The sequence below is a fragment of the Massilia sp. Mn16-1_5 genome (assembly GCF_004798585.1).
Taxonomy (GTDB): Bacteria; Pseudomonadota; Gammaproteobacteria; order Burkholderiales; family Burkholderiaceae_D; genus Telluria.
The window spans coordinates 167650-225320 of record NZ_PPXQ01000006.1; the positions used below are offsets into that span (position 1 = coordinate 167650).

Here is a 57671-nt window from a genome sequence, read left to right on the forward strand (position 1 = left end):
GACGACCGTATCGCCCCGGACAGCCGGGTGACGGCGACGATTCGCGCCAACGGCCGCTATACGAGCCAGGTGCTGGGTCGTCCGCTGCTGGCCGGGGCGCCGCGTCCGGTTGCCGGTACTCCCACGACCGCGCCGCGCACGGCACGCTACTGCACCAATTGCGCAACGGTGGAGGCGGTGAACGTGGTCGAGGTCAGCGGCCAGGGCAATTATCTTGGCACGGCGGCTGGCGCCGTCATCGGCGGCCTGCTGGGTAACCAGGTCGGCAGCGGCAGCGGGCGCACGGCGGCCACGGTGGCCGGGGCCGTTGGCGGCGGGTTGGTAGGCAACAACATCGAACGCAACCGGAACCGCTCGCAGCGCTATGAAGTCGTGGTGCGCTACACGGGCAATGGCGCGACGCAGACACTGCAGTACGAAAACGACCCGGGCTTCCGCGCCGGTGATGCGGTGCGGGTGAACAACGGCGTGCTGTCGCGGGATCAATAAAACAGATAAAACAGGCCGAAGGCCTGCATCAATGTAGCGTGAGCTCCCGAGCCCACGATTCACGTTACATAACAGAACGGCTCCAGCATGCCGGAGCCGTTTTACTTTACATGGGCCGGATCGCTTCGGCGCCGAATCCTCAGGCCGTCGCCAGCACCTGGTCGCCACCGGCTGCGTCGAGCTCGGCCTTCTTGGCGCCGGCTGCCTTGGTGCGCGAGCGCGACGGTGGCAGGCGGCGCAGGGTCTTCAGCGCTTCCGGATCCTTGATGCCGATGGTGCGCTGGTCGACCGTGATCAGGCCGATTTCATTAAAGGCCGACAGGGTGCGGCTCACCGTTTCCAGCGTCAGGCCCAGGTAGCTGCCGATCTCGTGGCGCGTCATGCGCAAGTTGAACAGCTTGCTCGAGTAGCCCATGGCGGCGAAACGGTCGGCCAGCGAGACCAGGAAGCGGGCCACGCGTGCCTCGGCGGAGAGGGCGCCAAGCATGCCGATCATGGCCTGTTCGCGTACCAGCTCGCGGCTCATCACGCCGTACATCAGGTTTTCCAGCTCCATGTGCACGCGGCCCAGGGCGGTCAGTTTCTTGAAGGGCAGCAGGATCAGGTCGCAGTCGGACAGGGCCACGGCCTCCGAGGCGTAGTGGCGGGTGTGGATGCCGTCGACGCCGAGCATGTCGCCCTTCATGGGGAAGCTCAGCACCTGTTCGTTGCCGAACTCGTCGATCAGCACCGTTTTCAGGAAGCCGGAGTTGACGATGTACAGGGTGTCGAAAGCCTGGCCGATCGTGTGGACGCGCTGGCCGGTCTTGAACTGTACGTGCTGGAACAGCAGTTCTTCGGAATTGATGGAGACGGCGGCCGGGATGTGCAGCAGGTCGCAGACTTCTTTCAGGTTGGACCACAGGCGGCCCTGGCGTTGGCGGCCTGCTTCCATAGGAGTGGAATGCATGGTCGACGAGGCGTTGCGTTGTTCTGGCGTTTGCTGGGACTGCATGCTTTTCTCCAGTGAAGAATTCGAGCTGGTGCGGCGTGGTGGGGGCCGCTACCGGGTGCTTCAATAGGATTCATCAAGCGGCAGGCTTGGCTTACGGAGAAAAATTAGATCGCAAGCAAGTCGATACGCTGAATTCAGTATGCCAACACGAGTTCGGCATTGGTATCAGCAATGGCTGAATGTGTAGGTAGGAGGGGAACTAGGGCTGTAAGAATATTCTTACCACAGCGGGGCGTCGTGTCAAGGAAGCGGAGAGGCGCCCTTGCTGCCGGCTCTAGGGTGGCCAGTAAGCCCCGTGGCGCGCATGGCACAAATGACTACGAAGCCTTGTCAAACGTCTTTTGAGCCCGCAGCGACAAGGCGCCTGGGCCCGCAACCGGCTTGCAGCCGGGCCGTTCAGGCTTTCAGGGGAGCCAGCAGCCGGTGGGCAACGGCGTATTGCACCATTTCCGATAGCGAGGTCATGCCCATCTTCTGCATGATGCGGGTCTTGTGGGTGCTGACGGTCTTGACCGACAGGTGCAGGTTGTTGGCGATCTCGGTGATCGACTTGCCGCCGACCAGCAGCGAAAACACTTCGAATTCGCGGTCCGAGAGCTGCTTGTGCAGCAGCTGTTCGTTCGGCGCCATGATGTTCAGGGCCAGCTGCTCGGCCACTTCGGTGCTGATGTAGGGCCGGCCCGAGGCCACCTTGCGGATCGCCCCGACCAGCTGGGTGCCCGCGCTTTCCTTGGTGAGATAGCCCTGGGCGCCGGCGCGGATGGCGCGCACCGCATACTGTTCTTCTTCGTGCATGGTGAGGATCAGGATCGCCAGTTTGGGCGCTTCGCTGCGTACTTGCCGGATCAGGTCGACACCGCTGCGTCCGGGCATCGACAGGTCGAGCAGCAGCAGGTCGAAGCCGCCCTGGCGCACCAGCGACAATACCTCGAAACCGTTGGTCGCTTCGCCGACGATTTCGACGTCGAGCGCACCGTCCAGGATGCGCTTGAGCCCCTCGCGCATGATCGTATGGTCATCGGCAATGACGATTCTTATCATGTAGTCGTTCCCCCATGCCGCGGCGCGCCGTGGCTCTTCTATATAGTAGGCGCCGCGCGCAGGCGCGGCGGCGTCCATGTCAGGCAGCGGCCGGCTCGTGGATCAGGCGGTGCACCAGTACCGGCTTGGTCGTATGCGACAGCACTTTATTGGTGACGCTGCCCAGCAGGATCTGGCCCCAGCCGCTGCGGCCGTGCGAACCCATGAAGATCAGGTCGCAGCCTTCCTGTTCGGCGACGTCGACGATCTTGAGCGCGGTGGCGTCGGAAAAGGCAGTCATGCAGCTGTGCTGCAGGCCGGCGCCGGCGCAGGAACGCATGATCTTGCCCATGTAGTCTTCGCCGGTGCGCCGCATTTGCGCGATGTATTCGTCCTCGCTGGGGTAGGAGGGCGGAATGATTTCGACGTACACCGGATACTGGTATTCCGGTGCGACGAACAGGGCCAGCACCTCGGCCCCCATCTGGTGCGCGAACTTGACGCCGGCACAGGCCGTGTGCTGCGAGACGGCCGAGCCGTCCGTGGTGATCAGAATCTTCCGGTACATGATGAGCCCTCCATACGCCACGCCATTGTGGCTTCTGAATCGCGTTCCGGGCTTGTGACCGCGCAAGCTGTTGACTTTGCTCAAACACGAGCTCGCCTGCTTCGGAACGCCTCGAAAAACGGTGCACAATCGACGCGACCACAAAACAACACCTGACTTGCGAAAATATTCAGGAACTGCACGGTTTTATTGTCGCGGAATTAAGTTTCCTTGTCCATTTCGTTGTATTGCTTTTTCCGAGATTTACCTACGGCAACTACGCTGCTAAACTCGCTTACTGAATTTACGGGCTTCCAGTGGCTGCATGACGCGCGCGGAAGTCCTATCCAACGGACCGAAGCACGCAGATTGCGACACACTCATATTATGGAGAAGCAGGAATTATGACCGACGCCGCCGACGATTTCGACGCCTTATTCGAGGAAGTGGCAGCCCAGCGCGCCAGCGCGCCGGCGCCTGCTGCGCCGGCCGCATCGGCTAGCCCGGCAGCACCTGCCGCGGCCGACGAAGACGACCTGGAAGCCCTGTTCGACCAGGTCGCGTCCAGCCAGCCGGCCGCAGTGGCCGAGGCACCGGCCGCCGCACTGGCGACCGCCGCCGTGGCCAGCGTCGCCGTGGCCAACGTCGCCGCCGAAGAAGGAGCGGAAGGCGACAAGAACATGTACGAACGCCTGGGCGGCATCGTGCGCCTGCTGCACGACTCGCTGCGCGAGCTGGGCTACGACCGCGCGCTGACCGAGGCGTCCTCGCAGATCAACGACGCCCAGGACCGCCTGGAATACGTCGCCACGCTGACCGAACAGGCCGCCAACAAGGTACTGAATACCCTGGACGACGGCATGCCGGCACAGGACAAGCTGTCGAAGCAGGCCTCCGAGATGGAAACCCGCTGGGCCGACCTGTTCGCGGGCAAGCTGAGCCTGGACGAATTCAAGGCCCTGGCCGGCGATTCGCGCCAGTTCGCGGCGACCGTTTCGGAAGCCACCGAGGCGGAAAAAGCCCGCCTGCTGGAAATCATGATGGCCCAGGACTTCCAGGACATCACCGGCCAGCTGATCAAGAAAGTCGTGGGCATCACCAAGACGGTGGAAAACGAACTTGCCCAGCTGCTGCGCGACAACGCACCGCCGGAGACGCGCGCCAAGCTGGCCGAAAAGGAAGCGGCTCCCGCTCAATTGATGTCCGGTCCGTCCATGCCGTCCGCGGCGCTGGACCAGGATAACGTCGACGACCTTCTTGCCGATCTGGGATTCTAATGGACGATATGCTCAAGGACTTCGTCGTCGAGGCGATGGATCTGGCTGTCAATGTTGAAGAACACCTCCTGCGCCTCGAACGCGATCCGGAAAACAAGGAAACGCTGAATGCGGTCTTCCGTTCCTTCCACACGATCAAGGGTGGTGCCGGTTTCATGGGCTTGCCCGCGCTGGTCGCGGCCTGCCACCTGACCGAGAACCTGTTCGACGCCCTGCGCACCGGCGCCGCGCCGGTCACGCCCCTGTCGATCGAGGCGGCGCTGCAAGCCTCGGGCTTCGTGGCCGACCAGCTGAACGACCTGAACAACGGCACCGCGCCCGAAGCGCTGGCGCCGATGCCGCAAGACCTGGAACGCATCCTGATGGACGCGATCGAAGGCAAGACCGAGGCGGCGCCCGCCGCGGCTCCGGCCGCCGCACCGGCGCCGGTTGCCGAAGTGGCTGCACCTGCCGCCGCGCCCGCTGCCGTGGCAGCCCCAGCGGTCGGTGAAGACGGACTCGACTGGCCTGCGATGTACAACGCCGTGGTGCCGGCCAGCGCCGCCATCGCGACGGCGGCCCCGGAAGCCGCTGCTCCTGCCGCTCCTGCTGCCGCAGCGCCGGCCGAAGGCGCCGCAGCGGCAGCCGCGCCTGCCGCCAAGGCTGGCTGGGATGGCGTCGACCGCCGCGCCAGCGACGGCAAGGCCGCCGCCGCCGCGCCGGCCAAGGACGAAAGCATCCGTATCGATGCCGTGAAACTGGACGCGCTGCTCGAAGTGGCGGGCGAATCGGTGCAGGCCGCCAACCAGGCCGCCGTGCTGCTGGAACGCCTGTCGCAGTTCAAGTTCGAAGGCCAGGCCGCCACCCTGATGGCGACGCTGACCGAAACCCTGGAACGCGCCTCGCGCTACTCGGCCGAGCTGCAGCGCGCCACGCTGGCGACCCGCATGCAGCCGGTGGGCCGCCTGTTCCAGAAGTTCCCGCGCCTGGTGCGCGAACTGGCGAAGGACCTCGGCAAGGACGTCGAGCTGACCATCGAAGGCGCCGAGACCGAAGTCGACCGCGTCGTCGTGGACAGCCTCTACGATCCGCTGGTGCACATGCTGCGCAACGCGCTCGATCACGGCGTCGAATCGCCGCAGGAACGTGTCGCCGCCGGCAAGCCGGCGAAAGCCTTCATCCTGCTGAAAGCCTGGCAGGAAGCCAACAGCGTCATGATCGTGCTGCAGGACGACGGCAAGGGCATGGACCCGGTCAAGCTGCGCCGCAAGGCGATCGACAAGGGCCTGATCGGCGAGAACGGCGCCCAGAGTGACGAGGATGCCTACCAGCTGGTGTTCCTGCCGGGCTTCTCGACCAAGGAAGTGGCGTCGTCGGTCTCGGGCCGTGGTGTCGGCATGGACGTCGTGAAAACGGCGGTTGAAAAGAACCGCGGCGCGATCCGCATCGATTCCTCGCTCGGCCACGGCACCAAGTTTGCGATCCGGCTGCCGATCGAACTGTCGATCGTGCCGACCATGCTGGTCTCGACGTCCGGCGCTTCGCTGGCGCTGCCGATGGCGGTGGTCGAGCGCGTGGTCGAGCTGCCGGAAACCTTCTCGCAGGTCGGCGGCGCCCCGGTGCTGAAAGACCAGGGCCGTCCGCTGCCGGTGCGTTCGCTGGCCGGCTCGCTCGGCTACGAGGAAGCGGCGGAACGCGTCGGCATCGTCATCAACGCCCCGCAGCCCTACATCCTGGCGGTGGAAGCGGTCGATGGCACGGCCGACCTCGTCATCAAGCCGATGACGGCGCTGACGGTGGAAGGCATCACCGGTACCGCGCGTTCGGCCGAGGGCGAACTGGTGCTGGTCGTGGGCCTGTCCTTCCTGATGGACGGCTGCCGCAGTTCGGTGCGCATGGCAGCATAAAACGCACGATTTCAGTGAAAAAGGGCGAAATCAGCCCTTGCAATAAAAGCCTGCGCATCGGATGTGCAGGCTTTTTTTATTTAAATTTCGGACATTGGATGCAAATAATATTTGCACATGAGCTCGCCTATTGGCAGGATCGTGCAAAATGCCCCTATTACTGCCGCAGTGCACAATTATGGCATAATCAAAATCCCCCGCTTCCGGTGGCCGCTTCAACAGGGATAAAAGCATGTTAAAGACGCTCTACGACAAACTCTGGGAATCGCACGTCGTGCGTGCCGACGCCGACGGTACGACCGTGCTCTACATCGACCGCCACCTGGTGCACGAGGTGACCAGCCCGCAAGCCTTCGAAGGCCTGCGCGAAGCGCACCGCGGTCTATGGCGCACTGCCGCGAACCTGGCCGTTGCCGATCACAACGTGCCGACCACCGACCGCCGCGAAGGCATCGCCGATCCGACCTCGCGCCTGCAGGTCGAGACGCTGGATGCGAACGCGAAGAGCTTCGGGCTCACCTACTTCAACATGAACGACAAGCGCCAGGGCATCGTCCACGTGATCGGGCCGGAGCAGGGCGCGACGCTCCCCGGCATGACCGTGGTCTGCGGCGACTCGCACACCTCCACCCACGGCGCCTTCGGCTGTCTTGCGCACGGCATCGGTACCTCGGAAGTCGAGCACGTGCTGGCGACGCAGACGCTGCTGGCCAAGAAATCGAAATCGATGCTGGTGCAGGTCGACGGCGCACTGCCGAAAGGCGTCACCGCCAAGGACATCGTGCTGGCCGTGATCGGCAAGATCGGCACGGCCGGCGGCACCGGCTACGCCATCGAATTCGGCGGCTCGACCATCCGGTCTCTGTCGATGGAAGGCCGCATGACGGTCTGTAACATGGCGATCGAAGCGGGCGCGCGCGCCGGCATGGTCGCCGTGGACGACACCACGATCAATTACGTCAAGGGCCGTCCATTTTCGCCCGTGGGCCCGCAATGGGAGCAGGCCGTCGCCTACTGGCGCACCCTGCACACCGATCCGGGCGCGAAATTCGACATGGTCGTCACGCTCGACGCCTCCCAGATCCGCCCGCAGGTCACCTGGGGCACCTCGCCCGAGATGGTGACCTCGATCGACGGCCGCGTGCCCGATCCGGACCTGGAAAAGGATGCCGTGCGCCGCGACGCCATGGAAAAGGCGCTGACCTACATGGCCTTGCAGCCGAATACCCCGATCGAGAACATCCGCATCGACAAGGTCTTCATCGGTTCCTGCACCAATTCGCGCATCGAAGACCTGCGCGAAGCGGCGGCAATCGTGCGCGGCCGCCAGCGCGCTTCGAACGTGAAGCTGGCGATGGTCGTGCCGGGCTCGGGTCTCGTGAAGGAACAGGCCGAGCGCGAAGGCCTCGACCAGGTGTTCAAGGCCGCCGGCTTCGAATGGCGCGAGCCGGGCTGCTCGATGTGCCTGGCGATGAACGCCGACCGCCTGGAACCGGGCGAACGCTGCGCCTCGACCTCGAACCGCAATTTCGAAGGCCGGCAAGGGCAGGGCGGACGCACCCACCTGGTGTCGCCGGCCATGGCCGCCGCGGCCGGCATCGCCGGTCATTTCGTCGACGTGCGCTCGCTGTAAAGCATTGTTGTAAATCGTTTATTTCAATACCTTAGGACCATCATGAAAAAAGTTTTCGCCCTCTCCCTCGTCGCTCTCGTCCTCGCAGGCTGCAACACGATCTCCGGCATCGGCCGCGACGTGCAGAAGGTCGGCCAGGTCGTCACCGGCGCCGGCGGCAAGTAAATAAATTTTTACGAACGGGGAGAGGCAATGGACAAGTTCACGATACATGAAGGACTGGTGGCGCCGCTCGACCGCGCCAACGTCGATACCGACGCCATCATCCCGAAGCAGTTCCTGAAATCGATCCGGCGTACCGGCTTCGGCCCGAACCTGTTCGACGAGTGGCGTTATCTCGACCACGGCGAACCGGGCCAGGATTGCAGCGCCCGTCCGCTGAATCCGGACTTCGTGCTGAACCAGCCGCGCTACCAGGGCGCCTCGATCCTGCTGGCCCGTAAGAACTTCGGCTGCGGCTCTTCGCGCGAGCACGCGCCCTGGGCCCTGCAGCAGTACGGTTTCCGCGCCATCGTCGCGCCCAGCTTCGCCGACATCTTCTTCAACAACTGCTACAAGAGCGGCCTGCTGCCGATCGTCCTGAGCGAAGCGCAGATCGATCAGCTGTTCGACGAAGTCAAGGCGACAACCGGGTTCAAGCTGGTTGTCGATCTGGAGAACCAGGTGCTGCGCACGCCGGACGGCCGCATCGGCTTCGAATTCGCGATCGACGACTTCCGCAAGTACTGCCTGCTCAACGGCCTGGACGACATCGGCCTGACCCTGCGCCACGCCGACGAGATCCGCGCCTTCGAGGAACGGCACCTTGCACGCCAGCCCTGGCTGGCCAACACCATCTGAAAGGCAGCATGACCAAGATTGCAATCCTGCCGGGCGACGGCATCGGCCCCGAAATCATGGCGCAAGCCGTGCGCGTGCTCGGCGCGCTGGGCGAATCCTTCGAGATGGAGCGCGCGGAAGTGGGCGGCGCGGGCTTCGCCGCGCACGGCCATCCGCTGCCGGAATCGACTTTGAAACTGGCGAAGGAAGCCGACGCCGTGCTGTTCGGCGCGGTCGGCGACTACCAGTACGACACGCTCGAACGTGCGCTGCGTCCGGAGCAGGCCATCCTCGGCTTGCGCAAGGAACTCGGCCTGTTCGCCAACCTGCGTCCGGCGATCCTGTATCCGGAACTTGCAGGCGCCTCGACCCTGAAGCCGGAAGTCGTGTCGGGCCTGGACATCCTGATCATCCGCGAACTGACCGGCGACATCTATTTCGGCAAGCCGCGCGGCGTGCGCGAGTGCCCGGACGGCCCGTTCAAGGGCCAGCGCGAAGGCTTCGATACGATGCGCTATGCCGAAGGCGAGATCCGCCGCATCGCCCACGTCGCCTTCCAGGCTGCGCGCAAGCGCGACAAGCGCGTGACCAGCGTCGACAAGGCCAACGTGCTGGAAACCTTCCAGTTCTGGCGCGACATCGTGACCGACGTGCATAAGGAATACAAGGACGTCGAACTCGAACACATGTACGTCGATAACGCGGCCATGCAGCTGGTGCGCGCGCCGAAGAAGTTCGACGTCATCGTGACCGGCAACATGTTCGGCGACATCCTGTCGGACGCGGCCGCGATGCTGACCGGCTCGATCGGCATGCTGCCCTCGGCTTCGCTCGACGCCAACAACAAAGGCCTGTACGAACCCTCCCACGGTTCGGCGCCCGACATCGCGGGCAAGGGCATCGCGAATCCGCTGGCGACCATTTTGTCGGCCGCGATGATGCTCCGTTATTCGCTGAATAAAGCCGAGCAGGCGGACCGCATCGAGGCCGCCGTCAAGACGGTCCTCCAGCAAGGATTGCGGACTCCGGATATATTTGAGGATGGCACCCAGCGTGTCAGTACAGAACAGATGGGCGACGCCGTGGTGCGCGCGCTTGCATGATTTACAAAACAAACGGGAAATAAAATGAAATTGGTAGGCCTGGTAGGTTGGCGCGGCATGGTGGGTTCGGTCCTGATGCAGCGCATGCAGGACGAGGGCGATTTCGACCACATCGAGCCGGTGTTCTTCACCACCTCGAATGCGGGCGGCGCCGCGCCGAAAATGGCGAAGAACGAAACCGTCCTGAAGAGCGCGCATGACATCGCCGAGCTGTCGAAATGCGAGATCATCATCTCCTGCCAAGGCGGCGACTACACCAGCGAAATCTTCCCCAAGCTGCGCGCCGGCGGCTGGAACGGCTACTGGATCGACGCCGCATCGACCCTGCGCATGAACGACGACGCCGTCATCGTGCTCGATCCGGTCAACAAGGACGTGATCAAGAACGCACTCTCGCGCGGCGTGAAGAACTACGTCGGCGGCAACTGCACCGTGTCCTGCATGCTGATGGGCCTGGGCGGCCTGTTCGAACAGGGCCTGGTCGAGTGGATGACCTCCATGACCTACCAGGCCGCTTCCGGCGGCGGCGCCCAGCACATGCGCGAACTGCTGACCCAGTTCGGCACCATCAACGGCGCAGTCAAGCCGCTGCTGGACGACCCGGCCTCGGCCATCCTCGAGATCGACCGCACCGTGCTGGCGACCCAGCATGGTCTGTCGGCTGAAGAGACCAAGCAGTTCGGCGTGCCGCTGGCCGGCAACCTGATCCCCTGGATCGACAAGGACCTGGGCAACGGCCAGTCGAAGGAAGAGTGGAAGGCCGGTGCCGAGACCAACAAGATCCTCGGCCGCGGCGAAGGCTTCGGTACCTCGGCGATCCCGGTTGACGGCCTGTGCGTGCGCATCGGCGCAATGCGCTGCCACTCGCAGGCACTGACCATCAAGATGACCAAGGACGTGCCGTTAGATGAGATCAACGACATCATCGCCTCGCACAACCAGTGGGTGAAGGTGGTGCCGAACACGCGTGAAGCGTCGATGCGCGACCTGTCGCCGGCAGCGGTGACGGGCAGCCTGACGATCCCGGTGGGCCGCCTGCGCAAGATGTCGATGGGTCCGGACTACCTGTCGGCCTTCACCGTCGGCGACCAGCTGCTGTGGGGCGCGGCCGAGCCGCTGCGCCGCATGCTGCGGATCGTGCTGGACAAGTAATGACAACGCCCGCGGATGCGGGCGTTTTTGTAGGGGTCATTGGGGCCAATGGCCTCAATGACGGTTTCACCGGGCATTCATGCCCACGCGGTACGGCGGTCGATTGGATGCTAATGGCGTTTCGACCGATCAAGCGCTCTATACCGCGTGGGCGTAAATCAGTCCACTGGACTGATTCACTGCCCACCCTACAATTAGCGAAGCAACCACACCTGTTAGCGCCCCGATAATCAAGCATTGCAACAGCCGATGTCGAAAGATTATCGATAGCTCATCCATCCCACAGATTCGCAAGCCTACGCCCCGCAGAGCTTGCATGCTCCAGTGCATGATGATATGTTGAGACCTCCGGGAAACCGTCCTTTCCCTCCTGCCAACCATCTCGCATCGAACCCTATGCCACTGAACCGCCGCCCTCAGATCATGTCGTCCGCGTTGAAAACGCTTACCGCCGCGGTCGCCAGTGCTGTGCTGTTGTCGTCGGTGGCTAACGCGGCAGGACTGGGCAAGCTGACCGTCCTCTCCGCGCTGGGCCAACCGCTGCGCGCCGAGATCGAACTGACCGCCGTCTCCGCCGAGGAAGCATCGGGCCTGGTCGCGAAACTCGCGTCGCCCGAGGCCTACCGCGCCGCCAACGTCGAATTCAATCCGGCCCTGCTGTCGCTGCGCTTCGCCGTCGAGCAGCGCGGCGGACGCCAGTTCGTGCGCATCACCTCGCCGCAGCCGCTGAACGAACCCTTCGTCGACCTGCTGCTGGAGCTGTCCTGGAATAACGGCCGCCTGGTGCGCGAGTACACCTTCCTGCTCGATCCTGCCGAACTGCGCGCGACCCAGTCGGCGCAGGTGACGCCAGCCGCACGTCCGGCACGCGACACCGCGGCAGCACCGGCGCAGGCACCGGCGGCCCGCCCGCAGCGCGGCGCCCGCGCCGACGAATCTGCCAACACCTCGGCAGGCGAACCAGCCGACGCAAATGCCTCGCGCTACCGCGTCAAGTCCGGCGATACGCTGAGCCGCATCGCCGGCAAGCTCAAACCCGTCGACGTCTCGCTCGACATGATGCTGGTCGCCCTGTACCGCGCCAATCCGGATGCCTTCATCGGCAACAACATGAACCGCCTGAAGTCGGGCCAGATCCTCTCGGTCCCGACCGGAGAGAGCCTGCGCAGCCAGGACGCCGGCGAAGCCCACGGCACCGTGGTCGCGCACGCGGCCGACTTCAACGCCTACCGCGCCAAGCTGGCCGGCCAGGTCGCCACCAGCGCCCCGGCGCGCGAGGCGCAAGCAGGGCAGAGCGCGACCGGCCGCATCACGGCCAAGGTCGAGGAACGCCCGACCGCCGCCAACGAATCGCAAGACCAGCTGCGCCTGTCGAAAGCGCTGCCGCCGAAAGCCGGCACCGGCGTTGCCACGGCCACCGCCGAAGACACGGTGGCCAGGGAAAAGGAACTGGCCGACGCGCAGACCCGCGTCAAGGAGCTGGAAAAGAACGTCAACGACCTCGAGAAGCTGATCACGGTCAAGAGCCAGACCGGCGCCGCCGCGACCCAGCGCGCCGAAGGCGCCCCGGCGATCAAGCCGATCGCACCGGCCGACCCTGTCGTCGCCCAGGCCGATACCGCGCCAAAGGCGGCACCGAAGATCAAGACCGCACCGAAGGCCGCACCGGCGGAACCGGCGCCAGCCGAGACCAGCCTGGCCGACACGCTGATGGACAACATCGTCTACCTCGGCGCCGGCGCGGCCGTGCTGCTGCTGGCCGCGCTCGGCCTGTCGCAGCGCCGCAAGCAGAAGGTGGTCGTCGAGAAAACCCCGAACACCCCGACCATCCTCGGCAGCGCGGCCCAGCCGGCGCAGGCGGTGTTCGCGGAAACGGGCGGCCAGAACGTCGATACCCACGACAGCGTGTTCAACTCCAGCTTTGCGCCCTCGGCCAGCCAGCTCGACACGAATGAAGTCGACCCATTGGCCGAAGCCGAGCTGTATCTCGCCTATAACTTCGACACCCAGGCCGAGGACATCCTCAAGGAAGCCCTGCGCAACGATCCGTACCGCCATCCGGTGCGCCTGAAACTGCTCGAGATCTACGCGGCGCGCAAGGACGTGCAGGCCTTCGGTACCCAGGCCAACGAGCTGTACAGCCTGACGGGCGGCAAGGGCGACGAGTGGGCGCAAGCCGCCGCGCTCGGCCACACGCTCGACCCGAACAATCCGATGTACGCGCAAGGCGCGGGCACTAGTGGCGCCGTCGCTGCGGGTGCCGCGGTGGCCGGCGCCGGCCTGGCCGCCGCGAGCGTCGCCGACGATGCCGGCCCGCAGACGATGCTGTCGCAACAGCTCGAGCAGGCCTTCCGCAAGCGCGGCGACAGTACCGAGATGCTGGAGCCGGAATCGACCGTCGACGCCGTCACCGGCGCGCCGCTCGACAGCGGCTTCAATCTCGACAGCCTGGGCCTGGACCAGGACGCCACCGCGCTGCCGCAGCTGGCCGATGCCGACGCGACACCGGCCGCCAGGGCCGACGACAACCTGCTCGACTTCGACCTCGGCGGCCTGAGCTTCGAGCCGGTCGCCGCCAGCGGCACCGAGAATGCCGTGCACGACGACGCCACCGCCGTGCCCGACCTGCAGTTCGACATGGAGCCCTTCGCCCCGCTCGAACCGGCCTCGGGCACGCCGGCCGTCACAAGCAGCGACAGCCTGGACGATCTCGCCTTCGACATGAACTTCGACGCGCCGGCGGCCCAGCCGGCCGCCGCGCCAAGCGTGGACGAGGACGACGCCTTCGTGCTCGACCTGTCGAAGAACGGTCCGAACACCGATATCGACATGGCGCAGCTGGCCCGTGAATTCGAACTGCCGCCGCTGCCGGAAGCCCCGGCCACGCCGCCGGCATCGGACCTGAAGGATCCGCTGTTCGACCTCGACGCCATGGACTTCGGCCTCGTCGATGCCACGCCTGTCACCCCGGTCGGCGAGAAGCAGGAGCCGGTCTTCGATTTCGGCTCGACCGACCTCGACCTGACGCCGGCCGAACCGGCCACCCCTGAGCTGGCTGCTGAAGGGAAAGCGGAAGCGGAAGCCGCCAAGGACCCGCTGTTCGACCTCGACATGATGGACTTCGGCCAGCCGGCCGCGCCCGCCGCGCCGCAGGACGATCCGTTCGCGCAAACCGAGGTGCCGGCCATCCCGAACCCGGGCACCCCGGTGCCCCGTTTCGACATGACCGGCCTCGACCTCGACCTGCCGGCTAACGACTTCGCGCTGACCGAGCCGGACACCGCGCCAGCTGCCGCCGAGCCAGCCTCGGCCGAGCTGACCCCGGCCCAGATGGAGATGGAAACCAAGCTCGACCTCGCGATCGCCTACCAGGAGATCGGCGACAAGGAAGGCGCACGCGAATTGCTCGACGAAGTGATCAAGGGCGGTAACGTCGAACAATCCAGCCGCGCCAGCGCCATGCGCGCACAGTTGGCGTGAGGCGCATCGCACTCGGACTCCAGTACGTCGGCACCGGCTGGAATGGTTACCAGAAACAGCCGAGCCGTGACACCGTTCAGGACGCCCTCGAGATTGCCCTCGAGAAGTTTGCCTGCACCAAGCTAGCTACCACCTGCGCCGGCCGCACCGATGCCGGCGTGCATGCGGTCGAGCAGGTCGTGCACTTTGACACCGAGCTCGACCGTTCGATGCAAAGCTGGGTGCGCGGCACGAATACCTTCCTGCCCGATTCGATTTCCGTGCGCTGGGCCGCCGATGTGCCGCCCGACGCCGAAGGGCAGGACTTCCACGCCCGCTTCTCGGCACGCGCGCGCACCTATCATTACGTGCTGTACAACAACCCGAACCCGTCCGCGCTGCTGGCCGGGCGCGCCGGCTGGGTGTTCCGTCCGCTCGACGTCGAACGCATGCGCCAAGCTGCGCGCCACCTGATCGGCCTGCACGATTTTTCCTCCTTCCGCGCTTCCGGCTGCCAGGCGAACACGCCGGTCAAGGACATGCAGGAAATCAGCATCGAGCGGCGCGGCGACATCATCGTCTTCACCGTGCGCGCCAGTGCCTTCCTGCACCACATGGTGCGCAACATCGTCGGCGCGCTGATTTATGTCGGCCTTGGGCGCAACGAGCCGGACTGGATGGCCGAGGTGCTGGCCGCGCGCGACCGCGACGCCGCCGCGCCGACCTTCATGCCCGACGGGCTGTATTTCGCGAAAATCGATTACGATCCGAAATGGGGGCTGCCGCAGGAGGCCGTCTCACCACTGCCCTGGCTGTAAGGATCGACATGCACCGTACCCGTATCAAGATCTGCGGCATCACGCGCGAGGAAGACCTGCGCGCGGCCGTCAACCTGGGCGCCGACGCGCTCGGCTTCGTCTTCTATCCGAAGAGCCCGCGCTACGTCACGCCGGAACGCTTCGCGGAACTGACGCGCGGCCTGCCGCCCTACGTCAGCTCGGTCGCGCTCTTCGTCAACGCCAGCGTGGACGAGGTCAGAAAGGTGGTCGATGCGGGACCGGTGGCGCTGCTGCAGTTTCACGGCGATGAAACGATGGAAGAGTGCGCACGCATCGCCGCCGCGGTACAGCGGCCTTTCGTCCATGCCTACCGCGTCAAACCGGACACAAGCCCACGCGATTTGCTAGAATGCGAACTCGCATACCGCGCTGCCAGTCCCTGGTTTTCGAGCCTGTTGCTCGACACTTATGTAGACGCCTACGGCGGCGCCGGAAAGGTCTTCGATTGGTCTCTTATCCCAAAAGAGCTCGCGCCTCGGGTCGTTTTGAGTGGTGGCTTGAGCGTGCAAAACGCGACTGACGCAGTCGCGCGCGTACGCCCCTGGGCGGTCGACATCAGCAGCGGTGTCGAGGCCGCCAAGGGAATCAAGGACGCCCGCAAGATCGCGGACTTCATCGCCGCGGTGCGGGCAGCCGATGCCACCATTGAAAGCGAGCACCCTCATGAAAGCAGTACAGGAAGCAGCCCTGGAGCGCCAGGAAGCAGCAGCTGAACGCGGCCCCGACGCCCTGTTCCAGACCACCGATTACCAGTTCCCCGATGCGCGCGGCCACTTCGGCCCCTACGGCGGCAGTTTCGTCGCCGAAACGCTGACCCACGCGCTGGCCGAACTCAACGAGGCTTACGCGCGTTATTCGCACGACCCTGAATTCCTCGAAGAATTCCGCTACGAACTGGCCCATTTTGTCGGCCGTCCGTCGCCGGTCTATCACGCCAAGCGCTGGTCCGAGCTGGCCGGCGGCGCGCAAGTGTTCTTCAAGCGCGAAGACCTGAACCACACCGGCGCCCACAAGATCAACAACGTGATCGGCCAGGCCCTGCTGGCACGCCGCATGGGCAAGCAACGCATCATCGCCGAGACCGGCGCCGGCCAGCACGGCGTTGCTACCGCCACCATCTGCGCCCGCTTCGGCCTCGAATGCGTGGTCTACATGGGCGCCGAGGACGTCAAGCGCCAGGCCCAGAACGTGTACCGGATGAAACTGCTGGGCGCGACCGTCGTTCCGGTCGAGTCGGGCAGCAAGACCCTGAAGGACGCGCTCAACGAAGCGATGCGTGACTGGGTCACCAACATCGAAAACACCTTCTACATCATCGGCACCGTGGCCGGGCCGCATCCGTATCCGATGATGGTGCGCGATTTCCAGTCCGTGATCGGCGAGGAATGCCGCGTCCAGATGCCGGAGATGACGGGACGCCAGCCGGACTACGTGGTCGCCTGCATCGGCGGCGGCTCGAATGCGATGGGCATCTTCTATCCCTACATCGACGAGGCAGGGGTAAAACTGGTCGGCGTCGAGGCGGCGGGTGAGGGGCTCGATTCGGGCAAGCATGCGGCGTCCCTGACGGCAGGTTTCCCAGGCGTGCTGCACGGTAACCGCACCTATCTGCTGCAGGATATCAACGGACAGATCATCGAGACGCACTCGGTCTCGGCCGGCCTGGATTACCCGGGCGTCGGTCCGGAACACGCCTGGCTCAAGGACTCGGCGCGTGCCGAGTACGTGTCGATCACGGACGACGAGGCATTGGCGGCTTTCCACGACTGCTGCCGCATCGAAGGCATCATTCCGGCGCTGGAATCCTCGCACGCGATCGCTTACGCGGTGAAGCTGGCGGCGACGCTGCCGAAGGACAAGTTGATCCTGGTGAATCTGTCGGGACGGGGCGACAAGGACATGCACACGGTGGCGCAACGCATGGGTTTGGATTTCGGCTGAGTTTGGCGCACGCGTGGACGGGGGACCCGTCCACCCTACAGCCCACGCGTTCAACGCGCCGACGCACACCCGGCTGTCACCTATAACCCAAACGAAAAAACACCATGTCCAGAATCGAACAAACTTTCGCCGCTCTGCGCGAACAAAACAAAACCGGCCTCGTCACCTTCATCACCGCCGGCGATCCCGGTCCCGACCTGACCGTCCCCCTGATGCACGCGCTCGTCGCGGGCGGCGCTGACGTCCTCGAACTGGGCGTGCCGTTTTCCGATCCGATGGCCGAAGGCCCGGTCATCCAGCGCGCCTGCGAGCGCGCACTGACATTCGGCATCGGCCTGAAGGATGTCTTCAACTACGTGCGCGAGTTCCGCGAGACGGATACGGAGACGCCCGTGGTCCTGATGGGCTACGCCAACCCGATCGAGCGCATCGGCCCAGACGAATTCATCCGCTGCGCGAAAGAGGCGGGCGCCGACGGCGCGATCGTCGTCGACTATCCACCGGAAGAGTGCGAGGCCTTTGCCGACGCCATGCGCGAGAACGGTCTCGACCTGATCTTCCTGCTGGCGCCGACCTCGACCCAGGAACGCATCCGGCAAGTCGCGCGCTACGGCAGCGGCTTCAGCTATTACGTCTCGCTGAAAGGCGTCACCGGCGCCGGCAGCATCGATACCGAGGACGTGGCGCGCCGCGTGGCCGCGATCCGCGAGCACGTCAGCCTGCCGATCGGCGTCGGCTTCGGGATTCGCGATGCGCAGACGGCGAAAGCGGTCGCTTCGGTGGCCGATGCGGTGGTGATCGGCAGCCGCATCATCCAGGAAATCGAGAACGTCGGTGCGGAGGCGGCCGTCCCGGCGGTCCAGACCTTTGTCGCCGGGATCCGCACGGCGCTCGACGGCTGAGCCAGGCCGCAGACGACAGCCGGCAGTGGAGAGTTGCCTGCCGGCTTTTATTTGTCTTCTTACTATGGAGTACGGTAAATTACCTGTATTCAATCCATGTGGAAGGCAACATGAAAAAGCAAATCGTCCGCGTCTCCATCATGCAAAACGCCAAGCTGATGGCCGCCCTGTACTTCGTCATCTCGATTCCCCTGGTCGCGATGATGGCGATTCCCGTCCTGATGACCGAGGGCGCCGGCGGCTCTCTGCTGGCCATGATCCTGATGCCTGTGCTCTACACGGCCTTCGGTTTCGTGTTCACCCTGTTTGGCGCATGGGTGTATAACGTAGTCGCAGAGCGCGTGGGCGGTTTCGAATTCACGACCGTCGAGATCGGCAGGGATTGACTGCCACAGGAATGATTGCCAGACTGGCAAGCGGTGACAAGCCCAGCGCTAGCGGCTACACTACGCCCCATTCTAGATTTGCCGCAAAGGAGAGAACATGAGTTGGTTGGAAAAACTGCTGCCCCCACGGATCCAGCGCTCCGATGCCGCGAACCGCAAGACCATGCCGGAAGGCCTGTGGGTCAAGTGCCCGGCCTGCGAAGCCGTGCTCTACCGCGCCGACCTCGAGTCGAACCTGCACGTCTGCCCGAAGTGTGATCACCACATGCGCATCCGCGCCCGCGAGCGCCTCGATGCGCTGCTCGACGAAGGTGGCCGCTACGAGATCGGCCAGGAAGCCCTGCCGGTCGATACCCTGAAGTTCAAGGACAGCAAGAAGTATCCTGACCGACTCAAGCAAGCGATGGACGCCACGGGCGAAACCGATGCGCTGATCGTGCAGGGCGGCTCGATCATGAGCCTGCCGGTCGTCGTGGCCTGCTTCGAATTCGAATTCATGGGCGGCTCGATGGGCTCCGTCGTCGGCGAGCGTTTCGCACGCGGCGCCCAGGTTGCCCTCGAACAGAAAGTGCCGTTCATCTGCATCACCGCCACCGGCGGCGCACGCATGCAGGAAGGCCTGTTGTCGCTGCTGCAGATGGCGAAGACCACCGCCATGCTGACCAAGCTGTCGGAAAAGAAGCTGCCATTCATCAGCGTGCTGACCGACCCGACCATGGGTGGCGTCTCCGCCTCCTTTGCCTTCATGGGCGACGTCGTGATCGCCGAGCCGAAGGCCCTGATCGGCTTCGCCGGTCCGCGCGTCATTGAAAACACCGTGCGCGAAAAGCTGCCGGAAGGTTTCCAGCGCGCCGAGTTCCTGGTGCAAAAGGGCGCCGTCGACATGATCGTCGACCGCCGCAAGATGCGCGAAGAAATCGCGCGCCTGCTCGCGCTGCTGCAGAATCAGCCCGCTGAAGTCATCGCCTGATCCGGCAACTGCTATTATTCTGGCCGGCGGCCCGCATCGCGGCCCGCCGGTTTTTCGTTTCAACGCAACCATTTCATATCCATGCTTCCCACCACCTTGCCCGCGTGGCTGGCGCTGATCGAGTCGCGCCACGCCGAAACCCATATCGACATGGGCCTGGACCGCGTGCGCGCCGTCAAGGAGCGCATGAACCTGCAGTTTTCCTGCCCCGTGATCATGGTCGCCGGCACCAATGGCAAGGGTTCCACCTGCGCGATGCTGGAATCGGTCCTGCTGCACGCAGGCTACCGCGTCGGCCTCTACATCAAGCCGCACTTCCTCGACTTTAACGAGCGCGCCCGCCTGAATGGCGAGATGGCCAGCGATGCCCTGCTGGTCGAAGCCTTCGATTTCGTCGAGGGAGCGCGCGGCGACATCGACCTGACCTATTTCGAATTCACCACGCTGGCGATCATGCACCTGATCTCGCAGGCCGGGGTCGACGTCGCGATCCTGGAAGTGGGCCTGGGCGGACGCCTCGATGCCGTGAACGTGATCGATGCCGACGTTTCCATCGTCACCAGCATCGACATCGACCATGCCGACTACCTGGGCGACACGCGCGAGGAAATCGGCTTCGAGAAGGCGGGTATCTTCCGCGCCGGCAAGCCGGCGATCTGCAGCGACCCGGTGCCGCCGCAATCGCTGATCAAGCATGCAGCCGACATCGGCGCCGACCTGTGGCTGATCGGCCGCGATTTCAACTACCAGGGCGACCAGCAGCAATGGAGCTATGGCGGACGCACCCAGCGCCGCAATTCGCTGGCCTATCCGGCCCTGCGCGGCGCGAACCAGTTGCTGAACGCGTCGGCCGCACTGGCGGCGCTGGAAGCACTGCGCATGCAACTGCCTGCGGGCGCGCAGGAAGTGCGCACCGGCCTGGCCCTGGTCGAACTGCCGGGCCGCTTCCAGGTGCTGCCGGGCCGTCCGACGACGGTGCTGGACGTCGCCCACAATCCGCATGCCTCGGCCACGCTGGCCCAGAACCTGGGCAACATGGGTTTCCATCGCTATACCTATGCCGTGTTCGGCATCATGGAAGACAAGGACATCGAAGGCGTGCTCAAACCCATGGCCGGGCTGATCGACCACTGGTGCCTGGCCGAGCTGCCGTCGCCGCGTTCTTCGAAAGGTCCCGTGCTGGCCGAGAAGGTCGCGGCGCTGCGTCCCGCCGGGGCGAAGGACAGCGATTTTTCGGTGACGCAATTCGCCGATCCGGCGGCGGCATTTGCAAATGCGGTGAGCCGTGCCGAGGAGAATGATAGAATTGTGGTCTTTGGCTCGTTCTATACCGTCGCCGGCGTGATGGCGGCCCGAAAAAACTCTCTTCACTGATATACAGACGCATGGGCTTGTTCTCGATTTTTGGTAAAAACAAGCAAGAAAGCGCCGCCCAGGATAGCGGGCGTTTTTCCCGCGATGACGCCGACTACGGCCAGCAGGCCCGGGCCAAACGTGCGAGTTACGCAAATTCGGCCAACGAAAGCGGGCAGGGCGGTTCGCGCCGCAGCCGCAGCGGCGGCGACCCCATGCTGCCGGAAAAGAAGCGTGCCCGCCGCCGCCTGGTAGGCGCGGTCGCGCTGGCCCTGGCCGCCGCCGTCGGCTTGCCGATGCTGCTCGATTCCGAACCGCGTCCGTTGTCCGGCGACATCGCGATCCAGATCCCGTCGAAGGAAAAAGCGCCCGCGCTGCCGATGCCGGCCGCGCCGGTGCCGGCCGCCGACAGCGTCGACCAGGACGAGGAAATCATCGCACCGCCGCCTGTCGCGCCGGCTCCTCGCCCCGCTACCACGCCGGTCGAGCCGCCTGCTGTGAAGACGGTCAACACGGACAAGGGAGCCGAGCCGAAACCGGCCAAGCCTGAGACGAAGGTCGTCGAACACAAGCCGGAACCAAAGCCGGCCGAACACAAGCCCGAGCCGAAGCCGCTTGATCGCAAGGTGGCGGAGAAGCCGCTTGACAAGCCTGCTGCGAAAAAGTCGGAAGACAAGCCGGAACCGAAGCCGCCCGCACCGAAACCGAAGGACAGCGAAGCGGCCCGCGCGCTGGCGCTGCTGGAAGGCAAACCTGTCGCCAAAGCCGACACACATCCGCGCACCGAAGAAAAGGCCGAAGCCGGCCAACGCTTTGTGGTCCAGGTGGCAGCTCTGGCAACCCAGGAAAAGGTCGATGAACTGCAAGCCCGCCTGCGTGCCGGCGGCATCAGCTCCTTCACCAAGAAGTCCGGTGCCCTGATCAAGGTGCAGGTCGGTCCCTTCGGCAGCCGCGAAGAAGCCGACCGGACCAAGGCCAAGCTGGGCAGCCTGGGCTTGAGCGGTTTCCTGGTCCCGGTCTGATTGAGTGTGCTTGCTGCGTGACGATTTTCGATTATCTGGTTTTGTTCGTGCTGGTAGCGTCGGTTGTCATCAGCACCATGCGCGGTCTGGTCAAGGAAATCCTGTCGCTGACGGGCTGGGTTGTCGCCTTCGTCGTGGCGAATGCCTATGGCGCGCGCCTCGCGCCGCTGTTGCCGGATATGATACCGGGCGAAACGGCGCGCCTGATCGTGGCCTTTGTTGCCCTGTTCCTCGGCGTGCGCATCCTGATGGGCCTGTTGTCCCTGGCGATCGGCGCGCTGATCGACGCGGCCGGGCTGACCCTGGCCGATCGCGGTCTCGGTGGCCTGTTCGGCCTGGCGCGCGGGATTGTAATCGTGCTGGCCGCCGTCATATTGTGTTCGATGACGGCCATCCCTCAACAAGCATTCTGGAAAGACGCGCTGCTGTCCCCGCTGGCCGAGGCCGGAGCGCGCACCGTCAAACCATTTCTTCCTGCTGCGCTGGCGCAGCACCTACATTTTTAGCCATTTCCCGTAATAGCATCAGTTCTTAGGAGCGCACCATGTGTGGCATCGTCGGCGTCGTCTCGCAAACTCCCGTCAACCAGTTGTTGTACGACGCATTGTTGCTGTTGCAGCACCGCGGCCAGGACGCAGCAGGTATTGCAACCAATCACAGCAGCATGTTCTCCATGTACAAGGCCAACGGTCTCGTACGCGACGTGTTCCGCACCCGTAACATGCGTTCGCTGCAAGGCAACACCGGGATCGGCCACTGCCGCTACCCGACCGCCGGCTCGTCGAGCGAGGAAGAGGCGCAGCCCTTCTATGTGAATGCGCCCTTCGGCATCACGCTGGCGCACAACGGCAACCTGACCAACCAGGCCGAGCTGAAGGAAGCCCTGTTCCGCAACGACCGCCGCCACATCAACACCAATTCCGATTCCGAAGTGCTGCTCAACGTGCTGGCGCACGAGATCCAGGAAGCGGCCAACGGTTACTCGCTCGACGCCGAATCGATCTTCAAGGCGGTCGGCGTGGTGCACAAGCGCGTGCGTGGCGCCTACGCCGTCGTGGCCCAGATCGCCGGCCACGGCATGCTCGCCTTCCGCGACCCCTACGGCATCCGTCCGCTGTGCATCGGCATGAACGAAGGCGAGAACGGCGTCGAATACATGGTCGCCAGCGAATCGGTGGCCCTGGAAGGCATCGGTTTCCGCTTCCTGCGCGACGTCGCCCCGGGCGAAGCCGTGTTCATCGATAACGATGGCGTCCTGCACGAGCGCCAGTGCGCCGAGAACCCGTCGCTGAACCCATGCGCCTTCGAATACGTCTACCTGGCGCGCCCGGACTCGGTGATCGACGGCGCCTCGGTCTACGCCACGCGCCTGAAAATGGGCGAATACCTGGCGGACAAGATCCGCAAGGAAATCCCAGTCGAGGAAATCGACGTCGTGATGCCGATTCCGGATTCCTCGCGTCCGGCCGCGATCCAGCTGGCACTGAAACTTGGGGTCGAATACCGTGAAGGGTTTATTAAAAACCGCTACATCGGCCGTACCTTCATCATGCCGGGCCAGGGCATGCGCAAGAAATCGGTGCGCCAGAAGCTCAACGCCATCGGTTCCGAGTTCAAGGGCAAGAACGTGCTGCTGGTCGACGACTCCATCGTGCGCGGCACCACCAGCCGCGAGATCGTGCAGATGGCGCGCGAAGCGGGCGCCCGTAAAGTGTTCTTCGCGTCGGCGGCACCGCCGGTGCTGTTCCCGAACGTCTACGGCATCGACATGCCGACCCGCGACGAGCTGATCGCCTACGGCCGCACCGTGGAAGAGGTCTGCGCCGAGATCACGGCCGACCGCCTGGTCTACCAGGACATCGACGCGCTCAAGCGTTCGATCTCGGACGTGAACCCGGCGCTGACGAATTTCGAGGCGTCCTGCTTCGACGGCGTCTACATCACCGGCGACGTGACCCCGGCCTACCTCGACAACCTGGAGACCGCGCGCCACAACGGCGGCAAGGGCGTGTCGCAGGAAGACGTGGTGCGTACCCAGCTGAACCTGAATCCTCCTGTCGCCGCCGAGTAAGCCTGCCATGAGTGAGAAAAAGAACTACGGTTTCACGACCACCATCCTGCACAACGACCGCCGCAAGGCGATCGAGCAGGGCTCGCTGCACAAGCCGGTCCATACCTCGGTCGCCTTTGGCTATAACGACGCGCGCCAGCTGGCCTCCGTCTTCCAGGGCAAGGAGCCGGGCTTCCGCTACGGCCGCCAGGGCAACCCGACGGTGTCGGCGCTGGAAGACAAGATCACGAAGATGGAAGACGGCATGGCCAGCCTGTGCTTCGGCACCGGCATGGCCGCCATCGGCGCGCTGTTCCAGGCGCTGCTCAAGGCGGGCGACCACATCGTGTCGTCTTCCTTCCTGTTCGGGAATACCAACAGCCTGTGGCAGACGGTGGCGGGGCAGGGTGTCGATGTCGACTTCGTCGATGCGACCGACGCCGCGAACGTCGAAGCGGTCCTGAAGCCGAACACGCGCCTCGTGTTCGTGGAGACGATCGCCAACCCGCGCACGCAAGTGGCGGACCTGGCCCGGATCGGCGAACTGTGCCGTGCGCGCGGCATCCTGTACGTGGTCGACAACACGATGACCACGCCTTATCTGTTCCGCCCGAAGACGGTGGGTGCCGGCCTGGTCGTCAATTCGCTGACGAAATCGATCGCCGGCCATGGCATCGCCCTCGGCGGTGCGCTGACCGACACCGGCCTGTTCGACTGGAGCGCCTACCCGAACATCGCCGCCAACTTCCGCAAGCAGGCAGCAAGCGCCCAAGGCATGGCCCAGCTGCGCGCCAAGGCCCTGCGCGACTTCGGCGCCGCCCTCGGTCCGGAAGCGGCGCACCACATCGCCGTCGGCGCCGAAACCCTGGCGCTGCGCATGGAGCGCACCTGCGCCAACGCGCTGGCGCTGGCGCAAATGCTCGAGGCCGACGAACGCGTCTCCGCGGTCCACTATCCGGGTCTGGCATCGCATCCCCAGCACGGTATCACCAGCGAACTGTTCCGCGCGGGCGGTTCGCTGCTGAGCTTTGAACTGCGCGACGACATCGACCCGTTCGATTACCTGAACCGCTTGAATCTGGCGATCCCGGCCAGCAACCTGGGCGACACGCGCACGCTCGTGATTCCGGTGGCGCACACGATCTTCTTCGAGATGGGCGCAGAGCGGCGCGCGAGCATGGGGATTGCGGAATCGTTGATCCGGGTGTCGGTGGGGATTGAGGATACAGATGATCTGATCGAGGACTTCCGTAGGGCGCTACATACCTGAAACAAAAATGGCGTTGCGTCGGAAGTATTAGCGTTCTACTATCATCTCCTATAAATTCATTGGAGGTGGTATGCGGCATCTTCTTGTTTCCTTGCTGCTCGCCAGCGGTACCGTGCTCGCTGACGATTTGTCCGAGGCGAACAAGTTCCTGGCGGCCCAGCAGTACGATAAGGCACTTCCCCTCTATACGCGTCTCGCCAATGCCGGCAATGCCGAAGCCCAGTTCCGTGTCGGCGAAATGGCCTGGTATGGGGACGGAATGCGACAAGACCTGCAGGCTGCGCACGCCTGGTTTACCAAAGCTGCAGCGGGCGGTAGCGCGGACGCGCGGGAAGCCCTCGCTGCGCTCGATCGGCGCCGAACGCGCGGTGCGGAAATTGGCTATTGGACCAGAGGATACCGGGGCGAGGATCTTCGCTCCGATAGGTTCGAGTGCAAGATGCCCGCCGTTCCCGCCGTATCGACCTCCAATGCCGACGTCGCCGCCACCCGCGCCTCGATCGAGGCTTGGCAAACCTGCTACAACGGTTTCGTTGCCAATTTTAATGCGACGGCGCCGCTTGCCAAGCGCATTCCGGCCGACGTGCTCGACATGATGACGCCCAAGGAAACCGAGCGCGCACGCAAGCATATCGAGTCGGTTTATCGCACCGTACTGACCGAGGCCCAGTGCGACGTGGTCGCCGTGCGCACCGCACAGGCCGCCTGGGAAACGGCCACCGAGCGTTTCGTCAAGGAAGAAAACGTCCGTATGAAGCGCAAGCTTGATGTGGAAACGCGGCTGATCGTCGATTCGCAACGGCGTAACAACGATTACGCCGCCATGAACTACCGTGGACTGCCTCCGCCGCCAAGCGCGGTTCGAACGACGAAATGATGTAAAAGCGCGGCGTATTCTGCATGCAATCCGGATGCAGGCGGGACGACGATCCTCATGATTTGCTCAAGGATATGCGTCCGGCATCACCGAAATACTAGGTTACATTTAACTAGTTGTTACTAGTGGGGTGTGGTTCTAAGATTAAAAAATCTCAACAGGAGGAAACATGAAACGACTGCTATGCGCACTGGTTTTTGGGGTTTCTGGTCTGGCTTCCGCGGGCGAGCTGGAGGACGCCAACAAGCTGCTGGCGGCGAAAGCCTATACTCAGGCTTTCCCGATCTATGCCAAGCTGGCTGCGGCAGGCAACACCGAAGCCCAGTTCCGCCTGGGCGAGATGTACTGGTACGGCGACGGTACGGCAGTCGACATCCCGAAAGCGACCGAGTGGATGCACAAGGCCGCGGCGCGCGGCCATGCCGGCGCGGTCGAGTCGGTTGCCATCCTGAAGCAGCGCGAAACGCATGCCGCCGACATTGCGTACTGGACGACGACCTATCAGGGCGAGGATCTGGTCTCCGGCCAGTACAAGTGCGAAGCGCCTGTCTTGCCGGAGGTGTCGAAGACCAATGCTGAGATCAAGGCGGCAACGGCTTCCTACATCAACTGGCAGAATTGCTATAACGGCCTTGTCAACAACCTGAATGCGACCCCACCGTTGAAGCGCATCCCAGCGAGCGTACTGAACCTGATGACGCCACGCGAAGCGGAGCAGGCCCTTGCCCGTGTGAGCATGGCTTACGAAAAAGTCGGTACGCAAGCCCAGCAGGACGCAACGCGCTACGTGACCCAGTACCAAACCTGGGAAAAGTCCACGGAGCGTTATGTCGCGACCGAGAACGAGGCACGCAAGCTGGAATACGAACAGCTGAAGCTGCGCACTCAGCAACGCCAAGGCGAAATCGCTCGGGCTCAACCTCGGCCGGAGCCATTGCCAACTGGTAAGTTGCAGTAAAGGGGCTTCAGGATGGAGGGCAGTTCGCGGTATCATGTTTTCCTGTCTTCCATCCTTGAATGTCGATGATCCGCTTTCTAGCTGCCGCAGCGTTCCTTGTCTCCATCTCGGCCCACGCCGACCCGCTCGCAGACGCGAATGCGCTGTTCGCGAGAAAATCCTATCCGGAAGCCTTGCAGCTCTACACCAAGCTGGCGAACGCCGGCAATGTCGAAGCCCAGCAACATCTCGGCGAAATGTACTGGTATGGCGAAGCCGGAACCGTCGACGAGGCCAAGGCCGAGACCTGGTTCCGCAAGGCCGCCGCCAAAGGCAATGCGGTGGCGATCGCCTCGCTCGAGGTGATGAAGCAGCGCGGACTGCGCCGCAAGGAAATCACCTACTGGGTCGAGCAATACCAGGGTGAAGACCTGAAGACGGGGCAGTTCAATTGCGCCACGCCGCGTATCCCGGCGATCTCGAAGCAGAGCCAGGACATCGAGCGCGTCAATGCCAGCATCGCTACTTGGCAGAACTGCTACAACGCTTATGTAACCAACCTGAACGCCGCCACCCCTTTGGTCAAGCGCATTCCGGCCGATATCGTCAAGTTGTTTAATAAGGAAGAAATGGCGCGTGCCAGCGAACGCATGGCGCTGGTGCAGGACAGTCTGGCTGAGGAGGCGCGTGTCAGTTCCAAGCTGGTGCTGGCCGACCTGGCTGCATGGCGCAGTGCCACCGAAGCGTATGTCAAAGAGCACAACGAGATCGTCGGCACGGCGCCGTCGGAAGAGCGCCTGCGCGACATCGAAGCCCGCAAGCGCAACTACGCGCCCGGCAAATAAGCGAGACCAGCTACAAAAAAAGCCGCACAAGCGGCTTTCTTATTGCATTAATGCCAGCTGCGCATCAATCCAACCGCCAGTCCCTCGAGCGCGAACTCGTCGCCCGGTTCCACGCGGATGACCTTGAAGTCCGGGTTTTCCGGCAGCAGTTCGATTGTGTCGCCGGTCTTGCGGTAGCGCTTGACGGTGACGTCTTCGCCAAGGCGGGCGACGACGATCTGGCCGTTCTTGGCATTGTCGATCTTTTTGACGGCGAGGAAGTCCCCATCCATGATGCCGGCGTCGCGCATCGACCAGCCGCGTACCTTCAGCAGGAAGTCGGGACGGGCGCCGAACATGGCCGGATCGACGTTATAGGTGGCTTCGACGTGTTCCTGGGCCAGGATCGGCGAGCCGGCGGCAACGCGGCCGACCAGCGGCAGCGACATGAGGAGGGCGGCCGGCACGTGCGGCACCGGTTCCGGCGCCGGGGCGCCGATCAGGCGGATGCCGCGCGACGTGCCGGAAACGATTTCGATGGCGCCTTTGCGGGCCAAAGCCTGCAGGTGTTCCTCGGCGGCATTGGCCGACTTGAAGCCCAACTCCTTGGCGATTTCGGCGCGGGTCGGCGGGAAGCCGGTATTGTCGATCGCTTCCTTGATCAGGTTCAGGATCTGTTCTTGCCTTGCAGTGAGCTTGAGCATGGATCTACCACGGGTTAATGATTCAGACTGTATTTTTGTACAGTATTTCGGAGAATGCAAGGGGAATCCCAGTTTTTTCACGTTTCCTGCCCGGAAAGCTGTCGCGGCGGAGCGACGTGGCCCTGTGATTGCGTCGTCATGCCATCCGCGTTATAATTGCCGGCTTTCCCTTCCCACACTCGTCTTGACGCCGAGGTGGGCATTTGTTTAAACGTCCTCAAGGAGTGTTGCATGCGTCATTATGAAATCGTTTTTATCGTCCACCCGGACCAAAGCGAGCAAGTCCCGGCGATGATCGAGCGTTACAAGACCACGGTGACGAGCCGCGGCGGTAACATCCATCGCGTGGAAGACTGGGGCCGTCGCCAGATGGCTTACCAGATCCAGAAGCTGCCTAAGGCACACTACATCTGCATGAACATCGAGTGCGACAACGAGACCCTGGTCGAGCTGGAAACCGCATTCAAGTTCAATGATGCCGTGCTGCGTCATCTGACCGTGAAGATGAAGAAAGCTGAAACCGCTCCATCGCCAATGATGAAGTCGGTCCAGCGCGAAGACGCAGCCAAGAGCCACCGCGCAGAAGCCCCGGCTGCTGCCCCGGCCGCCGCTGCCTAAATTCTTTTCGCCAGGAATAGTGAATCTGCAGTGAACCAGCTTCAAGTCGTCGCGACGATTGCTGAACGCGACGTACTGCGGTATACCCCCGCCGGCGTGCCGGTTGTCTCGGCAATCCTGATGCACAGTTCGCAGCAGGTCGAGGCAGGGGTGGAGAGACAGGTCCAGTTTGAAATCGCCGCGTTCGCCGCGGGAGAAATTTCGGGCCGTTTCGCCAGCGCAGAATTGGGCGCCGCGCACCAGTTCACGGGATTTCTGGCCAGGAAGAATCGCAACAGCAAAGCCCTGGTGTTTCACATCATTGATTTCAGTGCTGCCGCTTAAACTACCCAGCGGCCCACCTTTTAGATATACAGGAGCCTCAAATGGCATTCGGTAAAAAGTTCGACAAAAACAAGGCTAAAGAAAAACTCAAGCGCAAACAGCAGAACCCGCTGTTCAAGCGTAAGAAGTTCTGCCGCTTCACCGCTGCAAACGTGGAACAGGTCGATTACAAAGACGTCGACACCCTGAAGGACTTCGTCCAGGAAAACGGCAAGATCATGCCAGCACGTCTGACCGGCACCAAGGCGCACTACCAGCGCCAGGTCGACACCGCGATCAAGCGCGCACGCTACCTCGCGCTGCTGCCGTACACCGACCTGCACAACGCCTAATCGCGTCGGTCAGTTCAGAACATCCTGGAGAAAAATATGCAAGTTATCCTTTTGGAAAAAGTTGTTAACGTCGGCAACCTGGGCGACGTGGTCAAGGTCAAGGACGGTTACGCACGTAACTTCCTGATCCCGCAAAAGATGGCCCGCCGTGCAACCCAGGCCGCTGTGGCCGAGTTCGAAGTCAAGCGCGCCGAGCTGGAAAAAGCTGCCGCTGAAAAGCTGGCTGCTTCGCAAGCCCAAGGCGACAAGCTGAGCGGCATGACCATCACCATCGCACAGAAAGCCGGCGTCGACGGCCGTCTGTTCGGTTCGGTCACCAACTTCGACATCGCTGAAGCCCTGAGCAAGCAAGGCTTCGCAGTCGAAAAGGCGCAAGTGCGTCTGCCGACCGGTCCTCTGAAGACCACCGGCGAGCACCCGGTTGCCGTCGCACTGCACACCGACGTCGTCGTGGAAATCACGATCGCTGTCGTGGGCGAAGCTGCCTAAGTAAAGCCGCAGCTTACATACAGTAAGCTGTTGTTTTAAAGAAAAAGCCGGGTTATCCCGGCTTTTTTTATTTCCGGAAACTCGCCAATTATTTCAGCCGGATGACCGGAAGGGTTATAATGCCCGCCATGAATACCCCCGCAGATCCGCAAATCGAATCGCTGCGCATTCCCCCGCATTCCATCGAAGCAGAACAGTCCGTCATCGGCGGCCTCCTGCGCGACAATGCGGCCTGGGACCGTATTGCCGACTTCATGCACGCGGACGACTTTTATCGCTACGACCACCGCATCATCTTCGAACAGATGGTGCGCCTGATTAACAGCGGCAAGCCGGCCGACGTGATCACGGTCTACGAGGCCATGGTCTCGCTCGGCAAGGCCGAGGACGTGGGCGGCCTGCAATACCTGAACGCGATGGCGCAGAACACGCCGTCGGCCGCCAACATCCGCCGCTACGCCGAGATCGTGCGCGACCGCGGCGTGCTGCGCAAACTCATCACCGTCGCCGACGAAATCTCGGGCAACGCGTTCAATCCGCAAGGCAAGGAAGTCAAGCAGATGCTTGACGAAGCCGAATCCAAGATCTTCGCCATCGCCGAGCAGGGCGCACGTGGCGCCCAGGGCTGGACCGCGGTGCAGCCGCTGCTGACCCAGGTCGTCGAGCGCATCGACGAACTGTATTCGCGCGAAAACCAGGGCGAGATCACCGGCGTGCCGACCGGCTTCATCGACCTCGACAAGATGACCTCCGGCCTGCAGCCGGGCGACCTGGTCATCGTCGCCGGCCGTCCGTCGATGGGCAAGACTGCGTTCTCCGTCAACATCGGCGAGAACGTCGCCATCGAAGCCGGCTTGCCGGTCGCCGTGTTCTCGATGGAGATGGGCGGCGCCCAGCTCGCCATGCGTATGCTCGGTTCGGTCGGCCAGCTCGACCAGCACCGCCTGCGTACCGGCCGCCTGAACGACGAGGACTGGCCGCGCCTGACGCACGCGATCCAGAAGATGAATGACGCCCAGCTCTACATCGACGAGACGCCGGCGCTGAACCCGATCGAGATGCGCGCACGCGCGCGCCGCCTGGCCCGCCAATGTGGCAAGCTCGGCCTGATCATCGTCGACTACCTGCAGCTGATGCAGGGCAGCCAGCCGGGCGACAACCGCGCTTCCGAGATTTCCGAAATCTCGCGTTCGCTGAAGGGCCTGGCGAAGGAACTGCATTGCCCCGTCATCGCACTGTCGCAGCTGAACCGCTCCCTGGAACAGCGCCCGAACAAGCGTCCCGTGATGTCCGACTTGCGCGAATCGGGCGCAATCGAGCAGGATGCGGACGTGATCATCTTCCTGTATCGCGACGAGGTCTACAACCCCGACTCGCCCGATAAAGGCACTGCCGAGATCATTATCGGCAAGCAGCGTAACGGTCCGATCGGCGCAATCCGCCTGACCTGGATCGGCCAGTACACCAAGTTTGGCAACTACAGCGGTAACCTCGCCATCTACCAGGGCGATTAAGCCGATATTGTGCCGCAGTCGGACAGCCAGTCCGCCGCGCACCTTCGCAGTCCCAAGAGTTTTATCACGGAGAAATTAATGTTTGGACGCCTGATGCCCACCGAGGGCAAGTTTTTTGATTTGTTTAACCAGCACGCTGCGCTGTGCGTGAAGGGTGCGCACGAGATGGTCGGCCTGATGACCAACTTCGACGACCTGGAAAACCGCACGCACGCCGTCGAGAGCATCGAAAAGCAGGCGGACAAAGTCACCTACGCCACCGTCGACCTCCTGCACAAGACCTTCATCACCCCGATCGACCGCGACGACATCCACAAGCTGATCACGCGCATGGATGACATCCTCGACATGATGGAAGACGCGGCCCAGACCATCTCCCTGTACGACCTGCACGCCGTGACGCCGGAAGCCAAGCGCCTGGCCGAACTGTGCCTGGCCTGCTGCGAGAAGGTGCAATCGGCCGTCGGACTGCTGCACGACATGGGCAACGCCCAGAAGATCGTCGCCATCTGCGAAGAGATCGACCGCCTGGAATCGGACGCCGACCACGTGATGCGCGCCGCGATGTCGAAACTGTTCCGCGACGAGCCGGACGTGCGCAACCTGATCAAGATGAAGGCGATCTACGAGATCCTCGAGACCGTCACCGACCGCTGCGAAGACGTGGCGAACATCATCGAAGGCATCATCGTCGAGAACGCGTAAGTTTCCTAGAATAAAAATAATTATGGAACATTTAACTATCAGCATTTACGTGCTGGGTTTGCTGGTGCTGCTCGCGCTGGTGTTCGACTTCATGAACGGCTTCCACGATTCGGCGAACGCGATCGCGACCGTCGTCTCGACCGGCGTGCTCAAGCCCCAGTCGGCGGTTGCGATGGCGGCCTTCTTCAACTTCATCGCCATTTTCGTGGTCAGCATGAAGGTGGCGCAAACGATCGGCAAGGGCACGATCGACCCGCATGTGGTCGACCATTATGTGATCTTCGGGGCCCTGGTCGGGGCCATCGTCTGGAACATCATCACCTGGTACTACGGCATTCCGTCCTCGTCCTCGCACGCCCTGATCGGCGGCCTGGTCGGCGCGGCGGTGGCCAAGTCCGGCACCGGCGCGCTGGTCGCGGCCGGCCTCTGGAAGACCGTGATCTTCATCGTGGTCGCGCCGATGCTCGGCTTCGTGCTCGGCTCGATCATCATGCTGCTGGTGTCCTGGATCTTCGTGAAATCGACGCCGCGCAAGGTGGACGTCTGGTTCCGCCGCCTGCAGCTGGTCTCGGCTGCCGGCTACTCGCTGGGCCACGGCGGCAACGACGCGCAAAAGACCATGGGCATCATCTGGATGCTGCTGATCGCTGCCGGCCACGTCAGCCCGACCGATGCGCACCCACCGGCCTGGGTCATCATCTCCTGCTACGCGGCGATCAGCTTCGGTACGCTGTTCGGCGGCTGGCGCATCGTGAAAACCATGGGCCAGAAGATCACCAAGCTGAAACCGGTCGGCGGCTTCTGCGCCGAAACCGGTGGCGCCATGACCCTGCTGATGGCGAGCTTCTGGGGCATCCCGGTCTCGACCACCCACACCATCACCGGCGCCATCGTCGGCGTGGGCGCCTCGCAAAAGGCCTCGGCCGTGCGCTGGGGCGTGGCGGGCAACATCGTGTGGGCATGGATCTTCACGATTCCGGCGTCGGCCTTCATGGCGGCGATCGCGTGGTGGATCGGCCGTCACATCATGTAAGACTCCTTGCTCTACAAAAAGCCCGGCAGCGCTGGGCTTTTTTTTGCGCCCATGCAGCGCGCATGCGCCGGCGTTGGCGGCGCCGCATGTCATACTTGGCTTCAAGGCTGCCTGACTGGAGCGTGGATGGACTTGCATTTTGACAAGGTAATGCCGTCATCAGGCTGGACCCGGGTCTTCGGCCGGCTACGGCCCTTCCTGGATTTCATGCGCGAGCGATGGTCCCTGCTGCTGGTCTGGCCGGCGCTCTCGGTCGCTGCGCTCGCCGTGCTGTGGAGCTATGTCCTGCACGACCTGCGCCATGTGGAACAGGATCGCAAGGCCGAGTTGAACCAGCAGGCCGATGCCTACGCGCGCAGCCTCGTCATCCGCACGAGCCGCTCGATCGCCGACACCGACCGGCTGTTACTGTTGTTGCGCCACGACTGGGCCACGTCGGGCAAGCGCATCAGCCTCGAAGGCACACTCGAGGCCGGCATTTTCTCCAGGCAATACATCTCCGCTGTCGTGATCCTCGACCGCAACGGGATCGTCACCACCGGCACCCACCCCGACGCCGTAGGCCGCTACCTGGGTGACCGGGCCTATTTCACCGAGCACCAGCAGGGCAGCGCCGATCGCCTGTACCTGAGCGGTCCGATCGACGGCCAATTGTCGAACCGGGAAGTGATCGCGTTTTCGCGCCGGCTTGCAAGCTCCGACGGGCAGTTCGCGGGCATCGTGATGGTGTCGGTCGCGCCATCCTTTTTCACCCAGCACTACGCAGAACCCATCCTCCGTGAACACGGTTTTGTCGGCATCGTGCGCACCGACGGGGTCCTGATGGCCGGACGCACCGGCGCGCGCGTGCACAGTTACCGCACGCCCTTCCTGCTCGAGCCAGTAACCGGGGACGCCGCGGCCGGCGTCGCCCGTCTCGAGGGCAGGCGCTGGTTTGCCGACGGGCGCACGCGCATCGCAGGCTGGCAGCCCTTCCCGGAACTCGGGCTGGTCGGCATCGTCGGCGTCGACGAGTACACGGCGATGGCACCCTACCGTGCGCACAGGGGCGAGGCCCTGGCCGGCGCCTGGTGGAACACGGCATGGCTGCTGCTGGCGGCGATGCTGGCCACCAGCTTCTATGTGCATGCGAAGTGGAAACGTCATCAGATCGAAACCATCCGCTCGACCTACCGCCTGGCCACCGAGGACGCGGGAGAAGGCTTTTTCATCAATCGGCCGCTGCGCGACGCCCAGGGCGTGGTGCGCGATTTCGAGATCGTCGATTGCAACCAGTACGGGGCCGACATGTTCGGCAAGCAGCCCCGGGAACTGATCGGGCACCGGCTTTCCGAATTCTACCGGGGCGAGCTGTTTCGCCTGGCGTGCGCGCGCCTGTGCCACGCCCTGGAGACCGGCCTGTATGACCGTGAGCTCCCCGTCACGCCGTCCGACGGCCAACTGCTCAAAGCCCGATGGATTCGCTACAAGGCGGTGCGCGCCGGTGGCGACCTCGCCGTCACGATCCGCGATATCAGCGAGAGCAAGGCCCACGTCACCGAGCTCGAGCGACGCAGCACGACCGACGAGCTGACAGGTTTGCCGAACCGTTACTGGATCCAGCAATACCTGCCAAAGGCCATCGGCCAGGCGCGCAGCGGCGCGCACGGCCTTGCCGTGCTGTTCATCGACCTGGATGGCTTCAAGACCGTCAACGACGCGCTCGGCCACGCGGCAGGCGACGAGCTGCTGCGCACCGTCGCCAAGCGGCTGAGCATCGCTGTGCGCCCGCACGATCACGTCGTGCGCCTTGGCGGCGATGAATTCGTGGTCGTGCTGGACCGGGTAGCCGGGGCCGCCGATTGCGAGCACGTCGCCGGCCGCCTGCTTGCTTCCTTCGACGACGGATTTCACTTGCACCATGCCAATCACGTGCTGGGTGCGTCGATCGGGATCAGCCTGTTTCCCGAGCATGGCGAGGATGCGGAGACGCTGCTCAAGCATGCGGACATCGCGATGTACTCCGTCAAGACGGAAGGCAAGGGCAGTTTCCGCTTTTTCGAAACGCGCTTGTTCGAGGAAATCCGCGCCCGCCTCGAGACCGAACTCGAATTGCGTAGCGCCCTCGACCAGCACCAGTTCATCGTGCATTACCAGCCGCGCGTGGATTTGGTCGCCGGCACGGCGTCGAGCATGGAGGCGCTGGTGCGCTGGGACCGCCCGGGCCAGGGCTTGACCGGGCCGGACCGCTTCATCCAACTGGCCGAGGATACCGGCCTGATCGTGCCGCTGGGCGAACAGGTACTCGACAGCGTGTGCCGCCAGCTGGCCGAATGGCAGCGCGACGGCGTGGCGCCGGTGCCGGTGTCGGTCAATGTCTCGCCACGCCAGTTCGGCCAGTCCGACATGCTGGCGGTGTTCCGGAGCGCGACGGAACGTCACGGCGTCGATCCGCGCCTGCTGGAAATCGAGGTCACGGAATCGTCGATGATGCAGAACGGACTCGGGGAAGCGGCCGTGTTTCGTCAACTGCGCGCCTTGGGGATCAAGCTGTGCATCGACGACTTCGGCACCGGCTATTCCTCCTTGTCTCAGCTCCAGAAACTGCGTTTCGACGTGCTCAAGATCGACCGCGCTTTCGTACTGCGCATCGAACATCCGGAAGGCGGCACCCTGATCGCCTCGATGATCGCGATGGCACATGCCCTCGGCATGCGGGTCGTGGCCGAGGGTGTCGAGAACCAGCGGCAGATGCAGCTGCTCAGGACGCTTGGCTGTGACGAAGGGCAGGGTTACTACTTTTCGCGCCCGCTGGCGCCAGCCGAATTGCAGCGGGCGGCGGCGCCGGCGCGGTAAGTCATTGGCGCCACGGCCGCTGCGCGCGCCGGTACCGGCGTAAAAAAACCTGCGGACCTTGCGGTGCGCAGGTTTTCGGTAAAGCGAAAATGCTTACAGCACGTCGCTCGCGTGATCCGCCAGGCGCGACCGCTCGCCGCGCGCCAGCGTCACGTGGCCGCTATGCGACCAGCCTTTGAAGCGGTCGACCACATAGGTCAGGCCGCTCGAGCCCTCGGTGAGGTAAGGCGTGTCGATCTGCGCGATATTGCCCAGGCACAGGATCTTGGTGCCCGGACCGGCGCGCGTGACCAGGGTCTTCATCTGCTTCGGCGTCAGGTTCTGCGCCTCGTCGATGATCAGGAACTTGTTCACGAAAGTACGGCCGCGCATGAAGTTGAGCGACTTGATCTTGATGCGCGAACGGATCAGGTCCTGGGTCGCGGCGCGGCCCCAGTCGCCGGCGTCGGAATCGGACTTGTTCAGCACTTCCAGGTTGTCGTCGAAGGCGCCCATCCACGGCGACATCTTTTCTTCCTCGGTACCCGGCAGGAAGCCGATGTCCTCGCCGACCGGCACCGTCACGCGGGTGACGATGATCTCGTTATAGACCTTGGTTTCCAGCACCTGCGCCAGGCCGGCGGCCAGGGCCAGCAGGGTCTTGCCGGTACCGGCCTGGCCGAGCAGGGTGACGAAGTCGCACTCCGGATTCATCAGGAGGTTCAGCGCGAAGTTCTGCTCGCGGTTGCGCGCGGTGATGCCCCAGACGCTGTTCTTCGAGTGGCTGAAGTCGCGCAGCACTTGCAACACCGCGGTCTTGCCGTTGATGTCCTTGACCTGGGCGTAGAACGGGGTTTCGCCGGGGCCGGTCGGCTCCAGGTAGACGAACTGGTTCGTCAGCAGGCTCGGAATGAAGGGGCCGTTGACGCGGTAGAAGGTCGTCGAGCCGCCATTCTTGTTTTCCTGCCAGGATTCCACGTTCTTGCCGTGCTTGTCCCAGAAATCGTCAGGCAGCTGGACGATGCCCGAGTACAGCAGGTCGGTGTCTTCCAGCACGTGGTCGTTGAAGTAATCCTCGGCCGGCAGGCCCAGCGCGCGCGCCTTGATGCGCATGTTGATGTCCTTCGACACCAGCACGATGGCGCGGTCCGGCTGCTCGGCGGCGAGTGCCTTGACGACGCCCAGGATCTGGTTGTCGGCTTTCCCGACCGGCAGGCCTTCCGGCAGCAGGGGGCCGTTCTGCAGCCTGGTCTGGAAGAACAGGCGGCCCTTCGCATCCTTGTTGCCGAGCTTGGCCAGCTCGATGCCGGCCTCGATGGCATCGTCGTCGATGTTGGCGATCAGGGCGTCCAGGGTGCGCGACACCTGGCGCGCGTTACGCGCGACTTCCGACATGCCTTTCTTGTGGTCGTCGAGTTCCTCGAGCGTCATCATCGGCAGGTAGACGTCGTGTTCCTCGAAGCGGAACAGGCAAGTCGGGTCGTGCATCAGGACGTTGGTGTCGAGCACGAAGACCTTGGTACGGCCGGACTTGTCGGCGCGGCGGCTGGTCGAGGACTTGACGTTGACTTCGACCGGCTTGTGCTTGGCCGGATGCGGCTCGGCGATATCGGTTTCCTTGAGCTTGGCAACGGTGCCCGTTTCGGCGCGCGCCGGCCAGGTTTGCGTTTCGCCTTTCGGCGCAGGCACCGCGGCCAGGGGCGCGGCCTTGCCCTTGCGGGCGCGGGTGGACTTGGCGGCGGGGACTGCCTTGCCGCTGATCAGGTCTTCGACGGGGTCGGCTTCAACCGGCGCTGCGGCGACCACGCGCACGGGAGATTTGCCGGGTTGGGCTTTGGGGTATTCGTTTACCGGCAGCAGGGTGGCCGGCTTGGTAGGGATTTTGGGTAGTGGCATCAGGTTCTCAATATGAAAAAGTGGAGGACGCCATGCGCCGGCGTGTCGGGGACAGGCCGGCGGGCGAGTTAGATGCAACTTGGAAATACAGCGAGGCGCGGGCCAGTACCGAAGGGCGGCGTGGCAGGCAGCCGGATGGGAATGATGCTCTGTTAAAGCGTTGACTCAAAATGAAGGGGTTCGTCCAGCAAAGTTATCAACTGGAGCTCAGCTGTTCAAGGCTGGCTCTTCACAAATTCCAGCACTTCATCGACGTGATCGTTGACCTTCACGCCACGCCATTCTTTCACCAATCGGCCGGAAGCGTCAACGACAAACGTACTGCGCTCGACCCCCCTGACTTGCTTGCCGTACATCATCTTATTCTTCATCACGCCAAACTGGTTGCACACCAGTTCTTCGGGGTCGGAGATCAGTTCGAAAGGCAGGCCGAGCTTGGATTTGAAGCCTTCGTGCGAGCGCAGCGAATCGCGGCTGATGCCGTAGACTTCGGCGCCGGCGGCCAGGAATTCGTCGTGTTTGTCGCGGAAGGCCATGCTCTCGGTCGTGCAGCCCGGCGTATTGTCCTTCGGGTAGAAGTACAGCACCGTGTATTTGGCCGGACGTCCGCCGAGCTGGAAGGTCTGGTCGCCGGTCATGGCGGCGGAAAAATTCTCTACGGATGCTGCGCTGGTGCTGACGGCCACGGGATTCTCCTGGACAGGTAACGGGGCAGGATCGGTCTGAGCCATCCTGCATCCCTCTCATCATAATCGGCCATGCATTCGGATGCCAGCCTGGCATGCCGATATGTCAATAGCCGCTTCAATATGGAGACGAAAGGCTACCATTCAATAGAGCAACTATCAGCGTGCGCCGTGTCAGGCGGGCGTGCCTTCGATGATCAGCGCCAGCGTCACCTTGCGTCCTTCACCCATCAGCACGTTGTAGGTGCGGCAGGCGGCCTGGCTGTCCATCGATTCGACGCCGATGTGGCGTGCCGACAGGGACCCGATCAGGCGCGGGTGGACGAAGCGCTGGCGCTCGCCGGTGCCGAGGATGACGACGTCGGGCGCGTCAAGCGCGATCTGGTCGAAGTGCGCGGCTTGCAGGTCTTCGAAACGCTTGACGTCCCAGGGGCGGGGCGCTGTCTCGGGCATCACCAGCACGCTGTAGTCGAAACGCTGGGCATTGATTTCCACACCCGAGGCATCGTAGCCGGTGACGGTCTGGTATTGTTGAGTGTTGTCGGAGTGGAGCTTCATGGCGGATTCAAGCGACGGAACGGGCTGCCATTGTAACCTTTCCGTCACGTTTGCCGCTCCGCCATGCCGGGCCGAAGCAAGGTTGCTTAAATCTGAAGCTTTCGGCAGAATGGTATTTTTCGCACTGCAACATGCGGGCCGGCGTTTTGACAAAAAAGGTGATCATTTGCGACCGATTCTGAAATCGAACAAGCTCGACGACGTTTGCTACGAAATCCGCGGCCCTGCACTGGAGCAGGCGCGCCAGATGGAAGACGACGGCCACAAGATCATCAAACTAAATATCGGCAACCTCGCCGTGTTCGGTTTCGATCCGCCCGACGAGATCATGCAGGACATGATCCGCAACATGCACGGCGCGGCCGGCTATACCGATTCGAAGGGCATGTTCGCGCCGCGCAAGGCGGTCATGCACTACACCCAGCAAAAGAAGATCGCCAACGTCAAGATCGACGACATCTACCTGGGCAATGGCGCCTCCGAACTGATCGTGATGGCGATGCAGGGCCTGCTGAACAACGGCGACGAAGTGCTGGTGCCGGCGCCCGACTACCCGCTGTGGACCGCGGCCGTCAGCCTGGCCGGCGGCGCCCCGGTGCACTACGTGTGCGACGAGCAGGCCGGCTGGATGCCCGACATCGCCGACATGCGCAAGAAGATCACGCCGAACACGCGCGCGATCGTCGTCATCAACCCGAACAACCCGACCGGCGCCCTGTATCCGCGCGAAGTCCTGCTCGACATCATCGAGCTGGCGCGCCAGCACAGCCTGATCATCTACGCCGACGAGATCTACGACAAAGTACTCTACGACGGCCACCAGCACGATTCGATCGCCTCGTTGGCCGACGACGTGTTGTTCGTGACCCTGAATGGCCTGTCGAAGAACTACCGCTCCTGCGGCTACCGCGCCGGCTGGATGGTGATCTCCGGCGAAAAACGCCATGCGAAAGACTATATCGAAGGCCTCAACATGCTGGCCTCGATGCGCCTGTGCGCGAACGCGCCCGGGCAGTTCGCGATCCAGACCGCGCTCGGCGGCTACCAGAGCATCAACGACCTGGTCGGCCCCGGCGGACGCCTGCTCAAGCAGCGCGACCTCGCGCACAAGCTGTTGACCGATATTCCGGGTGTGTCCTGCGTCAAGCCAAAAGCGGCGCTCTACATGTTCCCGCGCCTGGACCCGGCGATGTATCCGATCGCCGACGACCAGCAGTTCATTTGCGAACTGCTGGGCGAGGAAAAGGTTTTGCTGGTGCAAGGCACCGGCTTCAACTGGCACTCGCCGGACCACTTCCGGCTCGTGTTCCTGCCCAATTCCGACGACCTGACGGATGCCTGCGGACGCATCGCACGCTTCCTCGACGGTTACCGACGACGCCACGCGCGCTAATCACTGTATATCGACCATGAAACCCATCAAAGTTGGCCTCCTCGGTATCGGCACCGTCGGTGCCGGCACCTTCAACGTGCTGCAGCGTAACCAGGAAGACATTCGTCGCCGCGCCGGCCGCGGCATCGAAATCACCATGGTCGCCGCCCGCAACCTTGAGCGTGCGGCGCGCATCGTCGGCGCCGGCGCCGGCGCCTGCCAGGTGGTCGACGATCCCTTCCTGGTCGTGGACAGCCCCGATGTCGACATCGTCGTCGAACTGATCGGCGGCTACGACCTGCCGCGCGAGCTGGTCCTGAAGGCGATTGCCAACGGCAAGCACGTGGTCACGGCGAACAAGGCCCTGCTGGCGCTGCACGGCAACGAAATCTTCGCCGCCGCCCAGGAAAAGGGCGTGATGGTCGCCTTCGAGGCAGCCGTCGCCGGCGGCGTGCCGATCATCAAGGCGCTACGCGAAGGCCTGACCGCGAACCGCATCGAGTCGGTGGCCGGCATCATCAACGGCACCACCAACTTCATCCTGTCCGAGATGCGCGACAAGGGGCTCGACTTCGCCGAGGTGCTGAAGAAAGCCCAGGAACTCGGTTACGCCGAGGCCGACCCGACCTTCGACATCGAAGGCGTGGACGCCGCCCACAAGCTGATGATCATGTCCTCGATCGCCTTCGGCATCCCGGTCCAGTTCGACAAGGCCCACGTCGAGGGCATCAGCACGCTGCAGGCCGACGACATCCGCTACGCCGAACAGCTCGGCTACCGCATCAAGCTGCTCGGCATCACGCGCCGCGCCAGCGTCGATGGGGTCGAGGGCATCGAACTGCGCGTGCACCCGACCCTGATCCCGGCCACGCGCCTGATCGCGAATGTCGAAGGCGCGATGAACGCGGTGCTGGTCGAGGCCGATGCCGTCGGCTCCACCCTCTACTACGGCAAGGGCGCCGGCTCGGAGCCGACCGCGTCCGCCGTCATCGCCGACCTGGTCGACGTGACGCGCCTGGCCACCGTCGACCCGTACTGCCGCGTGCCGCACCTGGCCTTCCAGCCGAACCAGATGACCGACGTGGCGATCCTGCCGATGTCGGAGATCACGACCAGCTACTACCTGCGCGTGTACGTGAACGACCAGATCGGCGTGATGGCCGACCTGACCCGTATCCTGGCCGACGCCGGCATCTCGATCGACGCGGTCCTGCAAAAGGGCACGCACGGCGACGCCCGCACCGACATCATCATGATCACCCACCAGACGCGCGAAAAGAACGTCAACGCCGCCATCGAGCGCATCGAAGCGCTCGGCTCGGTGGTCGGGAAGGTGATCCGGATCAGGCTCGAGACGCTCAGCTAAAAATCAGCTCGCCTGTCGCCCGCCTGTTCGGGGCGGGGGACTGCACTCGATCAGGAATTCGAGCGCGAATTCGTCGACGGTCGGAGCGGGCATGCCGTCTTCCTCGTCGAGCGAAGCGGTGGTGAGATCGAGCAGCGCGTACTCGATGTCGTCATACGGCGCGTCAAGCGCGCCGCGCTGGATGGATGGGAGCTTGGGCGAATTCATCCGAGCATTCTACTCACGCTGCGCTGCACAAGGCGCCTCACAAAAGCGCCGCTTGCGCTGTCTCAAGCGCGTTGATCCGCGTCAATTTTGCCTGCCGCCGGCAGCGTCACCAGCACCTTCAAGCCTCCCTCCGCACTCGCCGCCAGGCTGACCGTGCCCCGGTGCAGCGCGACGATGTCGCGCACGATTGCCAGCCCGAGACCCGTGCCGCCGGGATTGCTCTCCAGCGCCGACCCGGCGCGGTAGAAGGGCGCGAATACCTTGTCGCGTTCGGCTTCGGGAATGCCCGGGCCGCTGTCGGCCACTTCCAGCACGACTTCCTTTTCCTGTTCCAGCACCCGCAGCAGCACCGCGCCGCCCGGCGGGGTGTAGCGGATCGCGTTGTCGACCAGGTTGCTCACCAGTTCGTGCAGCAGCAGCGCCTGGCCTTCGACCACGGCCTCGCCGCTTGCCTCGAACGACAGGTCGACCGATTTCTGCACCGCCGGCAGGGCCAGCTCGAGGCCGACCTGGCGCACCACGTCCGGCAGCGCCACCCGCGCCATGGCCGCGCTGTCGCCGCCGTGCTCGATGCGCGCCAGGCTCAGGAGCCGGTTCGCCAGGTGCACGGCCGAATCCGTGGTGGTGGCGATCGAGCGCACGATCTCGCGCATCGCGGCCGGGTCGTTCTCGCGCAGGGCCAGCTCGGCCTGGGTCTTGAGCACCGTGAGCGGCGTACGCAGCTGGTGCGAGGCATCGGCGATGAAGCGGCGCTGGCCGGCGATCAGCTGCTGCAACCGTCCCATCGCCCCGTTCATCGCGCCCACCAGCGGGCGCACCTCACGGTGCACCATGGCCGGGTCGACGTTCGAGAGGTCGGACACGGGCCGCGTCTCGACCTCGTTCTTCAGGCGCATCAGGGGCTGCAGCACCAGGCGCACGGCGAACCAGACCAGGGTACCCACCGCCAGCACCAGCACCGCCTGGCGCGCCAGCGTGTTGATCAGGATGCGGCGCGACAGCGCGCGCCGCGCGTCGAGCGTTTCGCCGACCTGGATCAGGGCGATGCCGCGCATCGAATCGTCGTAGACAGGCTGCAGCAGGGCGGCGATGCGCACCGGCTCGCCGTTGTAGTCGGCCTGGTAGAAGCGCACCAGGGCCGGATACAGTTCCGAGCGGGGCACGTTCGCCGGCACGGCGGGGAGGTCGGGGTAGCCGGACACGGTCTCGCCATGCAGGCCGGTGACGCGGTAGAAGATGCGGCCCAGGGTATCGGTCTCGAAGCTGTCGAGCGCGACGTAGGGCACGTCGGCCACGACTTTACCGTCGCGTACCGATACCCGCTCGGCCAGTGCGCGGGTGGAGGCCAGCAGCGAACGGTCGTAGGCGATGTCGGCCGCTTCCAGCGCATCGCGGTAGAGCGAAACGGAATTAATCGCGACCAGGATCAGCAAAGGCACCAGCAGCCAGCGCAGCAGCTGGCCGCGCAGGCTGCCGAGCGGTGGACCGCCGCCGGCGTAACGCCGCAAGACCGCGAACGGGGCCATCGACTCACTCATTGAGTCAATGAGCGCCGCGCGGCTGCAGCAGGTAGCCGATGCCGCGCAGGGTGACGATCGCGGCGCCGTTGTCGGGCCGTTTGTCGAGCTTCTTGCGCACTCGGTGGATGTAGAGCTCGATGGCGTCGATGTTGGCGTCGTCGTCGAGGGCGAAGACTTCGTCGAACAGCTTCTCTTTCGAGACCGCGCGGCCCTGGCGCGCGATCAGCGTTTCCAGCACCGCATGCTCGCGCGGCGTCAGTGCCAGCGGCTCGCCGCCGTAGGTGAACATGCGCGTTACCGTGTCGAAGCTGAGTGCACCACATTGGTGCACCAGCGCCTCGTTGCCGACACTGCGCCGCAGCAGCGCTTTGACGCGCGCTTCCAATTCAGCCAGTTCGAACGGCTTGGGCAGGTAGTCGTCCGCGCCCAGGTTCAGTCCCTGCACCTTTTCTTCCAGTCCGCCGCGCGCGGTCAGGATCAGGACCGGCGTCTTGCCGCGCGCACCGCCGCGCGCGCGCAGGCGGCGCAGCACGTCGAGGCCGTCCATCTTCGGCAGGGTGAGGTCGAGGATCACCAGCGCATAGTCCTGGGTATGCAGCAGGGCGTCGGCGTCGGCGCCGTTGGCGGCGCATTCGACGGTGAGGTTGGCGTCGCGCAGGGCCTTCGATACCCAGTGCGACAGCTCGACATGGTCTTCAACTAACAGTATTCGCATGGGCACCAAGTGTAAGCGCAAAGCGCGCGCGGCGGCCAGTGCCCGAGTGTGTTGGCCGCCCGTGCATCAATCCGGTGCGGCTTGAAAGCGAAATGAAAGGAAGGCGCACATATAGTGAACACAGCAGGTCAAAAACATAACGACAATCGGAGATAGTATGAAGAAATCCCAGCTCGCGCTCGCCGTCCTGGCAGCGCTTTCCTTTAGCGCCACCGCCCACGCCCAAACCAACGTCCAGGTCTATGGCCTGATCGACGCCGGCGTCGAGTACGTCAATCATGCCAACGCCGACGGCGACAGCGTGGTGAAAGTGATCTCGGGCGGCAAGAACACCTCGCGCTGGGGCTTCAAGGGCAGCGAAGACCTGGGCAGCGGCCTGAAAGCCGTCTTCGGCCTGGAAGGCGGCATCCTGATGGATACCGGCGCCGCCGACGGCGCCCTGTTCAAGCGCCAGGCCTATGTCGGCCTGGACGGCAAGTTCGGCCGCGCCGTCATCGGCCGCTCGTTCACCACGGTCTACGACTTCGTCATCAAGTACGATCCGATGGGCTTTGCGCCGAACTACTCGTGGGCCACCTCGGGCGCGGCCACCGGCCCGTCGAAGTACGGCATGACGACCGCTTTCGATAACCTGATCAAGTACTCGGGCACGACCGGCGAGTTCAGCTACGGCGCCAGCGTCGGCCTGGGCGAACAGCCGAACAACAGCAGCGATAGCCGTAAGTATGCCGTCGCGGGCGCCTGGAACCATGCGGGCCTGGGCCTGATGGCCGCCTTCGAGCAGGTCAACGGCAACCTGGTGGCCGCCACCGGCCGCCGCGACGAAGCCAAGGTATTCCACCTCGGCGCCAACTACAAGACCGGTAACTTCAGCTACTTCGCGGCGATGCGCGGCTACAAGCAGGAGCAGGGCCGCGCCAACGCCGCCGACGTGCGCGCCGACACCTACTGGCTCGGCGTGGTCGACACCATCGGCAAGGTCACCCTGACCGGCGCCGTCTACCACGTCAACGTCAAGAACGTCGCGGCCAACCAGGACGCCGACCCGACCATGCTGGTGGTACGCGGAATGTATGCGCTATCCAAGCGCACCGACCTGTATCTGTCGGCGGCCCACGTGAAGGGCAAGCACGACCAGCTGGTCGGCCTGTCGCGCGACGACGCCGGCTTCGGCACCTCGCAGACCGGCGTCACCGCAGGCATCCAGCACCGCTTCTAATCCTTCCGTCCATCCGGAGGCAGTCATGATGCGCACGTTCGTGTCGCTGGTTCTGCTCGCCTGTGCTTTCCCGGCATACGCGCTCGACGCCGAGTGCGTGGTGCCGTCGAAGCCGGGCGGCGCGATGGACCTGACCTGCAAGCTGGTCCGCAAGGGCCTGGAGGCGGGCGCCAGGGATACCGGGGTGAAGCTGAACGTTAAGCTGAGCTACATGCCGGGCGGGATCGGCGCGGTGGCCTGGCACACGCTGGTGTCGCAGCGGCGCGCCGAGCCGAACACGCTGGTCGCCTTTTCCGGCGGCTCGCTGCTGAACCTCGCGCAGGGCAAGTTCGGCAAGGCCACCGCCAATGACGTGCGCTGGGTCGCGGCCCTCGGCGCCGACTACGGCATGATCGCCGTGCGCGCCAACTCTCCTTACCGCAGCCTGCGCGCGCTGTTCGACGCCATCCGGCGCGATCCGCAATCGGTGCTGATCGGCGTCTCCGGCACCATCGGCAGCCAGGACTGGCTGAAGATGGCCATCCTGGCACAGCACGCCGGCATCGATCCGAAGCGGCTGCGCTTCGTCGCCCTGGAAGGCGGCGGCGAAAGCTTCACCGCGATGGGCGCCGGCTTCGTGCAGGTGGTCTCGGGCGACGCTTCCGAGGCCGCCCTGTACGCCGGCGACGGCAAGGTGCGCATCCTGGCCGTGCTGGCGGAAAAGCGCCTGCCCGGCGTGCTGAAGGACGTGCCGACCGCGCGCGAGCAGGGCGTCGACGTGGTCTGGCCCCTGATCCGCGGCCTGTGGATGGGGCCGGGCGTCGCGGAGGCCGATTACCGCCGCTGGGTGGATGCCTTCGCCCGCCTGCAGGCCTCGCCCGATTATGCGCGCATGCGCCAGGAGGCCGGCCTGTACCCATTCTCAATGACCGGCGAGGCACTGACCCGCCATATCAAGCAAGCAGTAAGCGACTACAACCGGCAAGCCGAACGATTCCACGTCGTGCGCTAGCCGGATAAAAATCAACCCATGGAGACAGACATGAAAACAACGAAAACCCTCATCGCCGCCGCCATCCTCGCCGCCTGCGCCGTCCCGGCCCTGGCCCAGGTGCCGGCCGGCTATCCCGCCACCTACAAGCAGATCGTCGACGCCGCCAAGAAGGAAGGCAAGCTGGTGATCTACGGCGCGACCGACAGCAAGGCCGCGCAACCCCTGATCCGCGACTTCAACGCGCTCTACCCGGGTATCACCGTCGAATACAACGACATGAATTCGACCGAAGTCTACAACCGCTTCATCTCGGAAGTGGCGGCCGGCGGCGGCACCGCCGACGTGCTGTGGTCCTCGGCGATGGACCTGCAGATCAAGCTGGCTTCGGGCGGCTACGCGCTGCCTTACCGCTCGGTCGAAGCGGGCAAGATCCCGGGCTGGGCGGTGTGGAAGGACATGGCCTACGGCACCACCTTCGAACCGGCCGCGATCGTCTACAACAAGCGCCTGGTGACGGGCGCCGAAGTGCCGCAGACCCATGCGGACTTCGCCAAGCTGATCGTGCAGCCGAAGTTCCAGGACAAGGTCACCAGCTACGACATCGAGAAGTCGGGCGTGGGCTTCATGTTCATGACTCAGGATGCCCAGGACTACAAGGATTTCGCCAACCTGCAGCAGGCCTTCGGCAAAGCGAAGCTGCGCGTGCAGTCCTCGACCGGCACCATGCTCGAGCGCATCTCGTCGGGCGAAAACCTGATCGGCTATAACGTGCTCGGCTCGTATGCGCTGGTGCGCGCCAAGACCGACCCGTCGCTGGGCGTGGTGCTGCCGAAGGATTACACCTTGATCATGTCGCGCGTCCAGTTCATCAACAAGAGCGCGAAGAACGTCAACGCCGCCAAGCTGTGGATGGACTACCTGCTGTCGCAGCGCGGCCAGACCATCATCGCCAACGATTCGAAGCTGTTCGCGATCCGCGGCGACGTCAAGGGCGAGACCACCTCGAGCGAACTGATCGAGATGGTCGGCGAGAAGAACATCAAGCCGATCCCGGTCGGCACCGACGTGCTGGAATATCTGGCACCGGCCGCGCGCATGGCCTTCCTGAAGAACTGGAAGGAAACCGCCGGCAAGAAGTAATGCGGGAAGGGGAGAAGGAGGGCCGCGAGGCCCGTCCCTCTGCCCGGCTCCTTGCTGCCGCCTGTTCTCTCTCTGATCGGATCTCTCCATGTCTACTGTTTCCCTGCCCGGCGCTCATGCGGCACCGGACGGCGCCGCCGCATTGCCCGTTGCATGCGGAAAGCGCCTGAACTGGCCGCGCGGCCTCGTCGTCGTGCTGACCGTGCTGGCGGTCTTCGTACCGCTCATCCTCATCTTCTACCAGAGCTTCCTGACCGCGCCCTTCTTCATGCCGGACAAGGAACTGGGCCTGGACGCCTTCCGCTTCATCTTCGACGATCCCGATTTCGCCGTCGCCTTCCGTAACGGCCTGGTGCTGGCCGCCGGCCTGGCCGCGATCGCCGTGCCCCTGGGCGGCATCCTCGCCTTCCTGATGGTGCGCACCGACCTCCCGGGCCGCGGCTGGATCGCGCCGGTGCTGCTGGTGCCGATCTTCGTGTCGCCCATGGTGATGGGCTTCGGCTACGTGGTCTCGATGGGGCCGGTGGGCTTCTATTCGACCTGGATGAAGGACCTGATCGGCTTCGTGCCCTGGAACGTGTATTCCTTCGCCAGCATCGTCGTGATCGCCGGCCTGACCCACGTCCCGCACGTCTACCTGTACGCCTCCTCGGCCCTCAAAAGCCTCGGCTCGGACGTCGAGGAAGCGGCGCGCGTCTCGGGCGCCTCGCCGCTGCAGGTGATGTTCAACGTCTCGCTGCCGATGATCATGCCGGCCCTGGCCTATGCCGGCGTGCTGGTGTTCTTCCTCGGCTTCGAGGTGTTCGGCCTGGTGCTGGTGCTGGGCGACCCGGAAGGCCACCTGGTGCTGCCGACCTACCTGTACAAGCTGACGAATAAACTGGGCACGCCCTCGTATCACCTGATGGCGGCGGTCGCCGTCTGCCTGGTGGCGGTGACGATGCCGCTGGTGATGCTGCAGCGCCGCCTGCTGAAATCGGCCAACAAATACGTGTCGATCAAGGGGAAAGGAGCGCGCCAGAAGCCGATGGCCCTGGGCCGCTGGAAGTGGCTGGCACTGGCCCTGCTGGGCGGCTGGGTGCTGATCACGGTGGTGCTGCCGCTGTCGGGCATCGTGCTGCGTTCTTTCGTCCAGTACTGGGGCGAGGGCGTCAACCTGATGGACGTGCTGACCCTGCAGCACTTCCGCGACATCCTGGAACAGCACTCGCTGATGCGCGGCATCCTGAACACGGTCCTGATCGGCGTGATCGGCGGCGCGCTGGCCGTGGTCTGCTACACCGGCATCGCGCTGGCCATGCACCGCAAACCCGACGGCATCACCCGCCTGCTCGACTACAGCGTGCTGGTGCCGCGCGCGGTGCCGGGCCTCTTGGCCGGCCTCTCCTTTTTGTGGGTCTTCCTGTTCGTGCCGAGCTGGCTCGACGGCATGCTGCAGGGGCTGGACAACCCGGTGGCCGCCTGGCTCTCGGCCAACCTGATCCCGCAACTGCGCGCGCTGCGCTCGACCATCTTCGCGCTGTGGCTGGCCTACTCGGTGGTCTGGCTGGCCTACGGCATGCGCCTGATCTCGACGGCGCTGCTGCAGGTCGGACCGGAACTGGAAGAGGCGGCGCGCGCGGTCGGCGCCACCCGCGGCCGCGTGACGCGCGACGTCACGCTCCCCCTGATCAAGTACGGCGTGCTGGGCGGCTGGCTGATGGTGTTCCTGATTTTCGAACGCGAATACTCGACCGGCGTGTACCTGCTCTCGCCGGGCACCGAAGTGATCGGGGCGATGCTGGTGTCGCTGTGGGCCGGCGGCTCGACCGACCTGGTGGCGGCGCTCTCGTTCATCAACATCACCCTGGTCGCGATCGGCCTGGGCATCGCGCTGCGCTTCGGCGTCAAGCTGCATAACTGAACTGTATAGCAGTACAATCAATCACATACGAGACAAGACCATGAACGTATTGACCGTCAACGACCTGCACCTCGACTACGGCAGCGGCGCCAGCGCGAACCCGATCCTGAAAGGGGTCTCGATGCACCTCAAGCGCGGCGAAGTCGTGGCCCTGCTGGGCCCTTCGGGCAGCGGCAAGACCACGCTGCTGCGCGCGGTGGCCGGCCTGGAAAGCCCGCGCCAGGGCACGATCGACATCGGCGAGCGCCGCGTGTTCGACGGCGCGCGCAAGCATGAACAGCCGGCCGAGGAACGCAACCTGGGCCTGGTGTTTCAGTCCTATGCGCTGTGGCCGCACAAGACCGTGTTCGACAACGTCGCCTACGGGCTCAAGCTGCGCAAGACCGGCAAGGCCGAGATCGAGGCCAAGGTGAACGAGGTGCTGACCCAGCTGGGCCTGGGCCATCTCGGCAGCCGTTATCCGCACCAGCTCTCGGGCGGCCAGCAGCAGCGCGTGGCGATTGCCCGTGCCCTGGTCTACAACCCGCCGGTGATCCTGCTCGACGAGCCGCTGTCGAACCTGGACGCCAAGCTGCGCGAAGAAGCGCGCGTCTTCCTGCGCGAACTGATCGTGCGTCTCGGCCTGTCGGCCCTGATGGTGACCCACGACCAGAACGAGGCGATGGCGATCGCCGACCGCATCCTGCTGCTGAATAACGGCAGGATCGAGCAGGAGGGCACGCCGCAAAGCATGTACGAGACGCCGGACACGCTGTTCACCGCCGAGTTCATGGGCTCGAACAACCGCCTGCCGGCCAAGGTCCTGGCACGTAACGGCGGCAGCGGCGGCCGGGTCGCACTGCAGATCGAAGGCATCGCCCTCGATGGCAGCGCGCGCGGCGCGAATACCGGTCTTGAAGCCACCACCCTGATCCGCGTCGAAGACGTCAAGATCAGCCGCGAGCGCGTGGGCAACGGCGTGCAGCTGCCGCTGGTGACGAGCATGTACCTGGGCGACCGCTGGGAGTGCCTGTTCAAGGCCGGCGACACCTCGGTGCGCGCCTACTCGCGTCACCGTGTCGATCCGGGCGCCTACTGGCTCGAAATGCCGCCGGAGAAGCTCTGGGTATTCTGACTTCCATCGCTACGCGCAGCGCCGCGCCCGCGCCCTGGCGCGGCTTCGTGCTGGCGCTCGCACTGGCGCTGGCCGCCGCCCAGCTCTGCCTCTGGCTCGACACGCCGCTGCCGTGGATGATCGGGCCGCTGTTTTCGACCGCGTGTGCCTGCATGCTGGGAGCGCGCCTGCGCGCGCCGGTGCAGGCGCGCGAAGCCGGGCAGTGGGCGATCGGCACCGCGCTCGGCCTCTACTTCAGCGCGCCGGTGCTGGTGGTGCTGGCCCGGTACGCGGGCTGGATCGCGCTCGCCGTGGCTTTCGCGGTGGTGCTCGGCCTGGCAGGCGGCTGGCTGCTGCGGCGCCTGTCCGGCGTCGATCGCGCCACCGCCTTCTTCGCGATGGCCGTCGGCGGCGCTTCCGAGATGGCGGTGCAGGGCGAGCGCCATGGCGCCGCGTTCGATCGCGTCGCCGCCGCCCACAGCCTGCGCATCATGATGGTGGTCGCCACCATCCCCTTCGCGCTGCGCTGGTGGAGCACGCACGGCAGCTCCCCGGGGCACGACCTGTTCGTGCCGCTCGCGAGCGTGGTCAGCTATCCGGGACTGGCCGGGCTGGTGCTGCTGACCAGCCTTGCGGCGCTGCTGCTGAAACGCCTCGACATCCCGAATGCCTGGGTGATCGGTCCGCTGATGCTGGCGATGATGCTGACCGCGTCCGGCATCCAGCTCTCGCGCCTGCCCGAATGGATGATCCGCGGCGGCCAGCTGATGATCGGCGTCTCGCTCGGCACCCGCTTCACACCCGAATTCGCGCATACGGCGCCACGCTACCTGGCCAGCGTCGCGTTCTGCACCGTGATCATGCTGCTGCTCGCGGCCGGATTCGGGCTGACGCTGGCACATCTGACCGGCATCCACCCCGGCACCGCCATTCTCGCGTCCTCCCCGGGCGGCATCGCCGAGATGTCGCTCACGGCGCGTGTGCTGCACCTGGGCGTGCCGATCGTCACCGCCTTCCACGTCACGCGCATGGTCACGGTCATCCTGGTCGTCGGCCCCTTGTTCCGCCTGTTCTCGCGCCTTCGTTAGCGCTCTTAGCGACGTTTGTTCGACATCAAGCGGATGCAAGATGCTGTCCTCCCGGTATCGCCTGGCGCTACCGGGAGGTTTAGCATGCTTGATTTGTTGCTTCTCGGTAAATTTCTGTATCCAAGCCCCGGCCGGTGTTGTAAATTACACACCGCAGTCGCCACTGTTTGCGCTTCACTTACTGCCGAAGAGACCCTGCATGAGCCAATCGAGCCAATTTTCCCTGCTGTCGCAACGCCGCTTCGCGCCGTTTTTCTGGACCCAGTTCCTCGGCGCCTTCAACGACAACCTGTTCAAGACCGCCTTGCTGGTGGCGCTGACCTACGACGCGCTGTCCTGGACGACGATTTCGCCTAGCCTGCTCAACAACCTGATCCCGGGCCTGTTCATCCTGCCCTATGTCCTGTTTTCCGCCACCGCCGGCCAGATCGCCGATAAAGTCGAGAAGGGCAGGCTGGCGCGCTTCGTCAAATTGCTGGAAGTGGCCATCATGCTGGTCGCCTGCGTCGGCTGGCTGACCCACACCTTGTGGCTCCTTATCGCCGCCGTGGTCGGCATGGGCGTGCATTCGACCCTGTTCGGCCCGGTGAAGTACGCCTACCTGCCGCAGCATTTGAAACCGGAAGAACTGGTCGGCGGCAATGGCGTGGTCGAGATGGGAACTTTCGTCGGCATCCTGCTGGGCGAAGTGGCCGGCGCCTTGCTGGTCGCCCATAAACCCTTCGGCATCGAACTCGTCGCCGGCGCCAGCCTGCTGATGGCCCTGTTCGGCCTGGCCGCCAGCTGGCGCATCCCGCTGTCGCCGGCACCGGTGCCCGAGCTGAAGATCAACTACAACTTCATGACCGAATCGGTGCGCAACCTGCGCTTCTCGAGCAAGAACCGCACGGTCTTCCTGTCCATGCTCGGCAATTCCTGGTTCTGGTTCTACGGCGCCCTGGTGCTATCGCAATTCCCGGTCTACGCCAAGGATTACCTGCACGGCGACCACAGCGTCTTCGTGCTGCTGCTGACCGTGTTCTCGCTCGGGATCGGCATCGGTTCGCTGCTGTGCGAAAAACTTTCCGGTCGCAAGGTCGAGATCGGCCTCGTGCCCTTCGGCTCGATCGGCCTTTCTCTGTTCGGCATCGACCTGTATTTCGCCAGCCTGGCCTACACCAACACGGCAACCGTCGATGCCTTTGCGCTGATCGCGCTGCCGGGCAGCCTGCGCATCCTGGCCGACTTGGTGCTGATCGGCGTGTTCGGCGGCTTCTTCATCGTGCCGCTGTTCGCGCTGATCCAGACCCGCTGCGACCCGAAGCACGTCTCGCGCACGATCGCCGGCATGAACATCCTGAACGCCCTGTTCATGGTGGCCGCGGCCGGCGTCGCGATCCTGCTGCTGGGGCAGGGCTTCTCGATTCCGCAGATGTTCCTGATCACGGCCCTGCTGAACGCGGCGGTGGCGGTCTACATCTTCTCGCTGGTGCCGGAATTCCTGATGCGCTTCCTGGCCTGGCTGCTGATCCACACCATCCACCGCGTCAACACGGTGGACGTCGAACGCATCCCCGACGAGGGACCGGCGGTGCTGGTCTGCAATCACGTGAGCTATGTCGACGCCATCGTCATCGGCGCCGCCAGCCCGCGCCCGATCCGCTTTGTGATGGACCACCGCATCTTCAAGACGCCTTTTCTGGGCTGGATTTTCCGTACCGCGAAAGCCATCCCGATCGCGCCGGCCAAGGAAGACCCGTTCATGATGGAACGCGCCTTCGTCGACATCGCCGAGGCGCTGCACCAGGGCGACCTGGTCTGCATCTTCCCGGAAGGGAAACTGACGACGACGGGCGAAATGAACGAATTCCGCGGCGGCATCGCGAAGATCGTCGAGCGCAGCAAGGTGCCGGTGATTCCGATGGCGCTGCGCGGCCTATGGGGCAGCGTGTTCACGCGCGATCCGGGCAACCTGTTCGAGCGCTCGTTCTCGCGCGGCCTGCGCTCGAAACTGGCGCTGGCGGTGGGCGTGCCGGTGGCGCCGCAGGAGGCGACGCCGGAGTACCTGTACGAACAGGTGCGCGAGCTGCGCGGAGAATGGAAATAAGGGTGGGGGCGTTTGATCCGGATCGTCGGCCTTGGCAAAAACTTGCTTTAGGCATCACAAAAGCCTGACAAAATTTCTGTCTCAGGTATAATTGCTGGCTCGTCGGGGCGTAGCGCAGCCTGGTAGCGTACCTGCATGGGGTGCAGGGGGTCGGAGGTTCGAATCCTCTCGCCCCGACCAAGAGAATCAAGGATTGAGGCCACTCTTCGGAGTGGCCTTTTTCTTTTCTACGCGCATTCCCCCAACATGTACTCGACACAGCCAGCGGCTCCGTCACGGGCAGGCTTCGTCCGATATCGCCTCCCTGAGCCGGTATCCCTCGGTCTGCTTGAGCAGGCTGCACACCGCATCCACCACCTGGCTCGGCGCCAGCTTTTCCATGCAGTCGTGGTGTCCCTCGGGGCAGATGCTGCGGTGGCAGTTGCGGCAGGCGACGTCGTGGTTCAGCACCCGGCTGGGCACGCGCCAGGGCGTGTGCTGCAGGTTGGTGAGTGCATACAGGTCGACCACCGGGGTGCCGACCGCGGCGGCGATGTGGGCAGGGCCCGTGTTGTTGCTGATCATGAGCGAGGCTTGCGCCAGCAGGGCGCCCAGTTCGCCGATGCCGAGCTGGCCGGCCAGCGACAGCACGCGGGCGCCAGGAGGAATCTCGATGGCATCGATCAATCCCATTTCATGCGCGCCGCCGGTCAACACCAGCGGACAGCCTATGCGTTCGCTCAATTCCTTCACCAGCGTACTCCAGTGGCGCCCTGGATAACGCCTGGCCGGCGCGCTGGCGCCGGGATGCAGCGCCAGCCAGCGTGTATCCGGGTCGATGCCGGCCTGGCGCAGGCGGCTACGCACGGCGTCCATCTCGCCCGCGCCGGGAGCGAAGGAAAGCCGCTCGTCCATGATCTCGGCGCCGAGATGGCGCACGAGGTCGAGCTGGCGCTGCACCTCGTGGCGCACCATGGCGCCCGGTTCGGGGTCAAGGATCCAGTCCGTCAGTAACTGGTAGGGCTTTTCGCGGCAATAGGCCGCGCGCAGGGGAATGCCGGCGAGCTGGCACAGCAGGGCCGCAGGCAGGGCGCTCTGGCTGTAGCAGGTGAAGATGACGGCGCCGTCGAAGTGCTGTCCGGCCAGCCTGGCGATCCAGTCGATGTGGGTGGCGGGCGCAGCGGCCGCGCTACTCTTCATCCATGGCGCCTCGTAGGCAAGCACGGCGTCGACCTCGGGCAGGTAAGGGCCGAGGGCGGCGCCGGCGGGCGAGGTGAGCAGGGTGAGCCGGCGCTGCGGGCATTGCGCGCGCAGGGCGCGCAGCGCGGGCGTGCACATCAGCACGTCCCCGAGCGAATCGAGCCGCACGCAGAGCAGGTGGGCTGCGTCGTTCCAGCGGCTTGGCATGGGACCAGGCATCGGACTAAGCATAGGAGTGGCCATCGGTATGCGCCTGGTCGTCGTAGCCGGCGATCAGGACCGCGGCGGCGTACAGGTCGGGCGCCATGCGGGTTGGAATGCGGCGCGGCCCGAGCCGCCATTCGGTTTCGTTGCCGTTGTCGAGCAGGACGGTGCGGCAGCCGGCGCGGTTGCCGGCCTCGACGTCGTGCAGGATGTCGCCGATCATCCACGATGCGCCCAGGTCGATGCCGTGCTCGGCGGCGGCCCTGAGCAGCAGGCCGGGAAGCGGCTTGCGGCAATGGCAGGCGACCGCATAGGGTGCGACGCTGCCGCCCGGGTCGTGCGGGCAATAATAAAAGCCGTCGAGGCTGAGGTGTTCCCGAAACAGCAGGTCGGACAGGCGGTCGCTCACCACCTCCATGGCGTCTTCGCCGAAGCGTCCCAGGGCAATCCCGCCCTGGTTGCTGACGACGAAGAAACGGTAGTCGAGCCTGGCCAGCAGGCGCAAGGCAGGCCCGGCCCCGCTACTGAGCCGGATGCGGTGCGGCTCCACGTTGTACGGCACGTTGTCGACCAGCGTCCCATCCTTGTCGAGGAAGATCGCCTTCATGTCAGGGCCAGGAGGTTTCACGCAGCGGCAGCACGGTCAGCTCGGCAATGACGGTCTCGGGCGGCATCAGCAGCACCGCGCGGATGGCTTCGGCCACGTTGAGCGGGTCTTGCAGCACACCCGGATCGAGATCGGGAAAACGGTCGAGCAGGAAAGGCGTGCGCATGCCGCCGGCCACCACCGCCGTGACGCGGATGCCGTGCGGGCGCAGCTCCGCATGCAGCGCGTGCGACAGGCCGAGCAAGCCCCATTTGCTGGCGTGGTAGGCGCTCGCGTTCGGCCAGGCGCGCTTGGCCGCCGTCGAGCTCACGTTGACGATGTAGCCGCTGCCCGCCTGGCGCATGTGGGCGGCCGCATGCTTGGCCAGCAGGAACGGGCCATTCAGGTTGGTGCCGATGACGCGCAGCCAGTCTTCTTCGCTCAATTCGTCGATCGGCAAGGTGACGTCGGTCCCGGCATTGTTGACCAGGACGTCCAGCCGGCCCATGACCTCGAGCGCCTCGGCCACGGCGCGCCGTGCCTGGTCCGGATCGGCCACGTCGAAGCCGATCGTGTGCACCTTCACGCCCTTGCCGCGCAACTGTTCGGCGCCCGCGTCGAGCGCGGCGGCGCGGATGTCGGTGGCCACGATGTCGGCGCCGGCAGCGGCCAGCACCTCGGCCAGCGCGGCGCCCAGGCCGCTGGCCGCGCCGGTGATGAAGACGGTCCTGCCGCGCAGCCCGGCCTGGCCGGCCTGCGCTCGCTGTTGCTCGCTTTGCGCAGCTTGCGCTTTCTGCGTCGATACCATGTTGGCTCCTAGAGGGTGGTAATGCCGGATGCCGCGGGGCTCCGGGCTTGTTCGAGTACCGCCGCGTACACGGCCGCGGCCTGCTGCGCGACCGCGCGCCAGGTGTAGTGGCGGTAGGCGCGCCGCAAGCCGGCCTCGCCCATGCGCAGGGCCAGCGCCGGATCGGCGTGGAGCTGGGCCAGGCGCTCGGCCAGCGCGCGCGGATCGCGCGAGGGGATCAGGAAGCCGGTAAGGCCGTCCACGACCGTGCTCTTGATGCCGCCGACTTCGGAACCGATCACGGGCCGGGCACAAGCCATCGCTTCGACCGGGGTGATGCCGAAGGGTTCATACCAGGGTGTGGTGACGAAGACGTCGGCGGCGCCGTACCACAGGCGCAGGGCCGCGCGCGGCTGCTGGCCGACGAAGCGCACCTGGCCGCCGATGCCGAGCTGGTGCGCGAGCGCGCCGAGCCGGGCCAGTTCCGGGTCGCTGGCGGCGTCGACGCCGAACTGCTGGCCGCCGCCGGCGACCAGCAGTTCGGCGTCGACGCCGTGCCGCTCGCGCAGCACGGCCAGGCCCTGGATGACGGTGTCGACGCCCTTGCGCGGCACCATGCGCCCGAGCTGGAGCACGGTGAAGCGTTCGGGCGGCAGGCCCAGCTGCGCACGCGCCGCGGCGCGCGGCACGGGCCACAATTCCGCCGGATCGAAGCCGCAAGGCGCCACTGTGATGCGCTCCGGCGCCGCTCCGTACAACTGCTCCATGTCGAGCCGGTCCTGGGCGCATTCGGCGATGATGCGGTCGGCC

General features: G+C 64.4%; 54 protein-coding genes and 1 tRNA gene (2 of these 55 only partly in view). 41 read left to right on the forward strand and 14 right to left on the reverse strand.

The window, feature by feature from the left end; genetic code table 11:
- Positions 1-489, forward strand: partial view of a glycine zipper 2TM domain-containing protein gene (locus C2862_RS09040; RefSeq protein WP_136219798.1) — the 3' portion only. The gene continues 621 nt to the left of window position 1, outside the view; 489 of the gene's 1110 nt are visible here — the last part of the coding sequence; its start codon lies off the left edge, out of view; it ends in the stop codon at positions 487-489.
- A gap of 139 nt (positions 490-628) precedes the next feature.
- Here C2862_RS09040 and C2862_RS09045 read toward each other — a convergent pair whose 3' ends face one another.
- From C2862_RS09045 to C2862_RS09055, 3 genes are all read right to left on the reverse strand, one after another.
- Positions 629-1423, reverse strand: a complete 795-nt coding sequence (locus C2862_RS09045; RefSeq protein WP_136219914.1) for a Crp/Fnr family transcriptional regulator — start codon at positions 1421-1423, stop codon at positions 629-631.
- Between the two features lie 456 nt (positions 1424-1879).
- Positions 1880-2524 (reverse strand): response regulator transcription factor, encoded by a 645-nt coding sequence (locus C2862_RS09050; protein ID WP_056332929.1) that lies wholly within the window; start codon positions 2522-2524, stop codon positions 1880-1882.
- A gap of 79 nt (positions 2525-2603) precedes the next feature.
- Positions 2604-3071, reverse strand: a complete 468-nt coding sequence (locus C2862_RS09055; RefSeq protein WP_136219799.1) for a universal stress protein — start codon at positions 3069-3071, stop codon at positions 2604-2606.
- A 383-nt stretch (positions 3072-3454) separates the two neighbouring features.
- Between C2862_RS09055 and C2862_RS09060 the strand changes: the two genes are divergently transcribed.
- From C2862_RS09060 to C2862_RS09165, 22 genes are all read left to right on the forward strand, one after another.
- The gene (locus C2862_RS09060; RefSeq protein WP_136219800.1) at positions 3455-4327 is read left to right on the forward strand and encodes a protein phosphatase CheZ; all 873 of its coding nucleotides are present in this window, start codon (positions 3455-3457) and stop codon (positions 4325-4327) included.
- Complete coding sequence (locus C2862_RS09065) at positions 4327-6213, forward strand: chemotaxis protein CheA (protein WP_136219801.1); 1887 nt, start codon at positions 4327-4329, stop codon at positions 6211-6213. The genes C2862_RS09060 and C2862_RS09065 overlap by 1 nt, the downstream gene beginning before the upstream one ends.
- Positions 6214-6445: 232 nt before the next feature.
- A complete protein-coding gene (gene leuC / locus C2862_RS09070; protein ID WP_136219802.1) occupies positions 6446-7846 on the forward strand; it encodes a 3-isopropylmalate dehydratase large subunit in 1401 nt (466 codons plus the stop codon).
- A 42-nt stretch (positions 7847-7888) separates the two neighbouring features.
- A complete protein-coding gene (locus C2862_RS09075) occupies positions 7889-8011 on the forward strand; it encodes a lipoprotein (RefSeq protein ID WP_136219803.1) in 123 nt (40 codons plus the stop codon).
- A 27-nt stretch (positions 8012-8038) separates the two neighbouring features.
- Entirely contained in the window at positions 8039-8686 is a 648-nt protein-coding gene (gene leuD / locus C2862_RS09080) for a 3-isopropylmalate dehydratase small subunit (protein WP_136219804.1), read from the forward strand.
- Positions 8687-8694: 8 nt separating this feature from the next.
- A complete protein-coding gene (gene leuB / locus C2862_RS09085; protein WP_136219805.1) occupies positions 8695-9768 on the forward strand; it encodes a 3-isopropylmalate dehydrogenase in 1074 nt (357 codons plus the stop codon).
- A gap of 24 nt (positions 9769-9792) precedes the next feature.
- Complete coding sequence (gene asd / locus C2862_RS09090; protein WP_136219806.1) at positions 9793-10920, forward strand: aspartate-semialdehyde dehydrogenase; 1128 nt, start codon at positions 9793-9795, stop codon at positions 10918-10920.
- Between the two features lie 435 nt (positions 10921-11355).
- Positions 11356-14400 (forward strand): FimV/HubP family polar landmark protein, encoded by a 3045-nt coding sequence (locus C2862_RS09095; RefSeq protein ID WP_168710031.1) that lies wholly within the window; start codon positions 11356-11358, stop codon positions 14398-14400.
- Complete coding sequence (truA, locus tag C2862_RS09100; protein WP_136219808.1) at positions 14397-15197, forward strand: tRNA pseudouridine(38-40) synthase TruA; 801 nt, start codon at positions 14397-14399, stop codon at positions 15195-15197. Before C2862_RS09095 ends, truA begins: the two co-directional genes overlap by 4 nt.
- A gap of 8 nt (positions 15198-15205) precedes the next feature.
- Positions 15206-15931: a phosphoribosylanthranilate isomerase gene (locus tag C2862_RS09105; protein WP_136219809.1), complete on the forward strand. Its 726-nt coding sequence runs from the start codon at positions 15206-15208 to the stop codon at positions 15929-15931.
- A 16-nt stretch (positions 15932-15947) separates the two neighbouring features.
- Entirely contained in the window at positions 15948-17159 is a 1212-nt protein-coding gene (gene trpB, locus C2862_RS09110; protein WP_210735940.1) for a tryptophan synthase subunit beta, read from the forward strand.
- A gap of 104 nt (positions 17160-17263) precedes the next feature.
- On the forward strand, positions 17264-18061 hold the full coding sequence (gene trpA / locus C2862_RS09115; protein ID WP_136219811.1) for a tryptophan synthase subunit alpha: 798 nt from the start codon (positions 17264-17266) through the stop codon (positions 18059-18061).
- 110 nt (positions 18062-18171) lie between these two features.
- Positions 18172-18447, forward strand: coding sequence for a hypothetical protein (locus C2862_RS09120; RefSeq protein WP_136219812.1), 276 nt, complete (start codon positions 18172-18174; stop codon positions 18445-18447).
- A gap of 97 nt (positions 18448-18544) precedes the next feature.
- Positions 18545-19417 carry an acetyl-CoA carboxylase, carboxyltransferase subunit beta gene (gene accD / locus C2862_RS09125; RefSeq protein WP_136219813.1) on the forward strand — a complete coding sequence of 291 codons (873 nt, stop codon included), beginning with the start codon at positions 18545-18547 and terminating at the stop codon, positions 19415-19417.
- An 81-nt stretch (positions 19418-19498) separates the two neighbouring features.
- Complete coding sequence (folC, locus tag C2862_RS09130; protein ID WP_136219814.1) at positions 19499-20791, forward strand: bifunctional tetrahydrofolate synthase/dihydrofolate synthase; 1293 nt, start codon at positions 19499-19501, stop codon at positions 20789-20791.
- An 11-nt stretch (positions 20792-20802) separates the two neighbouring features.
- Positions 20803-21792, forward strand: a complete 990-nt coding sequence (locus C2862_RS09135; RefSeq protein WP_136219815.1) for an SPOR domain-containing protein — start codon at positions 20803-20805, stop codon at positions 21790-21792.
- A 17-nt stretch (positions 21793-21809) separates the two neighbouring features.
- On the forward strand, positions 21810-22298 hold the full coding sequence (locus tag C2862_RS09140; RefSeq protein ID WP_136219816.1) for a CvpA family protein: 489 nt from the start codon (positions 21810-21812) through the stop codon (positions 22296-22298).
- 38 nt (positions 22299-22336) lie between these two features.
- Complete coding sequence (purF, locus tag C2862_RS09145; RefSeq protein ID WP_136219817.1) at positions 22337-23863, forward strand: amidophosphoribosyltransferase; 1527 nt, start codon at positions 22337-22339, stop codon at positions 23861-23863.
- A gap of 7 nt (positions 23864-23870) precedes the next feature.
- Positions 23871-25112 carry a cystathionine gamma-synthase family protein gene (locus C2862_RS09150; RefSeq protein ID WP_136219818.1) on the forward strand — a complete coding sequence of 414 codons (1242 nt, stop codon included), beginning with the start codon at positions 23871-23873 and terminating at the stop codon, positions 25110-25112.
- Between the two features lie 70 nt (positions 25113-25182).
- Positions 25183-25989: a tetratricopeptide repeat protein gene (locus tag C2862_RS09155; protein ID WP_136219819.1), complete on the forward strand. Its 807-nt coding sequence runs from the start codon at positions 25183-25185 to the stop codon at positions 25987-25989.
- A gap of 169 nt (positions 25990-26158) precedes the next feature.
- Positions 26159-26947, forward strand: coding sequence for a tetratricopeptide repeat protein (locus C2862_RS09160; protein WP_136219820.1), 789 nt, complete (start codon positions 26159-26161; stop codon positions 26945-26947).
- Between the two features lie 65 nt (positions 26948-27012).
- Positions 27013-27771 carry a tetratricopeptide repeat protein gene (locus C2862_RS09165; protein WP_136219821.1) on the forward strand — a complete coding sequence of 253 codons (759 nt, stop codon included), beginning with the start codon at positions 27013-27015 and terminating at the stop codon, positions 27769-27771.
- Between the two features lie 47 nt (positions 27772-27818).
- Here C2862_RS09165 and lexA read toward each other — a convergent pair whose 3' ends face one another.
- Entirely contained in the window at positions 27819-28454 is a 636-nt protein-coding gene (lexA, locus tag C2862_RS09170; RefSeq protein ID WP_136219822.1) for a transcriptional repressor LexA, read from the reverse strand.
- Between the two features lie 231 nt (positions 28455-28685).
- Between lexA and rpsF the strand changes: the two genes are divergently transcribed.
- From rpsF to C2862_RS09210, 8 genes are all read left to right on the forward strand, one after another.
- Positions 28686-29072, forward strand: coding sequence for a 30S ribosomal protein S6 (gene rpsF, locus C2862_RS09175; RefSeq protein WP_136219823.1), 387 nt, complete (start codon positions 28686-28688; stop codon positions 29070-29072).
- Positions 29073-29102: 30 nt separating this feature from the next.
- Positions 29103-29396, forward strand: coding sequence for a primosomal replication protein N (gene priB, locus C2862_RS09180; RefSeq protein WP_136219824.1), 294 nt, complete (start codon positions 29103-29105; stop codon positions 29394-29396).
- Positions 29397-29437: 41 nt separating this feature from the next.
- Complete coding sequence (gene rpsR / locus C2862_RS09185; RefSeq protein ID WP_056332995.1) at positions 29438-29728, forward strand: 30S ribosomal protein S18; 291 nt, start codon at positions 29438-29440, stop codon at positions 29726-29728.
- 36 nt (positions 29729-29764) lie between these two features.
- Positions 29765-30217 (forward strand): 50S ribosomal protein L9, encoded by a 453-nt coding sequence (gene rplI / locus C2862_RS09190; protein WP_136219825.1) that lies wholly within the window; start codon positions 29765-29767, stop codon positions 30215-30217.
- Positions 30218-30345: 128 nt separating this feature from the next.
- Positions 30346-31731, forward strand: coding sequence for a replicative DNA helicase (locus C2862_RS09195; RefSeq protein WP_136219826.1), 1386 nt, complete (start codon positions 30346-30348; stop codon positions 31729-31731).
- A gap of 78 nt (positions 31732-31809) precedes the next feature.
- The gene (locus C2862_RS09200) at positions 31810-32436 is read left to right on the forward strand and encodes a DUF47 domain-containing protein (RefSeq protein ID WP_136219827.1); all 627 of its coding nucleotides are present in this window, start codon (positions 31810-31812) and stop codon (positions 32434-32436) included.
- A 22-nt stretch (positions 32437-32458) separates the two neighbouring features.
- Entirely contained in the window at positions 32459-33469 is a 1011-nt protein-coding gene (locus C2862_RS09205; RefSeq protein ID WP_136219828.1) for an inorganic phosphate transporter, read from the forward strand.
- A gap of 126 nt (positions 33470-33595) precedes the next feature.
- A complete protein-coding gene (locus tag C2862_RS09210; protein WP_168710032.1) occupies positions 33596-36304 on the forward strand; it encodes an EAL domain-containing protein in 2709 nt (902 codons plus the stop codon).
- Between the two features lie 93 nt (positions 36305-36397).
- Here C2862_RS09210 and C2862_RS09215 read toward each other — a convergent pair whose 3' ends face one another.
- The 3 genes from C2862_RS09215 to C2862_RS09225 all read right to left on the reverse strand — a co-directional run bounded on the left by C2862_RS09215 (position 36398) and on the right by C2862_RS09225 (position 39423).
- Positions 36398-38179: a PhoH family protein gene (locus C2862_RS09215; protein ID WP_136219830.1), complete on the reverse strand. Its 1782-nt coding sequence runs from the start codon at positions 38177-38179 to the stop codon at positions 36398-36400.
- Between the two features lie 215 nt (positions 38180-38394).
- On the reverse strand, positions 38395-38865 hold the full coding sequence (locus tag C2862_RS09220; RefSeq protein ID WP_267873525.1) for a peroxiredoxin: 471 nt from the start codon (positions 38863-38865) through the stop codon (positions 38395-38397).
- A 174-nt stretch (positions 38866-39039) separates the two neighbouring features.
- Positions 39040-39423, reverse strand: coding sequence for an Mth938-like domain-containing protein (locus C2862_RS09225; protein ID WP_136219832.1), 384 nt, complete (start codon positions 39421-39423; stop codon positions 39040-39042).
- Between the two features lie 166 nt (positions 39424-39589).
- Between C2862_RS09225 and C2862_RS09230 the strand changes: the two genes are divergently transcribed.
- Both C2862_RS09230 and C2862_RS09235 read left to right on the forward strand, forming a co-directional pair.
- Positions 39590-40816 carry a pyridoxal phosphate-dependent aminotransferase gene (locus C2862_RS09230; RefSeq protein ID WP_136219833.1) on the forward strand — a complete coding sequence of 409 codons (1227 nt, stop codon included), beginning with the start codon at positions 39590-39592 and terminating at the stop codon, positions 40814-40816.
- A 16-nt stretch (positions 40817-40832) separates the two neighbouring features.
- The gene (locus tag C2862_RS09235; RefSeq protein WP_136219834.1) at positions 40833-42161 is read left to right on the forward strand and encodes a homoserine dehydrogenase; all 1329 of its coding nucleotides are present in this window, start codon (positions 40833-40835) and stop codon (positions 42159-42161) included.
- Between the two features lie 3 nt (positions 42162-42164).
- On the opposite strand, the gene C2862_RS09240 is transcribed toward C2862_RS09235, so the two are convergent.
- The 3 genes from C2862_RS09240 to C2862_RS09250 all read right to left on the reverse strand — a co-directional run bounded on the left by C2862_RS09240 (position 42165) and on the right by C2862_RS09250 (position 44603).
- Complete coding sequence (locus C2862_RS09240) at positions 42165-42368, reverse strand: hypothetical protein (protein WP_136219835.1); 204 nt, start codon at positions 42366-42368, stop codon at positions 42165-42167.
- A gap of 62 nt (positions 42369-42430) precedes the next feature.
- Positions 42431-43894 (reverse strand): sensor histidine kinase, encoded by a 1464-nt coding sequence (locus tag C2862_RS09245; protein ID WP_136219836.1) that lies wholly within the window; start codon positions 43892-43894, stop codon positions 42431-42433.
- Between the two features lie 16 nt (positions 43895-43910).
- Positions 43911-44603: a response regulator gene (locus C2862_RS09250; protein WP_136219837.1), complete on the reverse strand. Its 693-nt coding sequence runs from the start codon at positions 44601-44603 to the stop codon at positions 43911-43913.
- Between the two features lie 157 nt (positions 44604-44760).
- On the opposite strand from C2862_RS09250, the gene C2862_RS09255 reads away from it, so the two are divergent.
- The 8 genes from C2862_RS09255 to C2862_RS09290 all read left to right on the forward strand — a co-directional run bounded on the left by C2862_RS09255 (position 44761) and on the right by C2862_RS09290 (position 54285).
- On the forward strand, positions 44761-45822 hold the full coding sequence (locus C2862_RS09255; RefSeq protein ID WP_136219838.1) for a porin: 1062 nt from the start codon (positions 44761-44763) through the stop codon (positions 45820-45822).
- A gap of 25 nt (positions 45823-45847) precedes the next feature.
- A complete protein-coding gene (locus C2862_RS09260) occupies positions 45848-46813 on the forward strand; it encodes a tripartite tricarboxylate transporter substrate binding protein (RefSeq protein ID WP_136219839.1) in 966 nt (321 codons plus the stop codon).
- A 30-nt stretch (positions 46814-46843) separates the two neighbouring features.
- Positions 46844-47935 (forward strand): ABC transporter substrate-binding protein, encoded by a 1092-nt coding sequence (locus C2862_RS09265; protein WP_136219840.1) that lies wholly within the window; start codon positions 46844-46846, stop codon positions 47933-47935.
- Between the two features lie 88 nt (positions 47936-48023).
- On the forward strand, positions 48024-49838 hold the full coding sequence (locus tag C2862_RS09270; RefSeq protein ID WP_136219841.1) for an iron ABC transporter permease: 1815 nt from the start codon (positions 48024-48026) through the stop codon (positions 49836-49838).
- A gap of 40 nt (positions 49839-49878) precedes the next feature.
- A complete protein-coding gene (locus tag C2862_RS09275) occupies positions 49879-50952 on the forward strand; it encodes an ABC transporter ATP-binding protein (protein WP_136219842.1) in 1074 nt (357 codons plus the stop codon).
- Between the two features lie 50 nt (positions 50953-51002).
- Positions 51003-52019, forward strand: coding sequence for an AbrB family transcriptional regulator (locus C2862_RS09280; RefSeq protein ID WP_136219915.1), 1017 nt, complete (start codon positions 51003-51005; stop codon positions 52017-52019).
- A 199-nt stretch (positions 52020-52218) separates the two neighbouring features.
- On the forward strand, positions 52219-54105 hold the full coding sequence (locus C2862_RS09285) for an MFS transporter (RefSeq protein ID WP_136219843.1): 1887 nt from the start codon (positions 52219-52221) through the stop codon (positions 54103-54105).
- A 103-nt stretch (positions 54106-54208) separates the two neighbouring features.
- Positions 54209-54285 (forward strand) — tRNA-Pro (locus C2862_RS09290).
- 93 nt (positions 54286-54378) lie between these two features.
- Here the strand turns inward: C2862_RS09290 and C2862_RS09295 are convergent.
- The 4 genes in view from C2862_RS09295 to C2862_RS09310 are tightly spaced (at most 8 nt apart) and all read right to left on the reverse strand, a layout consistent with a single transcriptional unit that may run on beyond the window.
- Complete coding sequence (locus tag C2862_RS09295; RefSeq protein WP_229467357.1) at positions 54379-55503, reverse strand: glycosyltransferase family 9 protein; 1125 nt, start codon at positions 55501-55503, stop codon at positions 54379-54381.
- Between the two features lie 4 nt (positions 55504-55507).
- Positions 55508-56095 (reverse strand): HAD-IIIA family hydrolase, encoded by a 588-nt coding sequence (locus tag C2862_RS09300; RefSeq protein WP_136219844.1) that lies wholly within the window; start codon positions 56093-56095, stop codon positions 55508-55510.
- A gap of 1 nt (position 56096) precedes the next feature.
- Complete coding sequence (locus tag C2862_RS09305) at positions 56097-56882, reverse strand: SDR family oxidoreductase (RefSeq protein WP_136219845.1); 786 nt, start codon at positions 56880-56882, stop codon at positions 56097-56099.
- Positions 56883-56890: 8 nt separating this feature from the next.
- Positions 56891-57671, reverse strand: the 3' portion of a protein-coding gene (locus C2862_RS09310) for a glycosyltransferase (RefSeq protein ID WP_229467358.1). Its footprint extends 551 nt past the window's final position; 781 of the gene's 1332 nt are visible here — the last part of the coding sequence; the start codon falls outside the window, past its right edge — the gene reads right to left on this strand; it ends in the stop codon at positions 56891-56893.

Coding starts and splice junctions, on each gene's coding strand:
- C2862_RS09045 (WP_136219914.1), bottom strand. CDS start 1,423: ATGGAAGCAGGCCGCCAACGCCAGGGCCGCCTGTGGTCCAACCTGAAA.
- C2862_RS09050 (WP_056332929.1), bottom strand. CDS start 2,524: ATGATAAGAATCGTCATTGCCGATGACCATACGATCATGCGCGAGGGG.
- C2862_RS09055 (WP_136219799.1), bottom strand. CDS start 3,071: ATGTACCGGAAGATTCTGATCACCACGGACGGCTCGGCCGTCTCGCAG.
- C2862_RS09060 (WP_136219800.1), top strand. CDS start 3,455: ATGACCGACGCCGCCGACGATTTCGACGCCTTATTCGAGGAAGTGGCA.
- C2862_RS09065 (WP_136219801.1), top strand. CDS start 4,327: ATGGACGATATGCTCAAGGACTTCGTCGTCGAGGCGATGGATCTGGCT.
- leuC (WP_136219802.1), top strand. CDS start 6,446: ATGTTAAAGACGCTCTACGACAAACTCTGGGAATCGCACGTCGTGCGT.
- C2862_RS09075 (WP_136219803.1), top strand. CDS start 7,889: ATGAAAAAAGTTTTCGCCCTCTCCCTCGTCGCTCTCGTCCTCGCAGGC.
- leuD (WP_136219804.1), top strand. CDS start 8,039: ATGGACAAGTTCACGATACATGAAGGACTGGTGGCGCCGCTCGACCGC.
- leuB (WP_136219805.1), top strand. CDS start 8,695: ATGACCAAGATTGCAATCCTGCCGGGCGACGGCATCGGCCCCGAAATC.
- asd (WP_136219806.1), top strand. CDS start 9,793: ATGAAATTGGTAGGCCTGGTAGGTTGGCGCGGCATGGTGGGTTCGGTC.
- C2862_RS09105 (WP_136219809.1), top strand. CDS start 15,206: ATGCACCGTACCCGTATCAAGATCTGCGGCATCACGCGCGAGGAAGAC.
- trpA (WP_136219811.1), top strand. CDS start 17,264: ATGTCCAGAATCGAACAAACTTTCGCCGCTCTGCGCGAACAAAACAAA.
- C2862_RS09120 (WP_136219812.1), top strand. CDS start 18,172: ATGAAAAAGCAAATCGTCCGCGTCTCCATCATGCAAAACGCCAAGCTG.
- accD (WP_136219813.1), top strand. CDS start 18,545: ATGAGTTGGTTGGAAAAACTGCTGCCCCCACGGATCCAGCGCTCCGAT.
- folC (WP_136219814.1), top strand. CDS start 19,499: ATGCTTCCCACCACCTTGCCCGCGTGGCTGGCGCTGATCGAGTCGCGC.
- C2862_RS09135 (WP_136219815.1), top strand. CDS start 20,803: ATGGGCTTGTTCTCGATTTTTGGTAAAAACAAGCAAGAAAGCGCCGCC.
- purF (WP_136219817.1), top strand. CDS start 22,337: ATGTGTGGCATCGTCGGCGTCGTCTCGCAAACTCCCGTCAACCAGTTG.
- C2862_RS09150 (WP_136219818.1), top strand. CDS start 23,871: ATGAGTGAGAAAAAGAACTACGGTTTCACGACCACCATCCTGCACAAC.
- C2862_RS09155 (WP_136219819.1), top strand. CDS start 25,183: ATGCGGCATCTTCTTGTTTCCTTGCTGCTCGCCAGCGGTACCGTGCTC.
- C2862_RS09160 (WP_136219820.1), top strand. CDS start 26,159: ATGAAACGACTGCTATGCGCACTGGTTTTTGGGGTTTCTGGTCTGGCT.
- C2862_RS09165 (WP_136219821.1), top strand. CDS start 27,013: ATGATCCGCTTTCTAGCTGCCGCAGCGTTCCTTGTCTCCATCTCGGCC.
- lexA (WP_136219822.1), bottom strand. CDS start 28,454: ATGCTCAAGCTCACTGCAAGGCAAGAACAGATCCTGAACCTGATCAAG.
- rpsF (WP_136219823.1), top strand. CDS start 28,686: ATGCGTCATTATGAAATCGTTTTTATCGTCCACCCGGACCAAAGCGAG.
- rpsR (WP_056332995.1), top strand. CDS start 29,438: ATGGCATTCGGTAAAAAGTTCGACAAAAACAAGGCTAAAGAAAAACTC.
- rplI (WP_136219825.1), top strand. CDS start 29,765: ATGCAAGTTATCCTTTTGGAAAAAGTTGTTAACGTCGGCAACCTGGGC.
- C2862_RS09195 (WP_136219826.1), top strand. CDS start 30,346: ATGAATACCCCCGCAGATCCGCAAATCGAATCGCTGCGCATTCCCCCG.
- C2862_RS09200 (WP_136219827.1), top strand. CDS start 31,810: ATGTTTGGACGCCTGATGCCCACCGAGGGCAAGTTTTTTGATTTGTTT.
- C2862_RS09205 (WP_136219828.1), top strand. CDS start 32,459: ATGGAACATTTAACTATCAGCATTTACGTGCTGGGTTTGCTGGTGCTG.
- C2862_RS09210 (WP_168710032.1), top strand. CDS start 33,596: ATGGACTTGCATTTTGACAAGGTAATGCCGTCATCAGGCTGGACCCGG.
- C2862_RS09215 (WP_136219830.1), bottom strand. CDS start 38,179: ATGCCACTACCCAAAATCCCTACCAAGCCGGCCACCCTGCTGCCGGTA.
- C2862_RS09225 (WP_136219832.1), bottom strand. CDS start 39,423: ATGAAGCTCCACTCCGACAACACTCAACAATACCAGACCGTCACCGGC.
- C2862_RS09235 (WP_136219834.1), top strand. CDS start 40,833: ATGAAACCCATCAAAGTTGGCCTCCTCGGTATCGGCACCGTCGGTGCC.
- C2862_RS09240 (WP_136219835.1), bottom strand. CDS start 42,368: ATGAATTCGCCCAAGCTCCCATCCATCCAGCGCGGCGCGCTTGACGCG.
- C2862_RS09245 (WP_136219836.1), bottom strand. CDS start 43,894: ATGGCCCCGTTCGCGGTCTTGCGGCGTTACGCCGGCGGCGGTCCACCG.
- C2862_RS09250 (WP_136219837.1), bottom strand. CDS start 44,603: ATGCGAATACTGTTAGTTGAAGACCATGTCGAGCTGTCGCACTGGGTA.
- C2862_RS09255 (WP_136219838.1), top strand. CDS start 44,761: ATGAAGAAATCCCAGCTCGCGCTCGCCGTCCTGGCAGCGCTTTCCTTT.
- C2862_RS09260 (WP_136219839.1), top strand. CDS start 45,848: ATGATGCGCACGTTCGTGTCGCTGGTTCTGCTCGCCTGTGCTTTCCCG.
- C2862_RS09265 (WP_136219840.1), top strand. CDS start 46,844: ATGAAAACAACGAAAACCCTCATCGCCGCCGCCATCCTCGCCGCCTGC.
- C2862_RS09270 (WP_136219841.1), top strand. CDS start 48,024: ATGTCTACTGTTTCCCTGCCCGGCGCTCATGCGGCACCGGACGGCGCC.
- C2862_RS09275 (WP_136219842.1), top strand. CDS start 49,879: ATGAACGTATTGACCGTCAACGACCTGCACCTCGACTACGGCAGCGGC.
- C2862_RS09285 (WP_136219843.1), top strand. CDS start 52,219: ATGAGCCAATCGAGCCAATTTTCCCTGCTGTCGCAACGCCGCTTCGCG.
- C2862_RS09295 (WP_229467357.1), bottom strand. CDS start 55,503: ATGCCTGGTCCCATGCCAAGCCGCTGGAACGACGCAGCCCACCTGCTC.
- C2862_RS09300 (WP_136219844.1), bottom strand. CDS start 56,095: ATGAAGGCGATCTTCCTCGACAAGGATGGGACGCTGGTCGACAACGTG.
- C2862_RS09305 (WP_136219845.1), bottom strand. CDS start 56,882: ATGGTATCGACGCAGAAAGCGCAAGCTGCGCAAAGCGAGCAACAGCGA.